At 69.1% G+C, this 57,135-nt stretch carries 47 protein-coding genes and 3 tRNA genes (2 of these 50 only partly in view); 29 read left to right on the top strand and 21 right to left on the bottom strand.

What is annotated here, in order from left to right; translation table 11 throughout:
• The 4 genes in view from AC07NX_RS01280 to rhmD are tightly spaced (at most 38 nt apart) and all read right to left on the bottom strand, a layout consistent with a single transcriptional unit that may run on beyond the window.
• Positions 1-813, bottom strand: partial view of an amidohydrolase family protein gene (locus tag AC07NX_RS01280; protein WP_494638393.1) — the 5' portion only. Its footprint begins 105 nt before the window's first position; 813 of the gene's 918 nt are visible here — the first part of the coding sequence; the start codon lies at positions 811-813; the stop codon falls past the left edge of the window.
• Between the two features lie 14 nt (positions 814-827).
• The gene (locus tag AC07NX_RS01275) at positions 828-1,583 is read right to left on the bottom strand and encodes an SDR family NAD(P)-dependent oxidoreductase (protein WP_494638391.1); all 756 of its coding nucleotides are present in this window, start codon (positions 1,581-1,583) and stop codon (positions 828-830) included.
• Positions 1,580-2,443: a 2,4-didehydro-3-deoxy-L-rhamnonate hydrolase gene (locus AC07NX_RS01270; protein ID WP_494638389.1), complete on the bottom strand. Its 864-nt coding sequence runs from the start codon at positions 2,441-2,443 to the stop codon at positions 1,580-1,582. The genes AC07NX_RS01275 and AC07NX_RS01270 overlap by 4 nt, the downstream gene beginning before the upstream one ends.
• A gap of 38 nt (positions 2,444-2,481) precedes the next feature.
• Positions 2,482-3,660, bottom strand: coding sequence for an L-rhamnonate dehydratase (gene rhmD, locus AC07NX_RS01265; RefSeq protein ID WP_019847834.1), 1,179 nt, complete (start codon positions 3,658-3,660; stop codon positions 2,482-2,484).
• A 263-nt stretch (positions 3,661-3,923) separates the two neighbouring features.
• On the opposite strand from rhmD, the gene AC07NX_RS01260 reads away from it, so the two are divergent.
• The 5 genes from AC07NX_RS01260 to AC07NX_RS01240 all read left to right on the top strand — a co-directional run bounded on the left by AC07NX_RS01260 (position 3,924) and on the right by AC07NX_RS01240 (position 10,799).
• Entirely contained in the window at positions 3,924-4,724 is an 801-nt protein-coding gene (locus AC07NX_RS01260) for an IclR family transcriptional regulator (protein ID WP_494638387.1), read from the top strand.
• A 32-nt stretch (positions 4,725-4,756) separates the two neighbouring features.
• Complete coding sequence (gene lra1 / locus AC07NX_RS01255) at positions 4,757-5,518, top strand: L-rhamnose 1-dehydrogenase Lra1 (protein WP_494638385.1); 762 nt, start codon at positions 4,757-4,759, stop codon at positions 5,516-5,518.
• A gap of 4 nt (positions 5,519-5,522) precedes the next feature.
• Positions 5,523-6,665 (top strand): FMN-dependent L-lactate dehydrogenase LldD, encoded by a 1,143-nt coding sequence (gene lldD, locus AC07NX_RS01250; protein ID WP_494638384.1) that lies wholly within the window; start codon positions 5,523-5,525, stop codon positions 6,663-6,665.
• Positions 6,662-7,513: a rhamnogalacturonan acetylesterase gene (locus AC07NX_RS01245; protein ID WP_494638382.1), complete on the top strand. Its 852-nt coding sequence runs from the start codon at positions 6,662-6,664 to the stop codon at positions 7,511-7,513. Before lldD ends, AC07NX_RS01245 begins: the two co-directional genes overlap by 4 nt.
• A 235-nt stretch (positions 7,514-7,748) precedes the next feature.
• The gene (locus AC07NX_RS01240; RefSeq protein WP_494638381.1) at positions 7,749-10,799 is read left to right on the top strand and encodes a DUF4982 domain-containing protein; all 3,051 of its coding nucleotides are present in this window, start codon (positions 7,749-7,751) and stop codon (positions 10,797-10,799) included.
• A gap of 317 nt (positions 10,800-11,116) precedes the next feature.
• On the opposite strand, the gene AC07NX_RS01235 is transcribed toward AC07NX_RS01240, so the two are convergent.
• Together AC07NX_RS01235 and AC07NX_RS01230 are read right to left on the bottom strand one after the other, a co-directional pair.
• Positions 11,117-12,442 (bottom strand): oligogalacturonate lyase family protein, encoded by a 1,326-nt coding sequence (locus AC07NX_RS01235; RefSeq protein ID WP_494638380.1) that lies wholly within the window; start codon positions 12,440-12,442, stop codon positions 11,117-11,119.
• Positions 12,443-12,450: 8 nt separating this feature from the next.
• A complete protein-coding gene (locus AC07NX_RS01230; RefSeq protein ID WP_494638379.1) occupies positions 12,451-14,421 on the bottom strand; it encodes a rhamnogalacturonan lyase in 1,971 nt (656 codons plus the stop codon).
• Between the two features lie 295 nt (positions 14,422-14,716).
• Between AC07NX_RS01230 and AC07NX_RS01225 the strand changes: the two genes are divergently transcribed.
• Positions 14,717-17,830 carry a TonB-dependent receptor gene (locus tag AC07NX_RS01225; protein WP_494638378.1) on the top strand — a complete coding sequence of 1,038 codons (3,114 nt, stop codon included), beginning with the start codon at positions 14,717-14,719 and terminating at the stop codon, positions 17,828-17,830.
• Between the two features lie 119 nt (positions 17,831-17,949).
• Here the strand turns inward: AC07NX_RS01225 and AC07NX_RS01220 are convergent, their stop codons facing one another.
• Genes AC07NX_RS01220 through AC07NX_RS01205 form a run of 4 tightly spaced genes read right to left on the bottom strand, consistent with a single transcriptional unit; the run spans position 17,950 to position 22,358 of the window.
• Complete coding sequence (locus AC07NX_RS01220) at positions 17,950-18,654, bottom strand: DUF6250 domain-containing protein (protein WP_494638376.1); 705 nt, start codon at positions 18,652-18,654, stop codon at positions 17,950-17,952.
• Entirely contained in the window at positions 18,651-20,114 is a 1,464-nt protein-coding gene (locus tag AC07NX_RS01215) for a rhamnogalacturonidase (protein WP_494638375.1), read from the bottom strand. The genes AC07NX_RS01220 and AC07NX_RS01215 overlap by 4 nt, the downstream gene beginning before the upstream one ends.
• Entirely contained in the window at positions 20,111-21,100 is a 990-nt protein-coding gene (locus AC07NX_RS01210; protein WP_494638374.1) for an alpha/beta hydrolase, read from the bottom strand. Before AC07NX_RS01210 ends, AC07NX_RS01215 begins: the two co-directional genes overlap by 4 nt.
• Positions 21,090-22,358 (bottom strand): rhamnogalacturonan acetylesterase, encoded by a 1,269-nt coding sequence (locus tag AC07NX_RS01205; RefSeq protein WP_494638372.1) that lies wholly within the window; start codon positions 22,356-22,358, stop codon positions 21,090-21,092. Before AC07NX_RS01205 ends, AC07NX_RS01210 begins: the two co-directional genes overlap by 11 nt.
• Positions 22,359-22,776: 418 nt before the next feature.
• Here AC07NX_RS01205 and AC07NX_RS01200 point away from each other — a divergent pair, with 418 nt between their 5' ends.
• Complete coding sequence (locus tag AC07NX_RS01200; protein WP_494638371.1) at positions 22,777-25,668, top strand: TonB-dependent receptor; 2,892 nt, start codon at positions 22,777-22,779, stop codon at positions 25,666-25,668.
• A gap of 48 nt (positions 25,669-25,716) precedes the next feature.
• Here the strand turns inward: AC07NX_RS01200 and AC07NX_RS01195 are convergent, their stop codons facing one another.
• From AC07NX_RS01195 to AC07NX_RS01180, 4 genes are all read right to left on the bottom strand, one after another.
• On the bottom strand, positions 25,717-27,423 hold the full coding sequence (locus AC07NX_RS01195) for a GH39 family glycosyl hydrolase (RefSeq protein WP_494638370.1): 1,707 nt from the start codon (positions 27,421-27,423) through the stop codon (positions 25,717-25,719).
• A gap of 147 nt (positions 27,424-27,570) precedes the next feature.
• The gene (locus AC07NX_RS01190) at positions 27,571-28,665 is read right to left on the bottom strand and encodes a 3-deoxy-7-phosphoheptulonate synthase (RefSeq protein ID WP_494638369.1); all 1,095 of its coding nucleotides are present in this window, start codon (positions 28,663-28,665) and stop codon (positions 27,571-27,573) included.
• A 96-nt stretch (positions 28,666-28,761) separates the two neighbouring features.
• Entirely contained in the window at positions 28,762-28,845 is an 84-nt protein-coding gene (locus AC07NX_RS01185) for a hypothetical protein (RefSeq protein ID WP_145688053.1), read from the bottom strand.
• Positions 28,846-28,986: 141 nt separating this feature from the next.
• A tRNA-Thr gene (locus AC07NX_RS01180) sits at positions 28,987-29,061 on the bottom strand.
• A 54-nt stretch (positions 29,062-29,115) separates the two neighbouring features.
• Between AC07NX_RS01180 and AC07NX_RS01175 the strand changes: the two genes are divergently transcribed.
• The 6 genes from AC07NX_RS01175 (at position 29,116) to AC07NX_RS01150 (ending at position 34,991) form a co-directional block, all read left to right on the top strand.
• Entirely contained in the window at positions 29,116-29,319 is a 204-nt protein-coding gene (locus AC07NX_RS01175) for a hypothetical protein (protein WP_494638367.1), read from the top strand.
• Positions 29,320-29,427: 108 nt separating this feature from the next.
• Entirely contained in the window at positions 29,428-30,723 is a 1,296-nt protein-coding gene (murA, locus tag AC07NX_RS01170; RefSeq protein WP_494638366.1) for a UDP-N-acetylglucosamine 1-carboxyvinyltransferase, read from the top strand.
• On the top strand, positions 30,716-31,150 hold the full coding sequence (locus AC07NX_RS01165) for a DUF2948 family protein (protein WP_494638365.1): 435 nt from the start codon (positions 30,716-30,718) through the stop codon (positions 31,148-31,150). The genes murA and AC07NX_RS01165 overlap by 8 nt, the downstream gene beginning before the upstream one ends.
• Positions 31,151-31,256: 106 nt before the next feature.
• Entirely contained in the window at positions 31,257-31,709 is a 453-nt protein-coding gene (locus tag AC07NX_RS01160; RefSeq protein ID WP_494638363.1) for a MaoC family dehydratase, read from the top strand.
• Positions 31,710-31,857: 148 nt separating this feature from the next.
• Positions 31,858-32,976: a hypothetical protein gene (locus AC07NX_RS01155; protein ID WP_494638361.1), complete on the top strand. Its 1,119-nt coding sequence runs from the start codon at positions 31,858-31,860 to the stop codon at positions 32,974-32,976.
• A 113-nt stretch (positions 32,977-33,089) separates the two neighbouring features.
• Positions 33,090-34,991 (top strand): M1 family metallopeptidase, encoded by a 1,902-nt coding sequence (locus AC07NX_RS01150; protein WP_494638360.1) that lies wholly within the window; start codon positions 33,090-33,092, stop codon positions 34,989-34,991.
• Positions 34,992-35,111: 120 nt separating this feature from the next.
• On the opposite strand, the gene AC07NX_RS01145 is transcribed toward AC07NX_RS01150, so the two are convergent.
• Positions 35,112-35,708: a DUF805 domain-containing protein gene (locus tag AC07NX_RS01145; RefSeq protein WP_494638359.1), complete on the bottom strand. Its 597-nt coding sequence runs from the start codon at positions 35,706-35,708 to the stop codon at positions 35,112-35,114.
• A 124-nt stretch (positions 35,709-35,832) separates the two neighbouring features.
• Between AC07NX_RS01145 and AC07NX_RS01140 the strand changes: the two genes are divergently transcribed.
• The 14 genes from AC07NX_RS01140 (at position 35,833) to AC07NX_RS01075 (ending at position 46,888) form a co-directional block, all read left to right on the top strand.
• Entirely contained in the window at positions 35,833-37,308 is a 1,476-nt protein-coding gene (locus tag AC07NX_RS01140; protein ID WP_494638357.1) for an NCS1 family nucleobase:cation symporter-1, read from the top strand.
• A gap of 123 nt (positions 37,309-37,431) precedes the next feature.
• Positions 37,432-38,394: a glucokinase gene (locus AC07NX_RS01135; RefSeq protein ID WP_494638356.1), complete on the top strand. Its 963-nt coding sequence runs from the start codon at positions 37,432-37,434 to the stop codon at positions 38,392-38,394.
• Between the two features lie 712 nt (positions 38,395-39,106).
• Positions 39,107-40,393 (top strand): histidinol dehydrogenase, encoded by a 1,287-nt coding sequence (gene hisD, locus AC07NX_RS01130; RefSeq protein ID WP_494638355.1) that lies wholly within the window; start codon positions 39,107-39,109, stop codon positions 40,391-40,393.
• 18 nt (positions 40,394-40,411) lie between these two features.
• Positions 40,412-40,891 (top strand): UPF0262 family protein, encoded by a 480-nt coding sequence (locus AC07NX_RS01125; protein WP_494638353.1) that lies wholly within the window; start codon positions 40,412-40,414, stop codon positions 40,889-40,891.
• A 4-nt stretch (positions 40,892-40,895) separates the two neighbouring features.
• On the top strand, positions 40,896-41,351 hold the full coding sequence (locus AC07NX_RS01120; protein ID WP_494638351.1) for an arsenate reductase/protein-tyrosine-phosphatase family protein: 456 nt from the start codon (positions 40,896-40,898) through the stop codon (positions 41,349-41,351).
• Between the two features lie 96 nt (positions 41,352-41,447).
• The gene (gene infA, locus AC07NX_RS01115; RefSeq protein WP_004617696.1) at positions 41,448-41,666 is read left to right on the top strand and encodes a translation initiation factor IF-1; all 219 of its coding nucleotides are present in this window, start codon (positions 41,448-41,450) and stop codon (positions 41,664-41,666) included.
• Between the two features lie 8 nt (positions 41,667-41,674).
• On the top strand, positions 41,675-42,259 hold the full coding sequence (locus AC07NX_RS01110; RefSeq protein WP_494638349.1) for a Maf family protein: 585 nt from the start codon (positions 41,675-41,677) through the stop codon (positions 42,257-42,259).
• The gene (locus AC07NX_RS01105) at positions 42,256-43,296 is read left to right on the top strand and encodes a ribonuclease E/G (RefSeq protein ID WP_494638348.1); all 1,041 of its coding nucleotides are present in this window, start codon (positions 42,256-42,258) and stop codon (positions 43,294-43,296) included. The genes AC07NX_RS01110 and AC07NX_RS01105 overlap by 4 nt, the downstream gene beginning before the upstream one ends.
• A complete protein-coding gene (locus tag AC07NX_RS01100) occupies positions 43,293-43,463 on the top strand; it encodes a DNA gyrase inhibitor YacG (RefSeq protein WP_035071219.1) in 171 nt (56 codons plus the stop codon). The genes AC07NX_RS01105 and AC07NX_RS01100 overlap by 4 nt, the downstream gene beginning before the upstream one ends.
• 111 nt (positions 43,464-43,574) lie before the next feature.
• Positions 43,575-43,650, top strand: a tRNA-Phe gene (locus AC07NX_RS01095).
• Positions 43,651-44,586: 936 nt separating this feature from the next.
• Positions 44,587-45,495: a MotA/TolQ/ExbB proton channel family protein gene (locus tag AC07NX_RS01090; protein ID WP_494638346.1), complete on the top strand. Its 909-nt coding sequence runs from the start codon at positions 44,587-44,589 to the stop codon at positions 45,493-45,495.
• A gap of 5 nt (positions 45,496-45,500) precedes the next feature.
• Positions 45,501-45,935 carry a biopolymer transporter ExbD gene (locus AC07NX_RS01085; protein WP_494638345.1) on the top strand — a complete coding sequence of 145 codons (435 nt, stop codon included), beginning with the start codon at positions 45,501-45,503 and terminating at the stop codon, positions 45,933-45,935.
• A gap of 9 nt (positions 45,936-45,944) precedes the next feature.
• Complete coding sequence (locus AC07NX_RS01080; RefSeq protein ID WP_494638343.1) at positions 45,945-46,682, top strand: energy transducer TonB family protein; 738 nt, start codon at positions 45,945-45,947, stop codon at positions 46,680-46,682.
• Between the two features lie 129 nt (positions 46,683-46,811).
• Positions 46,812-46,888, top strand: a tRNA-His gene (locus tag AC07NX_RS01075).
• A 60-nt stretch (positions 46,889-46,948) separates the two neighbouring features.
• Here AC07NX_RS01075 and AC07NX_RS01070 read toward each other — a convergent pair.
• Together AC07NX_RS01070 and AC07NX_RS01065 are read right to left on the bottom strand one after the other, a co-directional pair.
• Positions 46,949-47,092, bottom strand: a complete 144-nt coding sequence (locus AC07NX_RS01070) for a hypothetical protein (RefSeq protein WP_494638341.1) — start codon at positions 47,090-47,092, stop codon at positions 46,949-46,951.
• 180 nt (positions 47,093-47,272) lie between these two features.
• Complete coding sequence (locus tag AC07NX_RS01065; RefSeq protein WP_494638340.1) at positions 47,273-47,695, bottom strand: helix-turn-helix domain-containing protein; 423 nt, start codon at positions 47,693-47,695, stop codon at positions 47,273-47,275.
• Between the two features lie 181 nt (positions 47,696-47,876).
• Here AC07NX_RS01065 and AC07NX_RS01060 point away from each other — a divergent pair, with 181 nt between their 5' ends.
• Positions 47,877-48,866: an NAD(P)/FAD-dependent oxidoreductase gene (locus tag AC07NX_RS01060; RefSeq protein ID WP_494638338.1), complete on the top strand. Its 990-nt coding sequence runs from the start codon at positions 47,877-47,879 to the stop codon at positions 48,864-48,866.
• Between the two features lie 27 nt (positions 48,867-48,893).
• Positions 48,894-50,057 carry an acyl-CoA dehydrogenase family protein gene (locus AC07NX_RS01055; RefSeq protein ID WP_494638336.1) on the top strand — a complete coding sequence of 388 codons (1,164 nt, stop codon included), beginning with the start codon at positions 48,894-48,896 and terminating at the stop codon, positions 50,055-50,057.
• Positions 50,058-50,901: 844 nt separating this feature from the next.
• On the opposite strand, the gene AC07NX_RS01050 is transcribed toward AC07NX_RS01055, so the two are convergent.
• From AC07NX_RS01050 to AC07NX_RS01035, 4 genes are all read right to left on the bottom strand, one after another.
• Positions 50,902-51,321: a GNAT family N-acetyltransferase gene (locus tag AC07NX_RS01050; protein ID WP_494638334.1), complete on the bottom strand. Its 420-nt coding sequence runs from the start codon at positions 51,319-51,321 to the stop codon at positions 50,902-50,904.
• A gap of 98 nt (positions 51,322-51,419) precedes the next feature.
• The gene (locus tag AC07NX_RS01045) at positions 51,420-56,525 is read right to left on the bottom strand and encodes a N,N-dimethylformamidase beta subunit family domain-containing protein (RefSeq protein WP_494638332.1); all 5,106 of its coding nucleotides are present in this window, start codon (positions 56,523-56,525) and stop codon (positions 51,420-51,422) included.
• Positions 56,526-56,738: 213 nt separating this feature from the next.
• Positions 56,739-56,936 (bottom strand): stress-induced protein, encoded by a 198-nt coding sequence (locus tag AC07NX_RS01040; protein ID WP_081942556.1) that lies wholly within the window; start codon positions 56,934-56,936, stop codon positions 56,739-56,741.
• Between the two features lie 138 nt (positions 56,937-57,074).
• A protein-coding gene (locus AC07NX_RS01035; RefSeq protein ID WP_494638330.1) for a phytanoyl-CoA dioxygenase family protein crosses the window boundary here: on the bottom strand, positions 57,075-57,135 show its 3' end. The gene runs 869 nt beyond the window's last position; the window shows 61 of its 930 coding nt (coding positions 870-930); its start codon lies off the right edge, out of view — the gene reads right to left on this strand; it ends in the stop codon at positions 57,075-57,077.

The following is a 57,135-nucleotide window of genomic DNA, read 5'->3' as shown; positions in this document are numbered from 1 at the left end:
GTAGAAGCCGCCGAACGACCCGTGCACCTTCTCGACCGGGAAGTTGCTGGCGAACATGCAGCGGGCCGGGCCGAAGGTCTCGATGACCCGCAGCACGAAGGGGCGCAGGCTGTCGACGGTCCAGGCTCGGTCGATCATGGCCAGGCCCGAGATCTTGCAACTGACGTTCGGCCGCTCGGCCACCAGGGCCAAGCCCTCGCGCCAGGCCGCCAGCCCGGCCTCGTCGCGGTCGGTGGGCATGCCGGCGTGGTTGACGATCACGGGAATGTCCGGATGGGCCGCGGCCAGCTCGGCGGCGGTCGCCATCTGCGACGGATAGAGCTGCAGGTCGAACGACAGGCCGTACCTGGCCAGCAGGGCGTAGCCGGCCCGCCACGCGTCGCTGAGCAGCAGGTCGGTGGGGCCGTAGGTCTTGGCCGGATCCTTGTGCCAGTTGACGATCTGGCGCACGCCGCGAACAGCGGTCCGCGCCGCCTGGGCCTCGAGCAGGGGTTCGACGCCGGGATCGTCGAGGTTGGCGCCCGCCACGATTCCGCCGATCACCCCGCGCGTCTCGGCCAGGCCCTGCAGCCAGTCGGTCTCCGACAGCTGGTCCTTGGGCGGCAGGCCGCACTCGACGTGGACGGTCTGGACGAGGTTCCAGCCGGCGGTGTCGGCCAGATAGTCGTCCAGCCCGTAGGAGCGGTAGGCGATCGGCGACATGTCGCCGGCCGGGTTGTTCGGCAGCGGCGTGTCCTGGAGCCAGCTGTAATAGTGCCGGTCCAGGTCCCACAGGTGCATGTGCGGGTCGATGATCGGGCCGAGATAGGTCATCGCTCCGCTGTTCCTTAAAACGTGGTGCGTCCGCCGGAGGTGTCGAAGGTTGCGCCGGTGGTGAAGCTGCATTCCTCGGAGGCCATGAAGCAGACCATGGCGGCGCTCTCGTGGACCTCGCCCAGGCGGCCCATGGGGATCTTGGAGCGCATGTAGTCGACCTGGCTCTGGGGCAGCTGCTCCAGGATCGGGCTTTCGAAGGTGGCGGGGGTCAGGCTGTTGGCGATCACGCCCTGGGTGGCCAGTTCCTTGGCCAGGGACTTGGTCAGGCCGATGACCCCGGCCTTGCTGGCCGAATAGGCGCTGGCGTTGGGATTGCCTTCCTTGCCGGCCACCGAGGCGACGTTGACGATGCGGCCATAGCCGCCGGCGATCATGAACGGGGCCACCTCGCGGCAGCAGTAGAACAGGCCGTTGAGGTTGATGTCGATCACCCGCCGCCAGCTGTCGAGCGGGTACTCATGGACCGGGGCGGTGGCGCCGGTGATGCCGGCCGAGGCCACCAGGATGTCGATGCGCCCGCCCAGGGCGGCGTTCGAGGCCTGGGCGGCGGCGGCCACGGCGGCCTGGTCGGAGACGTCCAGGGCCACGACGTGGGCGGCCCCGACCTCGGCGGCGGCGGCCTTCAGGCCCTCGGCGTCCAGGTCCCACAGGCAGACCTGGCCGCCCTCGGCGACGATCCGCGCGGCCACGGCCTTGCCCAGGCCCGAGGCCCCGCCGGTGATCACCGCCGCGCGGCCGGAGAAACGATTGGTGTAGGGAGTGCTCAAGCGACGCCTTCCTTGGTCCAGGCGATCACGGTCTGGCGCTGGGTTCCGAGCTTCTCGATGCCCAGTTCCATCACGTCGCCGGCCTTGAGGAAGATCTTCTCGGGCTTCTGGCCTTCGCCGACCCCGGGCGGGGTGCCGGTGGTCAGGATGTCGCCCGGCTCCAGGGTCACGAAGCGGCTCATATAGGCGATCAGCTCGGCCACGCCGAAGATCATGGTCTTGGTGTTGCCGGTCTGCATGCGCTTGCCGTTCAGGTCCAGCCACATGTCCAGGTCCTGGCAGTCGCCGACTTCATCCGACGTGACCAGCCACGGACCCACGGGGCCGAAGGTGTCGCAGCCCTTGCCCTTGTCCCACTGCGAGCCGAGCTCCTTCTGGAAGGCGCGCTCGGAGACGTCGTTGACCAGCACATAGCCGGCGACGTAGTCGAGAGCCTCGGCCTGCTCGACATAGCGGGCGCGCTTGCCGATCACCACGCCAAGCTCGACCTCCCAGTCGCCCTTCACGGCGTCCTTGGGCAGCATCACGTCGTCGTTCGGGCCGTTCAGGCACGAGGTCGCCTTGGTGAAGAAGATCGGCTCGGGCGGCGGCTCGAGGCCGGCTTCCTTGGCGTGGTCGGCGAAGTTCAGGCCGATGGCCAGGAACTTGCCGACATTGCCGATCGGCACGCCGTAGCGGGGCGAGCCCTCGACCACCGGCAGGACGGCCGGGTCGATGGCCGCCAGCCGAGCCAGGCCCTCGGGCGACAGCTGCGCGCCGGTGATGTCGGCCACGTGGCCGGACAGGTCGCGGATCTTGCCCTCGGCGTCGAGGAGGCCGGGCTTTTCGGCGCCGCGCGGGCCGTAACGCAGGAGTTTCATGGCTCTAGTCTTTCGAGAAGATCAAGCTGGCGAGAAGATCAGCGAGCGTAAGGGCGGTGCAGGCCGACCTCGCGATTGAGTTCGACGCCGAAGCCGGGGGCGTCGGAGAGCTTCAGCTTGCCGTTCACCGGCACGGGCTCGCCGATCAGCTGCGGGTGGAACATCGGGACCACCTCGTCGGCCTTGGGGGCCATCATCAGGAACTCGGCGAACGGGCTGTTATGGCGCGTGATGACGAAGTGGTAGCTGTAGACGCTGGAACCGTGCGGAATGCACAGCACGCCGCGGCTGTCGGCGAGGTTGGAGATCTTGACCAGCTCGGTCATGCCGCCGCACCAGCCGACGTCAGGCTGGATGATGTCGCAGCACTCCATCTCCAGCAGCATGCGGAAGCCCCAGCGGGTGGCCTCGTGCTCGCCGGTGGTGACCAGCATGCCCTTGGGGGCGTTCTTCTTCAGGTCGCGATAGCCCCAGTAGTCGTCGGGGCTCAGCGCCTCCTCGATCCACTTCAGACCATATTCGTGGGCCTTGTGCGCCAGCTTGGTGGCGTAGTTCAGGTCCAGCGCCATCCAGCAGTCGAACATCAGCCAGAAGTCCTCGCCCACGCGATCGCGCATCGTGGCCAGTTCTTCCAGGTTCTTGCGCAGGCCTTCCTCGCCCTCGGCCGGGCCGTGGTGCAGGGGCATCTTGCCGCCGATGAAGCCCATCTTCTGGGCCAGGTCGGGCCGCGCGCCCGTGGCGTAGAAGGTCAGCTCGTCGCGGACCTTGCCGCCCAGCAGGTGATAGACCGGCTCGCCGCGCAGCTTGCCCAGCAGGTCCCACAGCGCCAGGTCGACGCCGGACAGGGCGTTCACCACCAGGCCCTTGCGGCCGTAATACTGGGTGGAGAAGTACATCTGGTCCCAGATCTTCTCGACCTCGGTGGGATCGCGGCCTTCCAGGAAGCGGGCCAGGTGCTTTTCGACGATATAGGCGGCGGGCTCGCCGCCCGTGGTCACCGCGAAGCCGACCGTGCCGTCGGCGGCCTCGATCTCGACGACCAGCGTGCCCAGAACGTTGATGCCGAAGCTCTGGCGGCTCTGGCGGTATTCCGGATAGCGCGACATCGGCGTGGCGATGTGGTCGTCGATCCAGTGGCCTTCGCCCTGGTCGTGATAGTCGGCGCCGCCGCCGCGCACGACATAGGCCCGAACCTGCCGGATAAGGGGAAACGGCATGGGAAAAACCAGCTCCAGCCCAAACACTTCCTGAAAGGAAGCGATCAACTTAAAGGAAGAGAAGGGCGTATCGTTAGGCAAAGGCCTTCGACATGCTTGGCGAGACTTTCAAAGGTCGCGCCTACCTCCCCGGGACGTCCTATGACACGGTGGCGCGCCCTGACTTTCGGAGACCGGATCGTCGCCTTCGCCGCTTGCGCTAGGTACCATATTATGAGAGAGAGTGCTACAAAATGAAACGTGACGCGTCAAGGGGAGCCGCAGTGGCAGCCAAGGAAGACAGCCCCGGCGGCAAGGCGCCCAGCGGCAGCCAGACGCTGTTCCGCGGTTTGGACCTGCTCGACGTGGTCGCCGATTCCGGCACCATCGGCCTGCCCGCCCTGGCCCAGCGCCTGGGCCTGACCCGCAGCACCACGCACCGCCTGGCCACCGCCCTGGTCGAGCGCCGGCTGCTGGCCCAGACCCCGCGCGAAGGCTACAGCCTGGGGTCCAAGCTGCTGGAGCTGGGCTATCTGGCCGGCCAGCAGATGGACCTGCCGCGCCTGGCCCGCCCGCATCTCGAGAAGCTGTGGGAAGAGCTGGAGGACACCGTCCACCTGGGCGTGCTGGAAGACGACCGCGCCCACTACCTGGACAAGCTGACCGGCCGCCGCCGGATCAATATCAGCTCGCGCGTCGGCGACCGCCAGCCGATCCGCTCGACCGGCCTGGGCAAGGCCCTGGTGCTGGACGACACCGAGGAGCGCTGGCGCGAGCTCTATCGCAAGGAAGGTCCGCGCTCGGAGCACGGTCCCGACGAAGAGCAGTGGATCGCCTGGATGCGCGACTACGCCAAGCGCGGCGTGGCCTTCGACCTGGAGGAGAACGAGGACCGCATCCGCTGCGTGGCCGCCCCGATCCGCGGGCCCAGCGGCCAGATCGTCGCGGCGATCAGCGTCTCGGGCGCGGCCCAGTACATGGACGACGCGCGCATGGCCGACCTGACCGACGACGTGCGCAACTGCGCCAACGCCATCAGCGTCGAGCTGGGATGGAACGAGAAGCGGACAGTCGCCAAGCGATAGGCGGCCTGTTCAAGCGTGAGAGTGGAGGAACGATGCTTCTGAAGGACAAGGTGGTGCTGGTGACCGGCGCTTCGGGCGGGATCGGCAAGGCCGCCGCCATCGGCTGCGCCCGGCACGGCGCGGACGTGGCGATCAACTACCACTCCGACGAAGCGGGCGCGGCCGACGCCGTGCGCGAGATCGAGGCCCTGGGCCGCCGCGCCATCGCCGTGAAGGGCGACGTGGCCGAGGTGGCCACCGCCAAGGCCTTCGTCGAGGCCGCCGTCGCGGCGTTCGGCAAGGTCGACGTCTTCGTCAACAACGCCGGCATCTGCCCGTTCCACGCCTTCCTCGACATGCCGCCCGAGGTCATGGAACGGACGATGAAGGTCAACCTGCATGGCGCCTACTACATGGTGCAGGCGGCGGCCAACCAGATGGTCAAGCAGGGGCATGGCGGGGCGATCATCGCCGTCAGCTCGATCAGCGCCCTGGTCGGCGGCGGCATGCAGACCCACTACACCCCGACCAAGGCCGGCGTGCACAGCCTGATGCAATCGACCGCCATCGCGCTCGGCAAGCATGGCATCCGCTGCAACTCGGTGCTGCCGGGCACCATCGAGACGGCGATCAACAAGGAAGATCTGGCCGACGTGAAGAAGCGCGAATACATGGCCGGCCGCATCCCGCTGGGCCGCCTGGGCGAGCCCGACGACCTGGCCGGACCGATCGTCTTCCTGGCCTCGGACCTAGCCAAGTACGTCACCGGCGCGGCGCTGCTGGTCGATGGCGGCGCGTTCGTGAACCTGCAGTAGTTCCGTGATCGTCTCCTCCACCACCGACTTTCGCGAGGCGGCGCGGCGCAAGCTGCCGCGCTTCCTGTTCGACTATATCGACGGCGGCGCCTATGCCGAGCGGACCCTGGCGCGCAACGTCTCGGACCTGGCGGACCTCAGCCTCCGCCAGCGGGTGCTGAAGGACGTCTCCCAGGTCGACACCTCGACCACCCTGTTCGGCCACTACCAGGCCCTGCCGGTCGCCCTGGCCCCGGTGGGGCTGACGGGCATGTACGCCCGGCGCGGCGAGTGCCAGGCCGCCAAGGCCGCCGCCGCCAAGGGCGTGCCGTTCTGCCTGTCGACGGTCTCGGTCTGCGACCTGGCCGAGGTGTCCAAGGCCAGCCCGGCGCCGATCTGGTTCCAGCTCTATGTGCTGCGCGACCGGGCCTTCATGCGCGACCTGCTGGCCCGGGCCGCCGACGCCGGGGCCACGGCCCTGGTGTTCACGGTCGACATGCCCGTGCCCGGCGCCCGCTATCGCGACGCCCATTCGGGGATGAGCGGCCCCAACGCCGCGGCGCGGCGCCTGATGCAGGCGGTGTTCAAGCCCGGCTGGGCCTGGGACGTCGGCGTCATGGGCCGGCCCCACACCCTGGGCAACGTCGCTCCGGTGCTGGGCGCGAATTCCGGCCTGGAGGACTTCATGGGCTGGCTGGGGGCCAATTTCGATCCCTCGATCCAGTGGAAGGACCTCGACTGGATCCGCGACCAGTGGAAGGGCCCGCTGATTATCAAGGGCGTGCTGGATCCCGAGGACGCCAAGGCCGCCGCCGACATCGGCGCCGACGGCATCGTGGTCTCCAACCATGGCGGCCGGCAGCTGGACGGGGTGCTGTCTTCCGCCCGCGCCTTGCCCGACATCGCCGAGGCGGTGGGCGACCGCCTGACCGTATTGGCCGACAGCGGTGTGCGCTCGGGCCTGGACGTGGTGCGGATGCTGGCCCTGGGCGCCAAGGGCGTGCTGCTGGGCCGGGCCTTCATCTACGCCCTGGCCGCGCGCGGTGGGCCGGGCGTGACCCAGCTGCTCGACCTGATCGAGAAGGAGATGCGGGTGGCCATGGCCCTGACCGGGGTCAACACCCTGGACCAGATCGACCGGTCGATCCTGGCGAAGGTGGAGCGGTGAGCCTGCTCGGCCTGATTGCGGCCCTGGCGCTGGGTCAGGCCGCGTCTTCGGCGACCGCCCCTGGCGCGCCGAGGCCCGACCTGACCGACGTGCCGCCGCCCGCGCCCATGGCCGCGCCGGTGGCCCGCATCCTGATCGCCAGCGATTCCACCGCCGCCAACTACGGGGCTTCGGCCTATCCGCAGATGGGCTGGGGCATGGTGCTGAAATGCTCTCTGGATCCCCGCGTCGAGGTGGTGAACCTGGCGCGCGGCGGCCGGTCGACCAAGACCTTCATCGAGGAAGGCCTGTGGACGGGGTTGCTGGAGAAGCTCAAGCCCGGCGACACCGTGCTGATCCAGTTCGGCCACAACGACGCCGACCGGGTGAAGATCGTCCGCTTCACCGATCCCAAGGGCGCCTATACCGACAACCTGACGCGCTTCGTCGCCGACGTCCGGGCCAGGGGCGCCCAGCCGGTGCTGATGACCCCGATCGCCAAGCACGTGTTCGTCGGCGACCAGGTGCAGGAGACCCACGGCCCTTACGCCCAGGCGGTCCGGGACGTGGCCAGGGCCACCGGCGCGCCGCTGATCGACCTGGACGCCGACATGATGGGCGCCCAGCAGGCGCGGGGCGAGGCGGGATCGCGGGGCTTCTACCTGATCTATACGCCACAGGACGGCGTCGCCCGCTATCCGAACGGCAACAGCGACACGACCCACATCAACGAGGGCGGGGCGCGGCTGGCGGCGTCGCTGGTCGCCGCCCGCCTGGCGTTCCTGAAGCTGCCGGTCTCGGCCTATGTGCATCCGGCCTCGACCGGCGCCCAGCCGCTCCTTGGCGGTCCGCGCTGTCCGGGACGGTAAGCGTTAGAAGGGAAGAAAAGCGGAGCGCCGATCAGGCGCTCCGCTGGCCCGGATGGGGGAAGGACGGGCGAGTGCGCGTGTGAGGAGGAATGGACAGGAGTCCAGAACCTACGTCCGATATTCCACAATATGGAACATCATCCGATATGATGAGAATGCCTTGACAGGCGCCGGGATGTCAAGCCACAGGTGGCGAAAGGCCTGAAGTGGTCTGGCCAATTTTGGAGGCAGCACGATGCGACGCATCCTTTCGGGCTCGATCCTGGGCTGGTTGTGCGCTCTATGCCTGTCTCTGGGACTGACGAGCCCGGCCGCAGCCGCCTCCCGGATCGACCGTCCCTTCAACGACGGCTGGCGCATGGCGACCGGCGAGATCGCCGGGGCCGAGCAGCCCGGGTTCGATGACGCCGCCTGGAAGCCCGTCACCCTGCCGCGCGCCTGGAACGAGGACGAGGCCTTCAAGGTCGACATTCACGACCTGAAGGGCGGGATCACCTGGTATCGCAAGCGTCTGGTCCTGCCGTCCGACGCCGGGCCGGCGGTCGGCGGCAAGGCCTTCATGGAATTCGAGGGCGTGCGCCAGGCGGGCGACGTCTATGTGAACGGCGTCCGGGTCGGCGGCCACGAGAACGGCGTCACGGCCTTCGGCGTCGACGCCACCAAGGCGCTGAAGCCCGCGCCGTTCGTCAATGTGGTGGCCGTGCGGGTCGACAGCGACTGGAAATACAAGGAGCGCGCCACCGGCAGCGGCTTCCAGTGGAACAACAACAATTTCAACGTCAATTACGGCGGGATCCACCGGGCGGTGCGGTTGGTCCTGACCGACGGCCTGCACCAGACCCTGCCGCTCTATTCCAGCCTGGGCACGACCGGCGTCTATGTCTGGGCCGACGGCTTCGACATCAAGGGCGGGGCGGCCACGGTCCACGCCGAGTCCCAGGTGCGCAACGAGTCCGACCGGCCGCGAACCTTCCGCTATCGCGTGACCCTGCGCGACGTCGACGGCAAGCCGGCCGGGGCGTTCGACGGCCCCACGGTTACCCTGGCCGCTGGCGAGACCCGCACCGTCTCGGCCCAGACGCGGCTGAAGGGCCTGAAGTTCTGGAGCTGGGGCTACGGCTATCTCTACGCCGTGACCACCGAGCTGGTGGAGAACGGCGCCAGCGTCGACGCGGTCGTCACCCGCACGGGGTTCCGCAAGACGGCGTTCAGGAACGGCATGATCTTCCTCAACGACCGGGTCCTGCAGGTGCACGGCTACGCCCAGCGCACCAGCAACGAGTGGCCGGCCCTGGGGACCGACATCCCGCCGTGGATCAGCGACTTCTCCAACGCCCTGATGGTCGAGAGCGGCGGCAATCTGGTGCGCTGGATGCACATCGCCCCGGCCGCCCAGGACGTGGAGTCGGCCGATCGCGTGGGCCTGCCCCAGGCCATGCCGGCCGGCGACGCCGAGAGCGACGTCACGGGCCGTCGCTGGGAGCAGCGGGTCGAGGTGATGCGCGACGCCATCGTCCGCTTCCGCAACAACCCCTCGATCCTGTTCTACGAGGGTGGCAACGAGAACATCAGCGACGCCCACATGGCCGAACTCAAGGCCGTCCGCGACCAGTTCGACCCGCACGGCGGCCGCGCCATCGGCTCGCGCGAGATGCTGAACAGCAAGGTGGCCGAGTACGGCGGCGAGATGCTGTACATCAACAAGAGCGGGACCAAGCCGGTCTGGGCCATGGAATATTCCCGCGACGAGGCGGCGCGAAAGTTCCAGGACGACTTCACCCCGCCGTTCCACAAGGACAGCCCCGACTACAACCGCAATCAGGACAGCCATGCGGCCGAGGACGTGCGCCGCTGGTACGACTACTGGCGCGAGCGGCCCGGCGGCGGCGACCGGGTCAGCTCGGGCGGGGTCAACATCATCTTCTCCGACAGCAACACCCACTTCCGCGGCGACAACAACTACCGCCGCAGCGGCGAGGTCGACGCCATGCGCTTGCCCAAGGAAGGCTTCTACGCCCACCAGGTGATGTGGGACGGCTGGGTCGACGTCGAGCGTCCGCGCAGCCACATCATCGGCCACTGGAACTACGCCCTGGGCGTGACCAAGGACGTGCTGGTGGTTTCCAGCGCCGACAGCGTCGAGCTGCTGCTGAACGACCGGTCGCTGGGGCGGGGTGTGAAGTCGGATGGCTTCCTGTTCACCTTCAAGGCCGTGGCCTGGGCGCCGGGAATCCTGCGCGCGGTCGGCCGCGACGCCGCCGGCAAGGTCGTGTCCTCGGACCAGCGCGTCACCACCGGCCCGGCCGTCGCCCTGCGCCTGACGCCGCGCGCCGGGCCGTTCGGCTGGCGGGCCGACGCCGCCGACCTGGCCCTGGTCGATGTCGAGGCGGTGGACGCCCAGGGCCGCCGCGTGCCGACCGCCCTCGACCTCGTGACATTCGACGTCGAAGGCCCGGCCGAATGGCGCGGCGGCATCGCCCAGGGCGACTCCAAGGGCGGCGTCAAACCGACCGAGGCCCCGGCCTCGCCCACGGGCCAGGTCGTCACCGGGGCGCACACGGTCGACGGGGTGACGTCCTATGCCGGCGCGTCGCGCGGCGACGACAACTACATCCTGTCGCGGACGCTGCCGGTCGAGGCGGGGATCAACCGCGTGGCCCTGCGCTCCACCCTGGCGGCGGGCAAGGTCACGGTGACGGCCCGGGCCGAGGGCCTGAAGTCCGCGAGCCTGACCCTGGACGTCGCGCCGCCATCGACCGAGGACGCCTTGCTGCCCGTCAGCCTGGCGCGGGGCCCGACGCCGATCACGCCGTCCTTCAAGGTCCGCCGCGTGGCCCTGAGGCCCGTCGCCACCCTGGCCGGCTCGAACCCCGCCACGGTCGGCCTGGCCCGGGACGACGACGAGACCACCCACTGGGCCAGCGACGGCCAGCTGGCCAACGCCTGGATCGAGTACCAGCTCGACAGGCCCCAGGTGGTCGACGAGGTGGTGCTGAAGCTGATCGGCTGGCGGCTGCGCGCCTATCCGCTGCGCATCACCATGGACGGCGTCACGGTCTACGAAGGCGCGCCGGCCAAGAGCCTGGGCTATGTCACCCTGCCGCTGAAGCCGGTGAAGGGGACCAGGCTGCGCATCGCCCTGACCGGGCCGACCGTCGACCGCGACGCCTTCGGCAAGATCGTCGAAATCACCGGCGCCAAGGCCGGCCTCGACACCGGCGCCGAGAAGGTGGCCGCCGGCGGCGGGCTGGGGATCATCGAGGCGGAGATTTATCGGAGGCCGTGATCCCAAATTCCTCCCCCTGTGGGGGAGGCGATCGCGCAGCGATCGGTGGGGGGAGTTTTAGGGTCGTCGACCTGGGCCGCGGCGCCTACCGATCACTCCCCCCACCGTCGGCTTCGCCGACACCTCCCCCACAGGGCAGGGGTATCGCATATGGAAAAACGGCCATCTCGGTGCGCAGTGGAGCCGACTCGAAAGTCAGTATTCGCGCGCGATCCGAAGCTTTCCTTGGGTCGATCCAGGTGGCGCCAAAGCCGGTCCGAACCCTGATTTGGGCCGGAATTTCCATATGCGATACCCCTGCCCCACAGGGGGAGGACCTATCGCGTCGCCTTCGCCACCTCCACCGCATAGACGTGGTTGGCCCCGTGCATGTTGGAGCGGAACACGATCCACCTGGCGTCGGGCGTGAAGTTGACGTTCGGCTCCAGCCGGTAGTCGTGGTCCTTCATGTTCACCAGCCGCTCGGTGTCCATCACGCCGGCCTGGATCAAGGCCTCGGACCCGGGAGCGTGGATGCCGGCGACATCGGGGATGGCGCGGGGGCGCATCAGGTACAGCCACTTGCCGTCCGGCGCGTGGGCGACCATCTCGCTGTCGCCGCCGTCGCCGGCGAACAGCTTGCCGTCCGGCGAGGTGTTGAAGTGCACCGACCAGGCGTTGCGGTCCAGGTGCAGCCAGGTGCGCTTGCCGGTGGCGATCTCATAGCCGGCCACCCAGAAGTCCTCGCCGCGCGGGGTCTGCAGGTCGTACCAGACGGTCTTGCCGTCGGCGCTGAACCACTCGTGGCCGGCGATCTCCATGTTCATGGTCCGGGTATGGATCTTGACCGGCGGGCCGGCTCTGTCGGTGCGCGTCAGCCACAGGCGGTCGACCTTGTGCCAGGGGCCTTCGTGGCAGAACATCAGCAGGTGCGGGTCGGTGGGCGAGAACTGAAGGTGGTTCAGCCAGTCGGTCGCCTGGTGAACGACCTTGCGCTCGCCGGTGGCCGTGTCGATCGTGAAGATCTCCATCGGGATGCGACTGTCGAGGCGGGCGTTCAACTGCACCTCGCGGCCCTCGGCGTAGGACAGCTCGCGGCCGTCCGGACCCTTCACGTCGTCGGGGTTGCGGGGCAGGGCGTCCATCAGATTGGGCGGGATCGGTACGTCGGTGCGGTTGGCCACGCCGGCCAGCAGGGTCTCGTCGGCGTTGATCGTCTGGATGCCGACGCCCTTGGCCAACCTGGCGACCTGGCGCACCTGGGCGGTCTTCGGATCGACCGCCTCGACCAGGCCCGAGCCGTCCTCGGCCATGCGTTGATAATAGACCTGGCCGGTCTTGCGGCCGACGAACAGCAGCCGGACCTTGCCCTGGACCAGCGGGCGCAGGGCGTGGGTCTTCAGGTCGACGCCCGAGATCCCGTCGGGGGTGCTGATGGCCAGGGTCGTCCCGTCGGGCGTGTAGCCGTTGAAGTTGAAATAGAGGCTGCCGCTGCCGGGCTTGTCGGACAGGCGGATCACGCGGTGGCCGGTGTCCTTGTCGATCCATTCGCGCGGCGGCTCGGGGGCGCCGGGCTTGGGCTGGGTCACCACGTCCTGGGCGCGGGCCGACGGCGTCAGGACCATCAAGACCAGGGCCAGGGCGGAGAAGAGGGGAGCTTTCATCGAAGGCCTCACTGGGTCCGGATGTCGGGACGGGGCGGGGCCTTCATGCCCTCGCCGAGATAGAAGCTGGTATGCGGCGGCTGGTTGTAGGCGGTATTCTGCCAGGCGACCGACATCCGATACTGCGGATCGTGCATCAGGGTGACCAGGCGCCGCTGGGTGGCGTAGGGCGTGGCGTAGATGCGCAGGGCGCGGTTGTCCGTGGTCCGCCAGATCACTTCCTCGCGCCAGTCGCCCAGGATGTCGGCCGACAGGGCCGGGGTCGACTTGGTGCCGTTGTTCGAGGTCACGCCCGCCGCGGTCAGCAGCGGGATCGCCTGTCCGGCCTTCCAGTCCCATTTGCTGACCTGGTTCCCGTCGAGCAACTCGCGCAGGTCGTCGCCGTCCCACCAGAGGGCGAAGTTGGTCTGGCGCGGATGCTTGACGCCGTCGATCGGCTTGCCCTGGGCGGTGTAGAGGCGGTCGCTGTTGGTTCCCCAGGCTTCGGCCCCGGGGAAGCGCGGATCGATGTCGGCGGCCAGGCCCCGGCCGGTGTCGCGGTCGGTGGGCGTGCTCCACAGCACCTGGCCGGTGCGGGCGTCCAGCATGGCCGCGCCGACGCCGCCGTTCTTGCCTGGGCTCTCGTGCACCCCGAACTTCTCGAGTCCGGGGTGGGCGGGATCCAGGTCGGACACGTGCATGGCGTCGCCATGGAACAGCTGGGCGCTCCACAGGCCCTTGCCGTCGTCGTCCACGGCCATCGAGCCGTAGAGGATCTCGTCGCGGCCGTCGCCATCCACGTCGGCGACGCTGAGCTGGTGGTTGCCCTGGCCGCCGAACCTTTCGCCGCCCGGCGCGGCGCTGTCGAACAGCCAGCGCCGGGTCAGCCTGCCGTCCCGGAAGTCCCAGGCCGCCAGGGTGGTGCGGCCATAGTAGCCGCGGGCGAAGACCAGGCTGGGACGCCGGCCGTCCAGATAGGCCGTGCCGGCCAGGAACCGGTCGGAGCGGTTGCCGTAGCCGTCGCCCCAGACCTGCGTCATCTGCTCGATGGTCGGCGCGTCGGTGCGCGGGTCGCGCGGGGGCGAGTAGGGGGCGCTGGCCAGGGCCTTGCCGGTCAGGCCGTCGAACACGGTCAGGTACTCGGGGCCCTTGAGGATGCGGCCCTGCACCCGGGCCACCTTCGTGCCGTCGGGCAGGACCGTGGCGCCGGTCTTGTCGGCCTGGGGCCGCTCGCCGCCGTTCTCGCGCCAGTCGGCGGCGGGATCGCCCAGCACCTGGCCCGTCCCGTCCACCGTGCCGTCGCTGGTCCGCATCGCGACCTCGGCCCTGCCGTCGCCGTCATAGTCGAAGACCTGGAACTGGGTGTAGTGCGCGCCGGCCCGGATGTTGCGGCCCAGGTCGATCCGCCACAGGCGCTGGCCCTCCAGCGTATAGGCGTCGAGGAAGACGTCGCCGGTATAGCCGCCGAAGGCGTTGTCCTTGGCGTTTGTCGGGTCCCACTTGAGGACGATCTCGTAGCGGCCGTCGCCGTCCAGGTCGCCGACGCTGGCGTCGTTGGCGGTGTACGAATAGGCCTCGCCGGCGGGCGTCACGCCGTCGGCGGGCGGCTGGATCGGGATGCTCAGATAGCCGTCGGCCCAGACCTTGGCGGGCTTGCCGGCGGGGGACTCCTTGCCGCTGGCCACGGCGCGCACGGTGTAGGTGGCGGACGCGTCGCCCGCCTTGTCGACGAAGTCGGTGGGCCCCGCCAGGGGCGCGGCGTTCAGCTTCACGCCGTCGCGATAGAGGTTGAAGGCCGTCCTGGCCGGCTCGTCGCCCAGCAGCCGCCAGCTGACCAGGACGCCGCCGTCGACGGCCGGCACGGCGACCAGGCCGCGGTCCAGGGCCTCCATCCGGCGCGGCGCCGCGAGAGCCGACCCGCCGGCCGACGACAGCGCCGTCGCGCACAGCAGGGCCGCCGCCGCGACCCGCGCGCCCCGGTTCCCACCACGCTTGCTCATGCGTCGAATCCCTTTGGTTTCCCCGTTTTGCGGTTCGCGACGACCGTTCTTCGCGGCCTCTGGATCGGCGCCAGGGCCGCCTCGCGAGCGTTGCGGCAAACTTACACCACGGAACGAAGTGGCTGTCTTCCCACAAATTGCGTTGACATCTCAATATATGGAATTATTCCTTTTGTACGAGAAATGCGCCGCCGCGCGCCACGAGCCGTCCGACCAAGGGCGGCCGCCGGGGCCGGTAAGGCGTTCGGGGACCTCCGTCGGGAGGTCCCAAGCATGGTTAGAGGGAGGGAACTCAATGCTTGCATCCACTCGCGGCCGTCGCGCGGCTGTCGCCACCACATCCTTGCTGGCCCTGGCCGCCAGCCTGGCCTTCGCCACCGGCGCGTACGCCCAGAGCGCGGGCGCCGAGGAGAAGGTCAGCACCGTCGACGAGGTGGTCGTGGTCGGCACCCGGGCCAGCCTGCAGTCGGCCATGAACCGCAAGAAGCGCAACGGGACGATCTCCGACTCGATCGTCGCCGAGGATATCAGCCAGTTCCCCGACAAGAACGTCGGCGAGGCCCTGGGCCGCATCACCGGCGTGCAGTTGGCCCGCGATTTCGGCGAAGGCAACGCGGTCTCGATCCGCGGCGTCGAGCCCGACCTGAACCGCGTCGAGATCAACGGCATGAGCACGCTGTCGACGGCCGGCAACCTGCAGGTCTATGGCGGCGGCGGCCGGTCCAACGACTTCCGCGAACTGGCTTCGGAACTGGTCCAGTCGATCGACGTGTTCAAGGGCTTCACCGCCGACATGACCGAAGGCGGCGTCGGGGGCACGGTCTCGGTCAAGACCCGCAAGCCGCTGGACTTCAAGAAGCCGACCCTGTCGCTGACCGCCTCGGCCCAGAACCTCGACACGGCCGACACCTGGAAGCCGCGCGGCAACCTGTTCGCCGCCACCACCCTGTTCGACGGCCGGCTGGGCCTGATGGCCAACGTCACCTACGACAACGTCGACACCCGCGGCGACTATGTCCGCAACTCGTCCTGGGGCCGCTTCGCCGACTTCGACGCCTCGGCCGACAAGACGGTCCCGTACTACAGCAGCGCCTACAATTCCCAGATCAACGACCTGGCGCGCAACGTCACGACCGCCGCCGGCTGCTCGGGCCTGACCACGCCCGACGCGACCCAGATCTCGACCACCAACCTGCGCAACGCCTGCCTGTCGCAATGGTACGACTACGCGCCGCGCACGGCCCGCTACGGCGTCTGGACCCGCAACGACGAACGCCTCTCGGCCGAGTTCACGGCCCAGTACCGGTTCACCGACAAGCTCGACGCCTGGGTCAGCTACAACCGCAACGACCGCTCGCAGACGCTCAACGACATCAACTATGGCACAGACTTCACCACGGCGACCCGCCTGCGAAATACCGCCAACGCCACCAGCTGCTCGTCGACGAACACCACCGCCAGCGCCGTCAAGGTCGACGCCAACCACAACGTCATCGGCTACACGCTGGGCAACTGCGTGAACACCACGGGGGCCGGCGGCAACAACGGCTTCGGCATCAGCGCCCGCGACTTCGCCTACGACACCACCAGCAACTACTACAACTTCGGCGCCAACTATCGCGGCGACCGCCTGCAGATCGAGTTCCAGGGCTCCAAGGCCGACACCAGCACCGTGTCGCAGACCAACAATGTCAGCGTCAGCTTCGACACGCCCGGCATGACCGTCACCCTGGACCCGGCCACCGGCACCCCCTCGTTCGCCTTCGCCAGCGGCTACAGCCCCAGCGACGCCTCGGCGATCCGCCAATGGCAGATCCAGTATCGCCCGTCGAACAATGGATCGAAGGAAGAGCAGTACAAGCTGGACTTCGACTACGAGACCAACCTGCCGTTCATCAAGAAGATCGAGTTCGGCGGCCGCGCCACGGACTTCGCGATGAAAGGCTACGGCTATGGCGGCTTCATCATCAATGGCGGCTCCAACCCGTCTTCGGTCACCGACGACACGGTGATCTATTCCAACGCGGTCAATTCGACGGCGGTGATCTCCAACACCCAGACGGCGGACCAGACCGATCCGACCTACGGCGCGACCTACGGCACGGGCTACTGGACCACGACGGAAACCTGGTCGCGCGGCTTCTCCAACGCCCTGTTCGGCTCGGCGATGAGCCCGCTGCCCAGCGACTTCTACTGGGGCGGCGGCTCGATCCCGTCGACCTGGAACTTTCCGGACTTCAACAAGGTCTCCCAGTACCTCGACACCTCGCACTTCAACCTGAACAACCTGGAAAACACCGTCGGCAGCGACGGCAAGCCCCACAGCCAGTTTCCGTACATCATCTCGGAGAAGACCGACGCCCTGTACCTGAAGTTCGACTACAGCTTCCCGCTGGGCAGCTACGACGTCGACGGCAACTTCGGCTGGCGGCGGGTCCACACCCGGACGACCGGCGAAGGCGTGTCGAGCCGCAGCGCGATCTTTGGGACGACCACCTATCTGCTCAGCAACTCGCTGGGCAAGATGACCAAGGACTACACGGTCTGGCTGCCCAGCTTCAACGTCGGCCTGTGGTTCATTCCCAACAAGCTGTCCGCCCGCGCCGGCTTCGCCAACCTGATGGCCCGTCCGCGCATGGACTTCCTGATGCCGACGGTGGCCTGCACCACTGACGCCTCGCCCGACGCCAACGGCGAGTTCGACGAGCCGAGCTGCACCGCCGGCAATCCGGAGTTGAAGCCCTACCGCGCCAACCAGTACGATCTCAGCTTCGAATACTATCCCAACCAGGACACCCAGGTGTCGGTCGGCCTGTTCAAGAAGGACATCGAGTCGTTCTACGTCTCGTCGCGCACCCTGATCGGCAAGCGCGACGTCTATGGCGACGGCGTGGAGTACAACTACAACACCTACATCAACGGCCAGGGCGCCAAGATCTCGGGGGTCGAAGTGACCGCCAAGACCGCCTTCACCTTCCTGCCGGGCTTCCTCTCGGGCTTCGGGGTCGACGTCAACTACACCTACCAGAAGGCCAAGAACGTCCGGCTCTTCTCGCAGCTGGACGGTTCGCCGCTGCCGTTCCCGGGCCTGTCTTCGGACAGCGCCAACCTGACCCTGTGGTATGATAAGGGCCCGCTGAACGCCCGCCTGGCCTACAACTACCGCTCCAGGTACCTGGTCTCGGCCGCCGACAACTCGCTCCAGCCGGTCTATCGCGACTCGACCGGCTACCTTGATGGCAAGATCACCGTGAAGCCCGGCTTCAGCTGGGCCCCCGGCCTGTCGTTCTTCGTCGAGGGCAAGAACCTGACCAAGGAGGACGAACGGTCGACCGCGGGCGACATCCGCCTGACCGAACTGGGCTATTTCGGCCGCCGCTTCTTCGTCGGCATGACGGCGAAGTTCTGACCTTGAAGGCGAGGCCCGCGTCCCGGTGTCGAGCCCGGGGCGCGGGCGGCCGCTTCAAGACCACGATCTAGGATGACTTCGAGGCCGCGCCGGCATGGCGCGGCCTTTTTCTTGCGCCCCTACCGCCCCAGGGCGAACACCCGGAACCGCCGCACCCGCAGGTGGCTGAACGTGGTGCGCAGGCCGAACCAGCCGCGCGTATAGGGCGCGGCGTCGTTCAGTTCGAACAGCTGTCGGTCGTCGTTCCAGTACTGGATCCGCCCGCCGTCGGCGACCAGCCGCACGGTTTGCCAGCGGTTGGCAACCAGCATCTCGTCGGCCGCCGCGTGGTCGTGCTCGGGCAGCAGAGGCCGGTCGCCCGGGCGGCCGACATAGCGGCGAAAGCGCGTCGAGGTGTTCCCGTTGCCGCCCTGGCCCACATAGTAGGTCTTCAGGGTGTCGTACTCGGCGAAGGCGCCGGTGCGAGGCCTGGTCAGCGGGCTGCCGCCATCGGCGTCGCGGGCCATCCAGAAGGCGTTCAGGTCGCTGACCCGGTCGTTGGCCCCCCCGACCGAGACCGCCTGGGCTTGGTACTGGATCATGACGGGGCCGACCAGTTCGGGCCGGAACCACAGGGTCAGGCCGGCGGGGGTGTCGATGTCCAGCACGCCGTCCCGGACGATTACCTTGGCCGGCTTCTCGGCCTCCAGCGTCCATTGGTCCAGGCCGCGGCGGAAGTCGTCGGCGTGCAGGCGGCGCCCGGGCCGGGGCGGGCGGGAGGTGGCGGCGAGGGCGGGACCGGCGGCCAGGCCGGCGAGGCCGGCGAGGACGGCGCGACGGGTCATCGGGCTTCCTCCACCGCCTTCAGCCCGTCCAGCGCCACGCGCCGCGTCGATTGCAGCAGGATCGGCGGCCGGGGGTCGGGCCTGAGGGTCTCGATGCGGACATTGTCGAGGACCAACCCGTCCACGTGCCGGGCCCAGAGGCCGTGGGCGGGGGTGGGGCCGAACATGCTGGGTTCGGGATAGGCCTTCGCCATGTCGTCCGGACGCCGCTCGGCCCAGGCCGCCTCGCCGCCGCCGGCATAGACCAGGCGGATGTCGGTCAGCGCGACGTCCTCGATCGGATCGCCCTCCAGGCCGGCGATCGTCGCGGCGTAGTCGGGCAGGACGTCCCAGGCCGTCAGGTTGCGCACGCGGATCCGCCGCATCGCGCCGCGCCGCGTACCTTCCGGCCCGCGCGCCCGGTCGCCCAGGCGCAGGAACAGCGGGGCGGTGGTCACCTCGCGCATCACGATGTCGTGGATCGTCACGTCCTCGATGGTCCCGCCGTCGACCGTTTCGAGCGCCAGGCCCCGCGAACGGGTGAACACGCAGTCGCTGATGGTGATGTGGCGGAAGTCGCCGTTCGACTCGGTGCCCAGCTTGATCCGGCCGGTGACGCGGTCCTGGTCCGGCGCCAGCTGCTGGGTGCGGCCCTCCGTCCCGTCCAGCATCGTGCCCAGGTCAAAGCCGCTGACATGGCAACGGGTGATCTCGACCCGCTCGGTGGGCCGGATCTCGCCCAGGGCCAGCGAGCTCTTCAGCACGATGGCGTCGTCGTTGGGCGTGTTGACCCGGCAGTCGGCGATGGTCACGTCGCGGCAGCCGTCGATGTCGATCCCGTCGCGGTTGGTGTCGATCCGCAGCCGCGCGATCGTCAGGTGGTCGCAGCCGGTGGCCAGCACGGCGAAATGGCCGCCGCGCCGGATTGTCAAGCCTTCCAGCCGGATCCGGCGGGCGTTCTTCAGGGCGATGGCCTTGTTGCCCTGGCCGGCCATGGCTTTGAGGTCCGGAACGAGGATCGCCATCTCTTCGGCGGACAGGCCCGCCATGCTGACCGGGAACTCGCCGGCCTGGCGGGTCCAGCGCGAGCCGGGGCCTTCGCGGGTCAGGCCGGCGCCGTCGATCAGGCCCGGGCCGACGATGGCCACATTCTCGACGCCGTCGCCCCAGATCAGGCTGTTGCGCCAGTGGCTGTGGCCGAAGTCCTGGTAGAGGTCGAACAAATTGGGCTCGGCCGGGTCGTAGGCGCCGGCGTGGCGGGCCGGGTCGGCCGCCTCCAGCACGCAGCCCTCGTCCAGCCGCAGGGTGACGCCGCTCAGGAGGCGGATCGAGAACGACAGCCAACGTCCGGCCGGCAACACGACCTCGCCGCCGCCGGCCGCGTGGGCCGCCCGGATGGCGGCGTTGATCGCCTCGGTGTCCAGGGTCGCGCCGTCGCCTTTCGCGCCGAACGCCCGGACGTCGAGCGGCGCGCCGGTCATGCGTAGAGGCCGTGCCGTTTCAGGAAGGCGTCCAGCAGGGCGGGCCAGGGCATGGCGACGCCGGCCGGGCCGGTGAGGCCGAAGCCGTGGCCGCCGGACTCGAACACGTGCAGTTCGCTGGCGATCTTCCGGGCGCGCAGGGCCTGGAACATCATCAGGCTGTTCTCCATGGCCACCACCTTGTCGTCGGCCGCGGCGGCGATGAAGGTCGGCGGGGCGTCGGCGGGGATGTCGTGCTCGGCCGACACCGCCAGGCGCTGGGCTTCGGTAGGGTCGGTCCCCAGCAACGACTTCAGCGAGCTGCCATGGGCGTGGGGGGCGGTCATGGTGATGACCGGATAGAACAGGCCCGCCGCCGCCGGCCGGGTCGGCAGCCGGTCGGCCGCGTCGATCGGGGCGTAGGTCTGGACGCCGAAGCGCGTCGCCAGCCGCGCGGCCACGTGGCCGCCGGCCGAGAAGCCGGTCACGGCGATCCGCTCGGGGTCCAGGCCCCACTTGGCGGCGTTGGCGCGGATCAGGCGGATGGCGCGCTGGGCGTCCTGCAGGGCGACGTCCGGACCCGCCGCCCAGCCGTCGGCCGGCAGGCGGTAGTCCATGACGAAGGCGGTGACGCCCTGGTCGGCGATCCAGGCGTCGATCGGCCCGCCGGCCTTGCTGACCGCGACGCGGATATAGCCGCCGCCGGGGATCATCAGGATCGCCGCGCCGTTCGGCCTGGCGGGCCGCCGCATCATCAGCCAGGGCCTGGTGACGTTCAGGAAGGCGGTGTCGTTGGGATCGCCGCCCGGCTTGCGCTGGATCACCTGCTCGGTGACCGTGACCTTCTCGCCGCCGGGCGGCTTGCCGGGCCACAGGTCCATGACCTCGATGGCCGGGGCTGGGGCCGAAGCTGGGGCCCCCTGGGCGCGGGCCAGGTTGGGCGCGGCCAGGGCGAGGGCGCCCAGGCCCAGGAGCGCGCGGCGATCGGTTCCCGCTTCAGTTCCCACGAGGAGCCTCCGTGCTGTGGGCGGCGCTGGGCGCCAGGACGAAGCTGTCGGGCGAGGGGGGATGCGCCGGATCGAACGGCGGCAGGCCCTCGGCCAGGTGAGCGGCGAGGTCGGGGACCAGGGCCCGGATCCCGCTCACGACGCATTGCGCCAGCACATAGGCGCCGTAGTTGTTGTGGTGGGTGGCGTCCTTGCCGCCGTCGGCGAAGGCCTTCCAGGCGTTGTCGGGGCCCAGGGCCTCGTAGAGCGCGGCGCTCATGTCCAGCAGGTCGATGACCGGGACGCCGGTCTCGCGGCCCACGGCGCGCACGGCCTCGGGATAGTCGCCGTGGGTGTTGATGATCCTGCCGGCCGCGTCGAACTTGCGACGGTGCATCGAGGTCACCAGCACCGGCCTGGCCCCGCGCCGCCGGGCTTCGCCGATATAGGCCTTCAGATAGTCGCGATAGGTGGTGGCGGCCTCGACATAGGTCTGGGGCCACTGGATCTTCTGGTCGTTGTGGCCGAACTGGATCAGCAGCCAGTCGCCGGGCTTCATCCGGCTGAGCAGCTTGTCCAGGCGGTGCTCGAACAGGAACGACTTCAGGGTCTCGCCGGACTCCGCGTGGTTGGCGACCGAGACCTCGGGCTTGAAGAACCGGGGCAGCATCTGGCCCCAGCTGGCGCCGGGTTCGGAGCGCTGGTCGGTCACGGTGGAGTCGCCGGCTAGGTAGACGACGGGCACGGTCACGGGCTCGACCAGCAGGCGGCGCAGGGCCGGGGCCGGTCCGCAGAACTCCAGGGTCAGCTTGTCGTCCCAGTCGTAGGCGCCTTCCTCCCCGCGGTTGAGCAGCACCCGCACCCCGCCGGGAGCGTTGGTCGGCGGGGCCTTCAGGGCGGCGGTGCGGACATTGACGACGAACGCGGCGGTCGCGGTCCCGCCGGCCTTGGCGACGACCGGCTCGGCCATCAGGCGGCGGGACTCGGCCTTGACCGTGGTGTCGGACGCCGCCTTGCCGCCCAGTTCCACGGTCACGCGGTAGTCGCCCTCGGGCACGGCCAGCGAGAACAGGAACGGACCTCCCGCGGGCGACGGCTCGAAGCCGTGGCCGACGGCGGGGTGGTAGGCGGCGTCGCGGGCGACGCGGACGTATCCGGGGGCGGACTTGTCGTCGCCGAAGTCGAAGGCCCAGCCCTGCATCGGTTTCTCCGCCTCCGCCGCCCAGCTCGCGGCCGGCGCGAGGGCGAGGGCGGCCAGGACCGCGCGTCTATGCCACATCAAGGCCTGGCCTCCCTCCGCGATCTGTGTCGCACCGCGTTGATCCTACGAATATCGGCCGTCCCGTCTCGAGGCAACGGATTTCATATTGCGAGATCAAGTCCCGTAAAATGGAATTGACTGTCCGGCGACCGGCAGGGTCGGGATGGCGGGACTCAGGCCCGGGGCGCTGGGCCCGCGCCTGGCTTGGTCGTCGTCGATCGCCGGCGGAGCCGCGAGGGCGGACCGTGACTTTGGTAGCCGTCGTTCGCTGAACGAATATTTCAAAACGGTTGCAATTCAACCTATCGGATTTATCTTATCGATAAAATGAGAGCGCGTCCCAATAAATGGGATTTGCTCCGGATCGGGACCGGACGAACCGGCCTGTGGGGAAACGCGAGGCCGGCATGGGCCGGGCCTCCACGAGGAGGAATTGATGTCCGACCGTCGCATTCAGCGCTGGAGCACGGGTTGCTCGGCGCTCGCCCTGGCCTTGGCCGGCGTCCTGGCCGCCGGCGCCGCCAACGCCCAGACCACGCCCGTACCGGACAACACCGTCGAGGAAGTGGTGGTCACCGGCTTCCGCGAAAGCCTCAAGAGCGCCCTGAACGTCAAGCGCCAGTCCTCGGGCGTGGTCGACGCCATCAAGGCCGAGGACATCGCCGACTTCCCCGACGCCAACCTGGCCGAATCGATCCAGCGGGTGCCGGGCGTGTCGATCACCCGCGTGGCCGGCGAAGGGCGCACGATCACCGTCCGCGGCCTGCCGCCGACCTTCACCCGGGTGCGCATCAACGGCATGGAGGCCCAGTCGACCAGCGGGGCCACCACCAGCGACCGCGGCGCCAACCTGGGCCGGGGCTTCGACTTCAACACCTTCGCCTCGGAGCTGTTCAGCGGCATCACGGTGCGCAAGACGGCCCAGGCCGAGGTCATCGAGGGCTCGCTGGGCGCGACCGTCGACCTGGAGACCGCCAAGCCGCTGGACCACAGGGGCCTGACCTTCGTGCTGGGCGCCTCGGCCGGCTACAACGACCTGGCCAAGAACGTCGATCCCAAGTTCACCGCCGTGGTCGGCAACAGCTGGGACACCCGCTGGGGCGAGTTCGGGGCCCAGGCCTCGCTGGCCTACAGCAAGCGCAAGTTCCTCGAGGACCAGTGGGGCTCGGGCGGCTGGAACCCGGCCACCGTCGACGGCGGCTTCTGCACGCCGGTCGGGGTCACGCCACAGAACCCGGCCACCAACGCCACGAACGGCGCCGACGCGGCCAACTGCGCCACCGGCGTGGTCCGGCCGCCGGCCGGCGACCCGGTCTACGCCCAGGCCAACCGCTCGACCGTGTTCTTCCCGCGCCTGCCGCGCTACGGCCGCTTCCACCACGACCAGGAGCGCACCGGCGCCACCCTGGCCCTGCAGTGGAAGCCCACCTCGCGGACCTCGCTCAGCTTCGACGCCCTCTATTCGGACTACGACGTCAAGCGCGAGGAGAACTGGCTGGAAGGCTTCTCGTTCGCCCGCGCCATCAGCCAGAACGGCAAGCCGCAGACGGCCGTGCGCGAGCTGATCCTGCGCGATGCGGGGACCAGCCACACTGCCGGCGTCAATTTCGGCCAGACGGTCTACGACGTCGACTACGCGCGCTTCGACGGCGTCGACATCCGCTCCGACACCCAGCACGACGAGTTCGAAAACGTCTTCCAGCAATACACCCTGGCCGGCACGCACGAACTGACCGACCGCCTGAAGGTGACGGGGCTGATCGGCTACTCCAAGTCCGACTACGACCAGCCGATGACCACCACGATCATGTTCCAGCGTCCTAACGCCGGCATGACCATCGACTTCCGCAACAACCGCGACCAGCCGATCATCAAGCACGATTTCGACGTGACCAACGCGGCGCTCTACAGCTTCGGCGCGCCCAACGCCGAGGTGCGGCTGCAGCAGATCTACACGACCAACATCTACAAGACCGCCGAGGTGAACCTGGCCTGGGCCTATGACGACGACCTGACGATCAAGGTCGGCGGCCACTATGACGAGTTCTCGTTCGACACCTCGGCCAAGCAGCGGTCGAACAACTTCCTGGTCCCGACCCTGAGCACGGCCGAACTCCAGGCGGTGACCAAGGTGGTGTCCGGCTTCGGCGGCCACGGCATCGACGACGGCGTGTTCCCCAGCAGCTGGGCGACCATCGACTACGACAAGTTCGTCGCCAGCCAGAACCTCTACAGCGAGACCGGCATGTACGCCCTGGTCCCGAACTACGGCGGCATCCGGCGCGTCGACGAGAAGGTGGCCTCGGCCTATCTGCAGGCCGACCTGAAGACCATGATCGGCGGCCTGCCGGTGCGCGGCGACATCGGCTTCCGCTTCGCCCAGACCGAGCTGCAGTCGCGCGGCTACCAGATCGGCCTGACGCCGCAGCAGGTGACGGCCGAGAACAAGTATCACGACGTCCTGCCGTCGTTTAACGTCGCGGTCGACGTGCGCGAGAACCTGGTCCTGCGCTTCTCCGGGGCCAAGGTCGTCTCGCGCCCGGATCTGGGCTTCCTGACCCCGGGCGGCAGCCTGAACCTGACCGGCACGCCGTCGATCACCTCGGGCAATCCGGACCTGGATCCCATCCGCGCGACGACGGCCGACTTCGGCGCGGAGTGGTACTTCGCTCCGGGCGCGCTGCTGGGCGTCGGTGTCTTCTACAAGGACATCGCCACCTATGTTCAGAACCAGTCCCAGCAGATGACCTTCCGCCAGACGGGCCTGCCGATGTCGCTGCTGGGCACGTCGGGCGTGGATCCGGACAACACCCCGATCACCGTCACCCGGCCGGTCAACACGCCGGGCGGCCCGCTCAAGGGCTTCGAGATCAACTACCAGCAGAACTTCACGTTCCTGCCCGGCCCGCTGCGCCATACCGGCGCTCTGGTCAACTACACCTATGTCGACTCCCAGATTGACTACTTCCTGGCGGCCGGCGGGGTGACGACCAACGACCTGGTGGGCCTGTCCAAGCACGCCTACAACGCCACGCTCTTCTACGAGGACGAGAAGTTCAGCGCCCGGATCTCGGCCGCCTATCGCGACAAGTCGATCGTCGCCCTGCCGGCCAACAACCCGCTGCAGGACCTGGAAGGCTACGACAAGAACCTGACCTTCGACCTGGCGGCGTCCTACCAGATCAACGAGAACTTCAAGCTCTCGCTGGAGGGGCTGAACATCTTCGACCGGTTCAATCGCCAGTTCATCGATTCCGACCGCGACAGCACCTTCGTCTACACCCACACCGGACGGCAGTGGAATCTGGGGCTGCAGTACAAGTTCTAGATCGAGGGAGAGGCCGGCCGCGACGACGACGCGGCCGGCGGTCTCTGGCTATCGAGGCTTGGTCTTCTCCAGCACCAGCAGGGAGACGCCCTGCCGCGGCAGCTGGAAGGTCAGGGTCAGGCCGTCCTTGCCGCGCACCGGCGGCGGGGCGTCGATCGCGGCCAGGCCGCTGGCCCGCTCCAGGGCGTCGTACTGGGCCTTGCTGGGGGCCATGGGCGAGCCCATCCGCCGCCAGGCGCCGTAGACGTTGCCGTGCGTCTCGTCGACCCGGTAGTGGACCAGCCTGGCGCCGGCGAAGGCGCGGGGCAGGTTCTTGAGGACCAGGCTGACGTCGGCGGCCGGGCCGGGCACGTCGTCGTCGTGATAGTTCCAGACCATGACCGCCAGGCGATCGGGACCCAGGCTGGCCAGGGTCCCGACGTCGGGGCGTCCGCGCACCCCCTGGGCGACGATCTCGTCCAGCGGGATCTGCCCCGAACTGACCGCCCGCAGCCGCTCGGGCCCCATCAGGCTGAACATCCGGAACACGTTGAGCACCGCCAGGTCCAGGCCGTTGCTGGACAGCTGGCGGAAGCCGGCGAAATAGGGCTGGTCCTCGAACTCGAACGCCCAGGTCAGGGCCCCGTCCAGGGTCACGCCATGCCGCGCCGCCAGGTCGTGCTCGCGGGCGAAGCTGGCGGCGGTGTAGCTGGAATAGACCGTGCCGTTGCGATAGCCGAAGCTGGGGCCCTGGCAGGCGGCGCAGCCTTCCGGATCGGACTCGCCGATCACGATGGGCTTGGCCTTCAGGGCCGGCCGCGCGGCGATCATCGAAAAGCCCTTGTCGATGCCGGCCAGCTGGTTGGCGATGCCCATGCGGATATGGCCGTCGATGAAGGTCGGCGAGCCCTTGGCGTGGAAGGCCAGGAAGTCGGTCGGCGTGCCCTTCTGGCCGGTCGCGTAATTGGTCCCGTCGGTCAGGTGGGTGAGGAAGTCCTCCATGAACTGGCCGCCGCTGCCGGCCACGTCCGGCCCCCCGACCTTGGCGGTGGGCAGGGCCCGCCGCACCCCGGCGATCGCATAGTCGTGCAGCTTGTGGAACTCCTGCGGCGTGCCCTTCCAGTAGGCGGGGCCGTTGGGTTCGTTCCAGACCTCGAAATACCAGGTCTCGACCTCGGCCTGGCCGTAGCGTTCGACGCAGTGGCGCACCCACTGGTAGGCCAGCTCCGACCACTTGTCGTAGTCCTTGGGCGGATAGCCCCAGCCGCCGCTGATCAGGTTGTAGTCGAAGCCCGGCCGCCAGGCGTGCTGGTAGGGCTCGGGATGGGTCGAGAGGGCCTGGGGCATGAAGCCGATCTGGACATAGGGCCGGACCCCTTTTGCCAGGTAGGTGTCGAACAGCCTGTCGAGGATGGTCCAGTCGTAGATCGGGCGTCCGTTGGCGTCCTCGGTGTAGACATTGGTGCTGCCCCACTTCAGGGCCGGCGTCCCGTCGCCGGTGTTCAGCAGGTTGTGGGTGCGGAAATAGACGGCCTTGGGCTTGAGCGCGCCCAGGTGGCCCAGCAGCTTGCGGCCGTCCTTCATGGTCGCGTAGTTCGGCTCGTCGGCGCCGAAGAACCGCCAGATCGGCCGCAGCTCGCCCACCGGCTGGGCGGCGTCGACGGTGATCGAGACCGGGATGTCGGCGGGCGGCGCCTGGGCGAGGGCCGACGAACCCGCGAGCCAGCCCGCGAGCCAGAAAGCGGCGAACAAGCCCGCGCCGACACCGTTCCGCATGACGTCATCCCCCATGGCCAGCGCCTGCCGCGCGCCTTTGCGTCATGGGTAACATGGATCGCGGAACGGGCGAGTCTAATTGTAGGACAATAGTCCCGAGGGGGCGAGCGGCGGGATGCTCCGGAGCGTCCCGCCGTTCCGCGGCGCCTAGGACTTCGCCGCTTGCCGCCCGGCCCGCACCGCCGCGGCCAGGTCGTCGAGCATCCGCACCGAGGTGTCCCAGTCGATGCAGGCGTCGGTGACCGACTGGCCATAGGTCAGGGGCTGGCCCGGCACGATGTCCTGGCGGCCGGCGACTAGGTTGCTCTCGATCATCACCCCCAGGATCGGCGCGCGCCCGGTCGCCACCTGGGCGCAGAGGTCGGCGACGACGGCGGGCTGGTTCTCGTGGTTCTTGCCGCTGTTGGCGTGGCTGGCGTCGACCATGATCCGCGGCGGCAGGCCGGCCTTGACCAGGGCCTGCGCCACCGCCGCGACGCTGGCGGCGTCGTAGTTGGGCGTCTTGCCCCCGCGCAGCACGACATGGCTGTCGGCGTTGCCGGTGGTGGTGGCGATGGCGGCGCGGCCCTCCTTGGTCACGGCCAGGAAATGGTGCGGCTGGGCGGCGGCCAGCACCGCGTCGATGGCCACCTTGACGTCGCCATTGGTGCCGTTCTTGAAGCCGACGGGGCAGGACAGGCCCGAGGCCATCTCGCGGTGGATCTGGCTTTCGGTGGTGCGGGCCCCGATCGCGCCCCAGGCCACCAGGTCGGCGATATATTGCGGGGTGGTGACGTCCAGGAACTCGCAGGCCGCCGGCAGGCCCTGGGCGCTGACGTCCAGCAGCACTCGCCGCGCCAGCCGCAGGCCCTCGTTGATCCGGAAGCCGCCGTCCAGGTCCGGGTCGTTGATCAGGCCCTTCCAGCCGACCGTGGTGCGCGGCTTCTCGAAATAGACCCGCATGACCACTTCCAGCTCGCCGGCGTGACGCTCGCGCTCGACGGCCAGGCGGCGGGCGTAATCGAGGGCGGCCTTGGGGTCGTGGATCGAGCACGGCCCGATCACCACCACCAGGCGGTCGTCGCGGCCGTGCAGGATCTGGTGGACGGCGTGGCGGGCGTCGCCGACCACCTCGGCGATCGACGAGGTCGCCGGCGCCTCGCCGATCACCTGGGCGGGCGGGCTGAGGGTCTGGAGGCGCGAGATGCGCAGGTCGTCGGTGGGGACGGGGATCGAGGCGAGATGGGCAGTCGAGGCGGGCATGGTGTCACTCCGGGAAATCTGGGCGTCCGGAGCGGCCATGAAAAAAGCCGCCCGGGGAACCCCTGGCGGCTGGTGAAGACGTTCGCGGCTCTGAAGTCAGGCCGAACGATCCCCTCCCGGCGCCAGAGGCGTCGGATAGCTAAAATACCAAAACAGCTGTTGGCTGGCGGCGAGGATCATGACGCCATCCTAGGGGCAAGTTCGCCGCCTGTCACGCCCCTACCGCGCGAGAGGAAAAGAGCCTCGACGCGACGCGCTATCGATATCCAGAAAATGTCGGGAAGTGGTCGGGGCCCAAAGCCAAGTCGCTTTGGGCCCCGATGGTGCCGCCGGGCAGGATTGAACTGCCGACCTCAGCCTTACCAAGGATGCGCTCTACCACTGAGCTACGGCGGCGAAGAGGAGGGGGCGTATAGCGAACCAAACGCCGTTGGCAAAGACAAAATCGTCTTGACCGATCGTCGCAGCGCTTTCACCTGTGGAAAGATGAGCCGGAACCCCAAGTCCCACAACGAAAAAGCCGAGCGCGAAGCGCGGCTGGCCCAGGCGCTGCGCACCAATCTCCGCCGCAGGAAAGCCGCGCCGGCCGCCGCGGCCAAGCCGGAATCATCGGGTTCGGACGGCGAAACCCGTTCCGATAAGCAGGAGTCTTGAGGAATCGGCGCCCCCCCTTGCGCGGGCCCTTGCAACCGCTAGAACCGCCCCTTCACATGTGACCGCGCGGCGACATCCCCCGACGGCCCGCGCGACGAGGGACTTTCATTGGATCGCATCGCCATCACCGGCGGCGCGCAGCTGAACGGGATCATCCCGGTGAGCGGCGCCAAGAACTCGGCCATCAAGCTGATGGCGGCCAGCCTGCTGACCGACCAGCCGCTGCGCCTGACCAACATGCCGCGCCTGGCCGACACCCGGTTCCTGGGCAAGCTGCTGACGCGCCTGGGCGCGCAGGTCGACGAGCGCGAGGGGCCGGACGGTTCGGAGACGGTGCTGCACGCGCCGGAGATCACCAGCGGCTTTGCGCCCTATGACCTGGTCCGCCAGATGCGCGCCTCGTTCAACGTCCTGGGCCCGCTGATCGCCCGCACCGGCCAGGCCAAGGTCAGCCTGCCCGGCGGCTGCACCATCGGCGCGCGGCCCGTCGACCTGCACCTGCAGGCCCTGGAGGCCCTGGGCGCCAAGATCGACCTGCACGAGGGCTATGTCTACGCCCAGGCCCCGCGCGGCCTGAAGGGCGCGGAAATCACCTTCCCGTTCGTCTCGGTGGGCGCCACCGAGCACGCCATGCTGGCCGCCGTGCTGGCCGACGGCGTCACGGTGATCAAGAACGCCGCCTGCGAGCCCGAACTGCTGGACCTGCAGATCTGCCTGAACGCCATGGGGGCCAAGGTGGAAGGGGCGGGAACCCCGACCATCACCATCACCGGGGTCGCCAAGCTGCACGGCGCGACCCATTCGGTGATCCCCGACCGGATCGAGATGGGCACCTACGCCGTGGCCGCGGCCATGGCCGGCGGCGAGGTCCAGCTGACCCGCGCCCGTCCCGAGCTGATCGACAGCCTGCTGGTCAAGCTGGAGGAGGCCGGCTGCGGCGTCATCCGCACCGAGGACGGCGTGGTGATCCGGCGCAACGGCCACCGGCTGGAGGCCGTCAATGTCGAGACCCAGCCCTATCCGGGTTTCGCCACCGACCTGCAGGCCCAGTTCATGGCCCTGATGACCACGGCCAAGGGCGAGAGCCACATCCGCGAGACCATCTTCGAGAACCGCTTCATGCACGCCCCCGAGCTGATGCGCCTGGGCGCCGACATCTCGGTGTCGGGCGGTGAGGCCCGCGTGCGCGGCGTCGAACGGCTGGAAGGCGCCGAGGTGATGGCCACCGACCTGCGCGCCTCGGTCAGCCTGGTGATCGCCGGCCTGGTGGCGCGCGGCGAGACCACCGTTAGCCGCATCTACCACCTGGACCGCGGCTTCGAGCGGCTGGAAGAAAAGCTGGGCGCCTGCGGGGCCCAGGTGCGCCGGATCAAGGGCGACAGCGAGGGCGACCTGGATGGCTGACGCCGCGCCCCTGAAACTCCTGGCCCAGGACGCCGACGACCTGGCGGTGATCTCGGCCGCCCTGCAGGACGCGGTGGCCAAGATCGGCGACATCCGCTGGGACGCCTCCGCGCGGACCCTGACCCTGGCCTGCAACCGCTTCCGCTGGGAAGCGGGCGGCAAGAAGCGGGGGCAGCGCGTCCGCTCGGCCCTGCAACTGGGCGACGTCACCGGCGTCCAGGCCCGCAAGCTGCGTCGCGACGCCAAGGGCGCGGTGGTCGAGCTGCTGTCGGTGGCCTTCGAGCCGGCCGAGGCGCCGGGCGGCGCGGTGCTGCTGACCTTCGCCGGCGGCGGCGACCTGAAGGTCGCCGTCGACTGCCTGGACGTGATCCTGGCCGACGTCTCGGAAGCCTGGTCGACGCCGCGCCGGCCGGGGCACGCGGAATAGGCGGGCTCGTCGTCGTCTCGCGCCGGGCGGCCGACGCCCGCTCCGCCGGCCGACGCCCGATGCATTTTCACTAGCCACGGCGCGGCATCGCGGCTAACGGCCGGGAATGATCGAACCTCATCCCTCCGGCGGCTATATCCTCGAAGAGCTGGCCGTCGGCATGGTCGCCGAAAAGCACGTCCCCATCACCGAGGAACGCATCCAGCGGTTCGCCGAGGCTTCGGACGACTTCAACCCGGTGCACATGGACGAGGCCTTCGCCTCCAGGACCGCCTATCGCGGCCGGATCGCGCATGGCCTGCTGTCGGCCTCGTTCGGCTCGGCGGTGGTCGGCACGATCCTGCCGGGCGCTGGCGCGATTTACCTGACCCAGAGCCTGGCCTTCCACCGGCCGGTGCGGATCGGCGACGTCGTGACCGCCCGCGTCACGGTCGCGGCCGTCGACGAGGCCAGCGCGCGGGTCACCCTGCGCTGCGAAGGCCTGGTCGGCGACGACCTGGTCATGGACGGCGAGGCCGTCGTCCGCGTCCCGCGCCGTCGCCGGCCCGCCAAGGCCTGACGGGCTTCGGTCACGCGCGGCGCGTTCTGGCCGCCAGCCTCGCCCGCGATCATGGTTAATGCGCCCTTAACCCTGATCGCGCCTTGTGTTCCGGTGTTTCAGGCCTGTCGCGATTCGTAATCTCGCGGCGGATCCAGTCGAGGGCGTCATGGTCGGCAGTGTTACGAACGGCTACGCGGCGAATCCCTATCTGACCACCAGCGCGGCCCCGACGGCCGCCGCGACGGCCGCGACCTCGGGCGACGTTTCCGCCGCCGCCAAGACCAACGGCTCCAGCGTCAACGTCACCCTGTCGGCCCAGGCTCAGGCCGCGCTGGCCGCCCAGACCGACAGCCGCACCACCGACCAGGTCGTGGCCGCCGCCCGCTCGGCGCTGGACAAGCTGCTGGCCGGCGCCAAGGCGACCAGCGCGCTCAAGGACGGCAAGGCGACGATCGACGTCTCGGGCCTGGACCGCCGCAGCCTCTACGCCATCGCCAGCAACAAGGGCGGCAAGTTCCCGATCGAGGAGCAGGTGGTCGCCTCGCTGCAGATGAAGGCCAATCGTGACGCGGCCCTGTCCGCCTCGGCCTCGGCCATGCGGGTGACCGGCGACTATGCCGGGCTCTACAAGGCGGCCCTGGCCGACCTCGAGGCCGCGGGCCCCGAGGAGAAGGCCATGGGCCAGTGGGCCAAGGACAAGGCCGCCCTGACCGAGGGCCTCAAGCAGGCGACCGCCAAGCCCGGCGTCGCGCCCACCGGTATCGACGGCGACCCCGTGGCGGCCTATCTCAAGGACGTCGGCGGCGTGGTCGCCAACCCCCGCACCCGCGACATCGGCAAGGTCGCCTCCGACGTCCGCTCGGTGCTCGACCGGCAGTACGCGGCGGCGACCGGCGAGGGCATGGCCACCTCGCGCGACGAGGGCAAGATCGACTTTTCCAAGTTCGACGACCGCTCCCTGGCCGCGGTGGCCCTGAACAAGGGCGACCAGTTCTCCGAGCACGAGGTCGCCCAGGCCGCCGCCGAGGTGAAGGCCCGCAACCGCGACAGTGTCTCCAGCGCCTACAAGAGCACGCAGGGCTCCGACGCCTCGGCCTTCGGCAAGAGTCTGATCACCCAGTACGCGGCCATGAGCGACGAGGAGCGCCAGGCGGCCGGCTGGACCCCGGCGCTCTACGACAAGATGGTCCAGATGCAGAACCTCTCGGACAAGCTGGCCTCGTTGTTCAACAGCGACGGCGGCGTCAACACCGGCGGGACCAGCCTGCTGGACTATCTGAGCTGAGGCTGAGCCGCCTTGCGTCTCGGCGTGAGGGGACGGGCGATTGCGGCTGCGCCCCAAAAGGCTCTGGGCTAAGACGGATCCAACGCCTTCGCGAACACGGAACCCCGCTTTCCATGCCCTCGTTCAAGTCCACCGCCCGCGCCGTTCTGCTGGCGCTCCTGCTCTGCGGAGCCGCGACGCCCGTCCTGGCCCAGGCCCAGCCGCCGCTCCCCGCGATCCTGGCCACGCCCGAGGCCCGCGACATCCACTCCTACGCCCAGCCCCTGGCGGCGCGGGTCACCCACGTCGACCTCGACCTGACCGCCGATTTCAAGGCCCAGCAGATGAAGGGGACCGCCGCCCTCGACATCGCCGCCGCGCCGGACGCCAAGACGGTGGTGCTGGACAGCAAGGGCCTGGTGATCCACGGCGTCACCGACGACAAGGGCGCGGCCCTGCCGTGGACCCTGGGCAAGGCCGACCCGATCCTGGGCGCGCCGCTGACCGTCACGCTGAACGGCGCCCGCCGCATCGTCGTCCGCTATGACAGCGCCCCCGGCGGCGCGGCCCTGCAATGGCTGACCCCGGCCCAGACGGCGGGCAAGGCCAAGCCCTACCTGTTCAGCCAGGGCGAGGCGATCCTCAACCGCACCTGGATCCCCACCCAGGACAGCCCGGGGATCCGCCAGACCTGGACCGCCCGCATCGTCGCCCCCGAGGGCCTCAAGGCGGTGATGAGCGCCGAGATGCTGACCCCGGACGGCGAACCCGTCGCCGGCGGCCGCGCCTACCGGTTCCGGATGGACAAGCCGGTCGCCTCCTACCTGATCGCCATCGCCATCGGCGACATCGCCTTCCAGCCCCTGGGCAAGCGCACCGGCGTCTATACCGAGCCGTCGGTGATGAAGAAGACCGCCAACGAGCTGGTCGACGTCGAGAAGATGGTCGAGGCCGCCGAGAGCCTCTACGGGCCCTACGCCTGGGGCCGCTACGACCTGCTGGTCCTGCCGCCGTCGTTCCCATTCGGCGGCATGGAGAACCCGCGCCTGACCTTCGCCACCCCGACCATCATCGCCGGCGACCGCTCGCTGGTCAGCCTGGTGGCCCACGAGCTGGCCCACTCGTGGTCGGGCAATCTGGTCAACAACGCCACCTGGTCGGACTTCTGGCTGAACGAGGGCTTCACGGTCTATTTCGAGAACCGGATCATGGAGACGCTCTACGGCAAGCCGCGCGCCGACATGCTGGCCGACCTGGGCTGGAGCGACCTGCAGGCGGCGATCAAGGACGCCGGCGGCCCCACGGGCGCCGACACCCGGCTGCACCTGGACCTGTCCGGCCGCGACCCCGACGACGGTATGACCGACATTGCCTACGAGAAGGGCGCGACCTTCCTGCGCACCATCGAGAAGGCCGTCGGCCGCGCGCGCTGGGACGCCTACCTGAAGGCCTATTTTGCCCGCCACGCCTTCCAGTCGCAGACCACGGCCGGCTTCGTCGCCGACCTGCGGGCCAACCTGATCAAGGGCGATCCCCAGCTGGAGGCGCAGATCGGGATCGACAGGTGGGTCTACGGCGTCGGCCTGCCGGACAACGCCGTGCACGTGAAGTCGGCGGCCTTCCCGGCGGTCGACGCCCTGGCCGCCGCCTACGCCAAGGGCGGCCCGGCCCCCGCCGCCAGGTGGAAGGCCTGGAGCACGCCCGAGCGCACCCGCTTCATCGCCAGCCTGCCGCGCGCGCTGTCCAGGGAACGCCTGGCCGCCCTGGACAAGGCGTTCGGCCTGTCGGCCCAGGGCAACAGCGAGATCCGCTTCGCCTGGCTGGAGCTGGCCGTGGCCAACCGCTACGACCCGGCCGCGCCGTCGCTGGAGGCCTTCCTGACCGACCAGGGCCGCCGCAAGTTCGTCGCCCCGCTGTTCAAGGACCTGATGGCCCAGGGTGACTGGGGCCAGCCGATCGCCAGGCGCCTCTACGCCAGGACCCGGCCGCTCTATCACGCGGTCACGCGGCAGACGGTGGACGGGATCGTGAAGTAGGGGCGGACGCCGGCGTTCGGCGGGCCCGTCTGGGCGGGATGAAGCCGCCATTCCAGAAGGTTGTTATCCCTGACAGCCTCTGCGAGGCTTCCGGGATGACAACGTGATGGGCGGAGCCGTTCAGGATGCGGGCCCGAAGCGATTCTCCTTCGGCTCGCTCGCGCCGGCCAGCAGGAAGATCAGCAGGCCCAGCGAGGCGAGATAGAGCATGTTGTTGGCGAACAGCAGGCCGAACAGCGTCATGGCGTCCGGCGACATCTCGCCCGTCAGCGCGCGTTTGAAGACGTTCGGAAAAGCGGTCAGGCCGACGATCAGGAAGAGCAGGGGTGGCAGGCCCCACCAGCCCCGACGGCCCCGGTCGTGCAGCCGCCGCGTCACGGCCGCCGCCAGCAGCAGAACGGCCAGCGCGCATCCGGCCTGCATCACCGTGAAGAAGGGCGTCATGTCGGGAAACAGCTCGGGATGGTTCCCGTGGATCTCGATCGAATAGGCGCCCGGCCCTTGAGTGACCGTCGCCTGGTCCGGATGCTCGGCGGCGAAGCGCTGCATGGCGCCGAACGTCGTGCTCATCGTCGCCGACATCGCCACGCCCGCCGCCACGAGCAGCAGAGCCGCCACCACGCCCGCATAGGGCCAGAAGCGCCGCGCCGGGTCGCGGCCGGAAAAGCGCGCCAGGCCGGTGAAGCCGTTGCTGACGGCGTCGACAAAAGCGTTCATGAAGCCCCCTTGATCAGACCTAGAATAAGACGATTCAGACGCTGAAACCCAGGGGCGGACTTTCCCCGTGACGCCCACCGCGCCCTGACCCATGCTCCGCCCACGACGCGATCGCGGGGGCGACATGGATCACGACCAAGCCGGAAACACGCTCTGGAACCCGGACCTGGCGCCGACCACGCCGGCCCAGCGCATCTGGCGCTGGTGGCACTTCGCGGCCCTGTGGCTGGGCATGGTCATCGCCGTGCCGGGCTACATGCTGGCCGGCGGGCTGATCGACCAGGGCCTGTCGGCCGGCCAGGCGGTGTGGGCCGTGCTGCTGGGCAACCTGATCGTCCTGGTCCCGATGCTGCTGATCGGCCACGCCGGGGCGCGCTGGGGCGTGCCCTATGCGGTGCTGGCCCGGGCCGCGTTCGGCTGGCGCGGGGCCCGGCTCCCGGCCCTGGCCCGGGCGATCGTCGCCTGCGGCTGGTACGGCATCCAGACCTGGATCGGCGGCGGGGCGCTGCTGACCCTGCTGGGCGTGATGGTCGGCCGGAGCCTGGTCGGGCCGATGGTCCCGGGGCTGGGGATCGGCCTCGGCCAGCTGCTGGCCTTCGCCGCCTTCTGGGCGATGCAACTGCTGTTCGTCACCAAGGGCCTGGAGACCGTGCGCAAGCTCGAGACCTGGACCGCCCCGGTCAAGGTCCTGGTCTGCGGCCTGCTGGTCTGGTGGGCGCTCTCCAAGGCCGGCGGCCTGGGGCCGATCCTGCACGCGCCCAGCGCCTATGACCCCGGCGGCGCCAAGGCCGGCCGGTTCTGGCGCGACTTCGGGCCGATCGTCACCGCCATGAGCGGCTACTGGGGCACCCTGGCCCTGAACATTCCCGACTTCACCCGCTTCGCCCGCAGCCAGAAGGACCAGATCGTCGGCCAGGTCGCCGGCCTGCCGGGCCCGATGGCCCTGATGGCGACCCTGAGCGTGATCACCACCTCGGCGACGGTGCTGATCTTCGGCAAGGCGATCTGGGACCCGGTGGCCCTGGCCGGAAACATCGGCGGCGTCGGCGTGCTGGTCGGCCTGCTGATCATCAGCCTCGACACCGTCTCCTGCAACATCGCCGCCAACCTGGTCGGGCCGGCCTATGACTTCTCGACCCTGTGGCCCAGCCGGATCAGCTATCGGACCGGCGGCTACATCACCGCCGCCCTGGGCGCGCTGATCATGCCGTGGAAGCTGCTGGAGAGCACCCAGGGCTACATCTTCGTCTGGCTGACCGGCTACGGCGCCCTGCTGGGGCCGGTGGCCGGGATCCTGATCGCCGACTACTGGCTGCTGCGCCGCACCCGGCTGGACGTCGGGGCGCTGTACGACCGCGCGGGACGCTATACCTACCTCAAGGGCTGGAACCTGGCGGCCGTGGCGGCCTTCGCCGTCGGCGTCGCCCCCAGCCTGCCGGGCTTCCTGAAGGCGGCCGGCCTGCCGGCGGCGGCGGGGATCGGCGCGCCATGGACGGGGCTCTACGACTACGCCTGGTTCGTGGGCGCGGGGATCGCGGCGGCGGTCTATGCGGCGGCGATGAAGGCCGGCGGCGGCGCGCGGGCGTCGGCGATCGGGTAGGGCGGGCCGTCTCGAGGGGCGCACGCCGGTCCGGCTTCCTCGATCGCCGGTTGCGACGCTTTCGCGCATTGGCCGCTGGTGCGACTTCGGCGACTGTCGCCGCACGTCGAGGAGAGTGACCGTATGACCTTGCCGCGTGACCCGGGGCCGCATGTTCTGCTGGCGGACGTGGACGGCGTCAGCGCCAGGGTCGTGCTGGTCGAGCGCGGGGCCCTGCCGACGGCGATCGAGACGGTGGACTGCACCAGCCAGGACCAGCTGATCGACATCCTGGAGGCCAAGCGCGCCGCGTTCGACGGCGTGGTCCTCGGCGCCGCCATCGCCGCGCCAGGTCCCTGCCTCGACGGCGTTATCCAGCTGACCCATTCGCCCATGCGCCTGGAGGCCGAGGTGATCTCCAGCCGGCTGGGCCTGCATCGCCTGCATCTGGTCAACAACTTCACGGCCCGGGCCCTGGCCGTGCCGCTGCTGGCGCCCGAGGCCATGGAACAGATCGGCGCCGGCGTCCCGCATCGCGACGCGCCCGCCGCCGCCATCGGGCCTTCCGCGGCCGGCCTTGGCATGTCGATCCTCAATCCGGACGGCTTCGTCGGCTGGATGGCCGCCGCCGCCGAGGGCGGGCACGCCGACCTGGCCGCCGCCAACGATCGCGAAGCCGACGTCATTCGCGTGCTGCGCGGCCTGCACGGTCACGTCTCGGCCGAGCATGTCCTGTCGGGCGAAGGCGTGCTCGACGTTGCCCTGGCCGTGTCGACCCTGTCCGGGAAGCCGGAGCGTCCGGCCGACCTGGGCGCCCTGCTGGCCGCGGCCCGGGGCGGCGACGCCCAGGCTCGCGAGGTCTTCGCCCTGGTTTCGGGATGGCTAGGCGCGGTGTCGGGCAACCTGGTCCTGACCGCCGGCGCCCGCAGCGGAGTCTATGTCATCAGCGCCACGGTGCAGTCCTGGGGCGAAATGCTCGACCGCGTGCTGGTCCGCGAACGGTTCGAGGCGAAGGGGCGGATGGCCGCCTATCTCCGCGACGTGCCGTTCTACCTGGTCAACGAGCCGAACTGCGGCCTGCTGGGCCTGACCGCCTTGTTCAACTAGGCCGCCGCGAGGGCCTCGACGGGCCTGTCCCCGTCACATCCGCCGGCAAGCCGCTGATATCGCGGCGCAAAAACTTTATGCCCCTCACCCCTTCGGACCGCCCGTATCCTGGTGTCACCTCGTCGCGGGAAAGGGCGCATGGCCAGCGACCGATGCGGCGGCGGGGGGCGATCGAGCGGGTAGCTCCTTCGGCCGAGGCTCGCATGTGTAGGGGTCTCGTCAAACCTTGCGTCTCTGGTGCCGGTCGGGCCTGTTATACAGATACGACGTGACGTGAGGGCTGGCGGAGCAGCAGGCGAGCTTTGACAGGCTCGCGGTCCGGGACCGGGTGTCGTTGACCTGGCCCGCCCGTCGGAGGCTTCAAGGCGGCGAGGCCCGAACAGGGCTCAGCGCCGCAGGCTTCCGGATAACGATGGCGCGGAGCGATCGGGCTTCGTCGAAACGGTTATTCTTCAAACACTCCGGACGATGTCCGGCGCTCCGCGACCCTTTTCCATAGCCTCACAGCCAAGGCGTGAGAATGAGAAGCTGTGCCTGCGAAAGGCCCCCTCAGTCGGCTTCGCCGACAGCTCCCCCAGAGGGGGAGCAGCTATGCCGCGCGGCGGCGGCCGTTCAGATCCTCCCCCTCTGGGGGAGGTGGCCCGAAGGGCCGGAGGGGGCTCGCCGGCGCATCAGAACTTGCATCCCATCCAAAAACCCGCATCTAGGCCCAATGCGCCGCTTCAACGCCTCCGACCCGTCCTTCGCCGCCGCCTTCAAGGCCTTCCTCGACGAGCGCCGGGGCGCGCCGGAGAATGTCGACGCCGCCGCGCGCAACGTGCTGGACGCCGTGCAGGCCGACGGGCTGCGGGCCGTGCTCAGCTTCACCAGCCGCTTCGACGGCGTGGAGCTGACCGAGGACACGATCCGCGTCACCGCCGAGGAGATCGAGGCCGGCGCCGCCGAATGCTCGGCGCAAGTCCGCGAGGCCATCGCCTTCGCCGCCGCCCGCATCCGCGCCTTCCACACCCGCCAGCGCCCGACCGACCAGAGCTGGACCGACGAGGCCGGCGTGCGGCTGGGCTGGCGCTGGACGCCGCTGGAGGCGGTGGGCGTCTATGTGCCCGGCGGCCGCGCGGCCTATCCCTCGACCGTGCTGATGAACGCCGTGCCCGCCCAGGTGGCCGGCGTCGACCGCATCGCCATGGTCACCCCTCCGGGCAAGCTGGAGCCGGCGGTGCTGGCCGCCGCCAGGGAGGCCGGGGTCACCGAGATCTGGAGGGTCGGTGGGGCCCAGGCCGTGGCGGCGCTCGCGTTCGGCGCGGGCCCGATCCAGCCGGTCGACAAGATCGTCGGCCCCGGCAACGCCTATGTCACCGCCGCCAAGCGCCGCCTCTACGGGGTGGTCGGCATCGACGCCCTGGCCGGCCCGTCCGAGATCGTCGTGGTCGCCGACGCCAACAACGATCCGGCCTGGATCGCCGCCGACCTGCTGAGCCAGGCCGAGCACGACCCGGCCGCCCAGTCGATCCTGATCACCGACGACGAGGATTTCGCCCAAGCGGTGTCGGACGCCGTCGACGCCCTGCTGAAGACCCTGGCCACCGGGGCCGACGCCGCCGAATCGTGGCGCGACCATGGGGCGATCATCCTCTGCCATCTGGACGACAGCCCGCGCCTGGTGGATTTGCTGGCCCCCGAGCACGTCGAGTTCGCCATCGACGACCCCGAGCGCCTGGCCGACCGGGTGCGCCACGCCGGGGCGATCTTCCTGGGCCGCCTGACGCCCGAAGCCATCGGCGACTACGTGGCCGGCTCCAACCACGTGCTGCCCACCAGCCGCGCGGCGCGCTTCCAGTCGGGCCTGTCGATCTACGACTTCCTCAAGCGCACCTCGATCGTGAAATGCGACGCGGCCGCGTTCGGGATCCTGGGGCCGCACACGGTGGCCCTGGCCCAGGCCGAGGGCCTGCCGGCCCATGCCCTGTCGGCGTCGATTCGATTGCCTTCCAAGCCCTAAGAGGCAAGTCTGCCCACGATGTCCGACGCCAAGGCCACCCAGTTCCTGAAATCGGTCCTCATCGACGAGGACAGCCTGGCGGCCGCCTCGCGCGACCAGGAGCAGGAACGGCAGGTGGCGATCTTCGACCTGCTGGACGGCAACTATTTCGAGCCGGTCGAGTCGCCGGGCGGGCCCTATGACCTGAAGCTGTCCCTGGTCGAGAACCGCCTGGCCTTCGACATCGTCGCCCCGAGCGGGCAGGAGCGCCGCCACCTGCTGTCCCTGTCGCCCTTCCGGGGGGTGATCAAGGACTACTTCATGATCTGCGACAGCTACTATTCGGCGATCCGCAATTCCTCGCCCCAGCAGATCGAGGCCTTGGACATGGGCCGGCGCGGCCTGCACAACGAGGGCTCGAACCTGCTGCGCGAGCGGCTGGAGGGCAAGGTCAAGACCGACCTCGACACGGCCCGTCGGCTGTTCACCCTCATCTGCGCGCTGCACTGGCGGGGCTAGCAGGGTGGGGAACCTGCCAGACGCCGTCCTGTTCGCCTGCAACTACAACCGCGTGCGCTCGCCGATGGCCGAGGCGCTGTTCAAGCATTTCTACGGCAACCGGGCCTTCGTCGATTCGTGCGGACTGAAGCCCGACCCCACCGACGAGGGTGTCGACCCGTTCGTCGCCGTGGTCCTGGACGAGATGGGCCTGGACGTCAGCGGCCACCAGCCCAAGAGCTTCGCCCAGTTGGAGGACGACAGCTTCGACGTCGTCATCTCCCTGACCCCCGAGGCCCAGCATCGGGCCGTCGAGCTGGCCCGCGACCGCGCCACCGACATCGAATACTGGCCGACCCACGACCCGACCCTTGCGGACGGCTCGCGAGAGGCCATGTTGGCGGCCTACCGCGAGGTGCGTGACGCCTTGGCCACGGCGATACGACAACGTTTCGGCGCGCCATCGACGTTCGGGGGGTGAATGCGCTATACACCCCGCCTCGCAGCCGCGATCCGCTCCTCGACTCAATCGTCGAGGAGTCTTACCGGCATGGCGTCACCCGTTTTGAGAGGCCTGATGGCTAAGGAAGAACTGCTCGAGTTTCCCGGTACGGTCAGCGAATTGCTGCCCAACGCGACCTTCCGCGTGAAGCTGGAGAACGATCACGAGATCATCGCCCACACCGCCGGCAAGATGCGCAAGAACCGCATTCGCGTGCTGGCCGGCGACAAGGTGCTCGTGGAAATGACGCCCTACGACCTGACCAAGGGCCGCATCACCTACCGCTTCAAGTAGGGCTGGCGATGGTCGTCCAGCGGACGCCGCTGGTCCTGGCCAGCGCGAGCCCCCGGCGCCTGGACCTGCTGGCGCAGGTCGGCGTCGCCCCGGATCGGGTCGATCCCGCCGACATCGATGAAACGCCGCTGCGCGACGAGACTCCGCGACGCCACGCCCTGCGCCTGGCGATAGAGAAGGCGAGGGCGGTCGCGCCGCGTTCGCCCGGCGCCATCGTCCTGGCCGCCGACACCGTGGTCGCCGTCGGTCGCCGCATCCTGCCCAAGGCCGAGACGCCGGAGCAGGCGGCCCATTGCCTCGGGCTACTGTCGGGGCGCAACCACAAGGTCCTGACCGGCGTCGCCGCCATCGCCCCCGACGGTCGCGAGGCCTCGCGGCTGGTCGAGACCCGCGTGCAGTTCAAGCATCTGTCCGACGCCGAGCAGGCCGACTACCTGGCCGGCGGCGAATGGAACGGCAAGGCGGGCGGCTACGGCGTCCAGGGCGTGGCCGGCGGCTTCATCATCGACCTGCACGGCTCCTATACCAGCGTGGTCGGCCTGCCGCTGTACGAGACGCTGAACCTGCTGACCGGCCTGGGCTATCGAAAATGAGCGAACGGCGGGCCTACCTCTACAAGGGAATCGGCGAGACTGTCGGGGTCGTCACCCTGGACGGCCGCCCCGAGCGCCTGGTCGCCCAATGGGACGGGGACGACCCGCTGGACGCCGAAGGCGTCCGAGGCGTCGCGCGGGTCAGGAAGATAGAACGCGCCTTCAACTCGGCTTTCGTCGCCCTGCCGGGCGGGGCCGACCTGCTGCTGGCCCTCAAGCCCGACATGCCCAAGCTGGTCGAGGGCCAGGTGGTCGAGGTCGAGATTCGCAGCCCCTCGCGCCGCGACAAGTCGGCCGTGGCCCGCTATGTCGGCCCCGCGGAGGGCGAGCCGCGCGTGCTGGCCCACGCCCCGACCATCGACGAGCTGCTGCGCCTCTGGGTCAGGTCCGGTTCGCCGACTCAGGGCTTGGCGGCCCTCGAGGCCGTCGAGGCCGCCGAGGCCGAAGCCCTGGCCACGGTCTTCGCCCTGCCGGGCGGCGGCGACGTCAGCATCGAGGCGACCCGGGCCCTGGTGGCCGTCGACGTCGATCTCGGGGCTCGCGAGGGCGATTCCAAGAAGGCGGCGCGCGCCGCCAACATGGCCGCCTTCGCGACGGCCGCCCGCATCCTGCGCCTGAAGGGTCTGGCCGGCCTGGTGGTCTTCGACCTGGTCGGCCGGGGCCATGACGGTCCCGCCCTGACCACCGCGGCCCGCAACGCCTTCGCCGTCGACAATCCCGGCGTGGGCATCGGTCCGATCAGCAAGTTCGGGGCGCTGGAGATGATCGTGCCCCGCCGGACCCAGCCGATTCTCGACCGGTTGCTGGACGAATCGGGAAGGCTGTCGGCCCGCGCCGGCGCCCTTCGCCTGGTCCGGGCCTTCGAGCGCGAGGGGCGGGCGGATCCCGGCGGCAAGCTGGTCGGGCGCTGCGGTCCCGCGGTCGCCGAGGCCTTCGCCGGGCTCGACAGCGCCCTGGCCGACAGGATCGGCCGCCGCTTCACCCTGGCCGTCGTCGCCGACTGGCCCAACGACCGCCTGGAGGTCTCGTCGTCATGAGCGCCTGTCCGATCTGCAAGAAGCCGACGACCCCCGAGTTCCGGCCCTTCTGCTCCAAGCGCTGCGCCGACATCGACCTGAACCGCTGGCTGTCGGACCGCTACGTGGTGCCAGGAGCCGACGAGGACGAGGAAAATCCGCCGTCCACAGACTTCGGCCGGGAATAGTTCGCGATCGCTTCAAGAGGGACTGGACTTCGTTTTTAGCCTCCCCTATAGACGCGGCTCCCCGCCGTCGGGCGGGCGCCAGGGCGGTTTCGACCGTCTTTTAGGCCCAGGGCCTGGGTAGCTCAGTTGGTAGAGCAGCGGATTGAAAATCCGCGTGTCGGTGGTTCGAATCCGCCCCCAGGCACCACCTCCCTTTCCGCCCCGCCAGTGTTGGATCTCTCGCGGGGCGGGCTCGAAGTCGTCGCGAACCTGAAGCATGACTACCCGCTGGCGCCGCGAACTTGATCACTGGCGTCCGCCTCAGGGCAGATGTGAAATTTTAGCGGCGCCTTTCTCAAGCCGGGCGAAATCGGTCGCCCCCGCTCAATTTTCGTGGACCGCGCCGAAGTTCCCGGAGCCGCTCGCGAGGGATCAGGACGGCCGAGATGAGGCGCTGGCGCGTCGGGATGATCCCAGCCGCTGTCGCGGCGTTCCAGGCCGTCCTGTCCGGAAACGGAGCGCCATCGCCATCGGGGAACGCGCGCTTTTCCGGTTTTTGGGCCCAGAACGACAGGGTTGGGGGTGAAAATCGTCTCCTGGCCAGGCGCCGCGGGCGCGGGCGGGCTGGTGGAGAAAGGTCAGATCTCCGGCGATTGTCTTCCCGGCTAGATTGAACTGTCGCGCGGTACGCGTTTAGATCCGGTGTGCGCGACCGATGTTTTGTAAACATGCTGCGCTGCAACATCGATATTCCCTTTGGCAGGGAAAAACCGCCCTCAAATCCTGATTTCCGATTTGTGCGGTGCGGCAACGGCGGTGGGTGCGTCGAGGGGGCGGCGAATTTATGCCCCGTCGCACCCCTTGACGGTGCGAAAAGGGGTTGCCAAAGGACCCCTGCCGCAATTCTAACATTGCGGTAAGATCGAAGCCTCCTCGGGGGCGGCGATCACACGCGCTTCGAAACGATCCTTCTTGATGGGCATGAGCCCGGCTTGGGGGGCGTAACGGGTCGAGCGCAGCGAAGCGGGTCTGCAAGGCTTTCGAGCGATCGAGCGTCAGGCAGGCTATTCAAGTTAGGGTGGAGACGCTCTCGCGCGACGACCCTCGGTCCAAACGTGCTAGACCAATCAGGAACTGGCGACAGATGCTCGACATTAAACGGAAGACCCCCCTCATCGCTCTCGTCGGCGCCATGGCGTTGATGGCGAGCGCCCCGGCCTTCGCTCAGGATGCTGCGGCTCCTGCGCCGGCCACCACCGAAGCGGCCGCCCCGGCCGGTGACGCCGCCGCCGCTCCGGCCGCCGCCGCTCCCGCCGAAGCCGCCCCGCCTGCCGAAGACGCCGCCGCCGCTGGCGAGAAGAAAGGTCACTCGCTGACCCCGGTCGGCATGTTCCTCGCCGCTGGCGCCGTCGTTAAGGTCGTCATGATCGGCCTGATCCTGGCCTCGGTCTTCTCGTGGGTCCTGCTGATCACCAAGATCTTCGAGTTCGGCGCCCTCAACAAGCAATCGGACAAGTTCCTGGAAGCCTTCCGCGGCGCTCGCTCGATCGCCGACATCGCCCGCATCGGTTCGTCGGAAGAGTTCGAAGGCAACCCGATGGCCGACATGGCCGCCGCGGCCGCCCAGGAAGTCGAACTGTCGCGCCAAGCCGGCCTGGCCGTCGCTGGCGAACATCGCGACTCCACGCTGTCGCGCGCGACCTACGCCATCAACGCGGTGCAAGCCTCGCTGGTGAAGCGTCTGTCGGGCGGCATGGTGTTCCTGGCCTCGGTCGGTTCGGCCGGCCCGTTCATCGGTCTGTTCGGCACCGTCTACGGCATCATGACCTCGTTCATCGGTATCGCGAACACCAACACCACCAACCTCGCCGTCGTGGCCCCCGGCATCGCCGAAGCCCTGCTGGCCACCGGTATTGGTCTGTTCGCCGCTATCCCGGCGGTTATCTTCTACAACTACTTCCAGACCCGCATCTCGGGTTACGGCACCCGCTCGGAAGGTTTCGTTGCTGAACTGATGAACGCCATCTCGCGCCAGCTCGACAAAGGGGCGTAAGACCGATGGCCGCCAAACTCTCAGGCGGTGGGGGCGACAGGTTTAACGTCGAACAGAACAGCGAGATCAACGTCACGCCCTTCGTGGACGTCATGCTGGTTCTCCTGATCATCTTCATGGTGGCGGCTCCGCTCGCCTCCGTGTCGGTCGAAGTAAACCTGCCGCCGGCGGTCGCCAAACCGACGCCGCCTCCGCCAAAGCCGGTCTACATTTCCATCAAGGCGGATGGTTCGGTCTTCATTGGCGACTTTGAGACCACCATTGACTCGATGGGGGCTGACCTCGCCAAGAACATCGGCAGACGCGATCCGACCAAGGAGCGCATCTACATCCGCGCCGACGAAAAGACGCGCTACGGGGCTTTCATGGAAGTGATGAACACTCTCCAGGATAACGGCTTCTACAGCGTGGCGCTCATCGGCAAGGATCAGAACAGCTAGGGGTGATGCATGGCTGAACAACAAGCGCCTGAGCATCGCCACTACGACCCGCTCACTTCGGAAGGCCCGCGACGCAAAAAGGGTCTCGGAGCCTTCGGTATCGCGACGATCGTCGTTGTCGGCGTTCACGGCCTTCTCTTCGCTTACCTGGCGAAGCAAAAGTTCGAAGCGGTGATGAAGGAGTATCACGACGACGCCGTGGACGTGGAGCTGCCTCCGCCGCCCCCGCCGCCGCCGCCGCCTCCTCCGCCCCCGCCGCCGCCGCCGACCAACGCTCCGCCCCCGCCTCCCGCGGTGGTGCAGCCGAGGCCGCCGATCGCGCCGCCGCCGGACGTGACTCCGCCGCCGCCGCTGCCGATCCCGCCCGTCAAGGAACGGGTCGAGCAAACGGCTCCGCCGGTGATCTCGAACGTGCCGCCGGTTCCTTCGAACCCGCCGGCTCGGGCTTCGGTGATCACCAAGCCGGACTGGGCCCGCAAGCCCACCGGCGAGGACATGGCTCGTTACTACCCCGACCGCGCCCAGCGGATGGAAGTGGGCGGCCGCGCGACCCTGTCGTGCACCGTCACCGCCAAGGGGTCGCTGGAAGGCTGCTCGGTCGTGTCGGAAAATCCGGCGGACTACGGCTTCGGCGATGCGGCCATGAAGCTGTCGAGACTGTTCCGCATGAAGCCGAAGACGCTTGACGGCGCTCCGGTCGACGGTGGTCAGATCACGATCCCGATCGTCTTCACGGTCCCTCGCTAGGACTCGGACGGTCGACCCGGAAACGGAACGCCCCGGAGCTTCAAGGCTCCGGGGCGTTTTCGTGTGGAAGGGCCGTTTCGGCGCTTGATCCGGCCCGCGCGTCCGACTAAAGACACTGCCTCGCGATACGCCGCCTTAGCTCAGTTGGTTAGAGCGCTAGATTGTGGATCTAGAGGTCCTCGGTTCGAGCCCGAGAGGTGGTACCATCGCAGAGCGTTGAAAAGCCCCGGGTTCCACCCTGGGGCTTTTTCGTCACCGGGCGGGGCCTAGGCCTGGCGGCCATGCAGGGCGGCCCAGACGCGCCAGCCGATCAGGGCGATCGCGACCCAGCCCGCCAGCAGGCCGGCCATCGGATGGGCTTGCCACCAATACCGAATGCGGACGACGGCCGCCCCCGAGGATATTCTCACCCCTACGCTCCCGACGATCGCGACCTTGCGCGTTTGCTCCCTGACCTGAAGGCTGCGCTTGAACGCGCGTTCGCGGAATGCGGCACAGCGCCGCTAGGGCGGCCTGTCGCGGCGACGACGGACGCCGGCCGGCTGGCCAAGCGCGTGGGCGAAACCGCCCACACTTTCGCCCGACGCGCCCTAGGACGTGGCCGTCGCCGGCTCGTCGTCGACCATCGCCTTGACCAGGTCGACGACCCGGCGACGCAGCCGCCGGTCGCTCAGCCGCGGAAACAGCCCGGCCAGCTCCAGCCCCTCCGGCGTGGCCACGAACTGGGTCATCCGCTGGGCGAATCCGTCGTCGACGTCGCCTCGCGAGGTCTCGTCCAGGCCCTCGAAGAAATAGGACACCGGCGACTGCAGCAGGCGCGCGGCCTCGTACAGCTTGGAGGCGCTGATGCGGTTGGCGCCGCGCTCGTATTTCTGGATCTGCTGGAAGGTGATGCCCAGGGCTTCGGCCAGCTGGGTCTGGCTGAGGCCCAGCACCTTTCGACGGATCCGAAGGCGTGCGCCCACATAGAGATCGACGGGGTGGGCCAGGTCGGAAGGGGGTTTGTCGGTCATCCGCGTCACGTTCCTCCGAGCGACCGCGCGCCCGCCCTCTGTCCAAGAGCGTGTGGTCCAGCTTGGTTAACGCAGAATAGACCCATGCGGCGGCCTTAGTCACGCCTCTGACACATCCGTAGCGCCCGCAAAATGGCCCGCCGGACTTGACGTTTGGCGCGAGCAGGGGTGTTTGCCGCCCATGGAGACCAAGCTGCGCGCGCGGGTGGCGGTGGCCGGCGCCGGCGCGATCGGATCGGCGGTGGCGCTGACCTTGGCGCGCGCCGGATTCGACGTCACGCTTTTCGACCCCAATCCCCCTGGCGACAACGCCTCCGGCGTGGCGGCCGGCATGCTGGCGCCGGTGGCCGAGGCGGTGTTCGACCCTGTCTCGACCCCCCATCTGGCCTTGCTGAGGCGCGCCCGCGACCGCTGGCCGGCCTTCGCCGAGGGGCTGGACCTGACGATCCTGCGGGACGGCCTGAGGATGGAGGGCGAGACGGCCTGGCTGGCCGGCGTCGCGGCCCGCCTCGAAGCCCTGGGCGTCGCTTTCCAGCGTCTGGACGGCGCCCTGGTCGACGACGAGGACTGGCGGATCGAGGCCCGGCCGGCCCTGGCCGCCCTGCGGGCCGCGTTCGAGGCCCTGGGCGGGCGTTTCGCGCCCCGCGCCTTCGCCGCCGCCGACCTGCCGGCCTTCTCCGCCGTCGTCCTGGCCACCGGCGCGGGCGACGGGGACGGCTTGGCGCCGGAGCTGGCGGCGCTCACGCCCATCAAGGGCCAGATCCTGCGCGCCGACCGCGGGCCGGCGGCCGGGCCGGTGATCCGGGGCGAGGGGGTCTATGTCTGTCCCGGCGAGAACCCGGCGATCGGGGCCACCATGGAGGTGGGCCGGGCCGACCTGGTCGTCGATCCGTCGGCGACGCGGGCCCTGCGCGCGGCGGCGATCCGCCTGCGCCCGGAGCTGGCCGAGGCGCGGATGACCACCGAGGTCGGCGTCCGCGCCGCCACGCCCGACGGCCTGCCGCTGGTCGGCTGGAGCGCGACGCCCGGCGTGATCCTGGCCGTGGGCGCCCGGCGCAACGGCTGGCTGCTGGCCCCGCTTGTGGCCGATCTGGTCGCGGCGTATCTGAAGGGTGATAACCCAGGCCCGGACGCCGCGTCGCTCGACGCGCGGCGGTTCTCGAGGACCTGAACCATAAAGACGACAGGGCCGGGGCGGATGCGCGGATTTGGGTTGACCGAGGACCAGGAAGCCATCCGCGATGGCGTCGCCAAGCTGTGCGCCGATTTCGACGACGAGTACTGGCGCCGCACCGACGAGACCGGGATCTTCCCCGAGGCGTTCGTGGCCGCCATCGCCGAGGGCGGCTGGCTGGGCGTGGCCATGCCCGAGAGCGTCGGCGGGGCGGGCCTGGGCCTGACCGAGGCGGCGATCATGATGCAGACCGTGGCCCAGTCGGGCGCGGGATTCTCGGGCGCCAGCGCCATCCACCTGAACATCTTCGGCCCGATGCCGATCGTGAAGTTCGGCACGGACGCCCAACGCGCCAGGCACCTGCCGCGGCTGATCTCGGGCCAGGACAAGATGTGCTTCGCGGTCACCGAGCCCAATTCGGGCCTGGACACCTCGAGCCTGGAGACCCGGGCCGAGAAGGTCGAGGGCGGCTACCGCCTGAACGGTCGCAAGATCTGGACGACCGGCGCCCAGCGGGCCAACAAGATCCTGATCATCGCCAGGACCACGCCCAAGGACCAGTGCGCCAAGCCGACCCAGGGCCTGTCGCTGTTCTATACCGACCGCGAGAAGATCGAGGCCAAGCCGATCCCCAAGATGGGGCGCAAGGCCGTCGAGTGTAACATGCTGTTCATCGAGGACCTGTTCGTGCCGGCCGACGACCTGGTCGGCGAGGAGGGCAAGGGCTTCGCCTACCTGCTGCACGGCCTCAATCCCGAGCGGGTGCTGTTCGCGGTCGAGGCCATCGGCCTGGGGCGGGCCGCTCTGGCCAAGGCGACCACCTACGCCAAGGAGCGCGTGGTGTTCGGCCGGCCGATCGGCCAGAACCAGGGCGTGGCCCATCCCTTGGCCAAGTCCTGGGCCGAACTGGAGGCCGCCAACCTGCTGGCCTTCAAGGCCGCGGCCCTCTATGACGCCGGCCAGGACTGCGGGGCCGAGGCCAACGCCGCCAAGTATCTGGGCGCGGAAGCCGGCTTCACGGCCTGCGAGGCCTCGGTCCTGGCCCATGGCGGCATGGGCTATGCCAAGGAATACGACGTCGAGCGCTATTTCCGCGAGGCGATGATCGCGCGGATCGCGCCGGTCAGCCGCGAGATGATCCTGAACTTCATCGCCGAACGGGTGCTGGGCCTGCCGAAGAGCTATTGAGGGCGGCCCTTTCGGGCCTTCTGCGTCATCCACCGCCGAGCCCCCTATGGCCCTTCGGGCCACCTCCCCCAGAGGGTGAGGAGCAAGCGCGATCCGGCCCTTCCCCTGGGGGGAAGGCGATCGCACAGCGATCGGTAGGGGGCGTTTTGAGATCGTTGGTCCGGGTTGCGGCCATCCGCCGATTACTCCCCCCTCCGTCGGCTGCGCCGACACCTGCCCCACAGGGGGAGGACCTTGGTGGCGCGGCTTCGCGCTCTCACGCGGATCGCCGCTGAGCTGATGGAAAGGGTCGCGGAGCGCCGGACACCGTCCGGAGTGTTTGAGTAGTAACCGTTTCGACGAAGCCCAGATCGCTCCGCGCGGTCGTTATCCGGAAGCCTGCGGCGCTGAGCCCTGTTCGGGCCTCGCCGCCTTGAAGCCTCCGACGGGCGGGCCAGGTCAACGACACCCGGTCCCGGACCGCGAGCTTGTCAAAGCTCGCCTGCTGCTCCGTCGGCCCTCACGTCACGTCGTATCTGTATAACAGGCCCGACCGGCACCAGAGACGCGAGGTTTGACGAGACCCCTACACATGCGAGCCTCGGCCGAAGGAGCTACCCGCTCGATCGCCCCCCGCCGCCGCATCGGTCGCTGGCCATGCGCCCTTTCCCGCGACGAGGTGAGACCAGGATAAGGGGAGTTTCAGCGCCGAGGACTTGTGACGCTGATGTTTTCGCAAGGCATTGGACGTGATGGGTTTTCTCGCGGCACCGACGGGGATCCACGCGGCCCAATCCCCTACAGCCGTCATTCCCCTCCGTCCACCGCATGGGCGGGAATGACGGGATCAAAAGGGGAGGGCCCCCTACAGCTTCACCCGGAAATGGAACGCGTCCACCGCCAGGCCCTCGCGGAAATAGAAGCGATGCGCGCCCTCGCGGACCACATTGGAGATCAGCTCCAGGTGGCCGCAGCCCTCGCGCCGGGCCTCGGCCTTCAGCCAGTCCAGCAGCGCCTTGCCGTGGCCCTTCGACCGGACCCGCGCGTCGGCCACCAGGTCGTCGACGCTGAGGAACCGGCCGCAGTACAGCATGTCCGCCATCCGATACCCGGCCACGGCCCGCGCCACGCCATCCTGCGCAGCATAGGCCAGCCGGAACCCGTCGCTGGCCATCAGCTGGCGGATCCGGACGACATAGGTCTCGCGTTCGAGCTGAGGGCGCAGCTGAGCCATCACCTCGAAGGTGGCCAGGATCTCGGCGTCGGTGCGGGCGGGGATGATCATGGGGGGAGGTTTAGGCGATCCCCCGGCCCCCTCTCAACCGTCATCCCGGGCCTTGCGCCTACCCGCACCGACACAAGGCCTCTGTGGCTATCTAAGGTTCACAGGATGAAATCCCCGGCGGAAAGAGAGAACAGGCCATCAAGCCGCACGACCATCTCGGCCGAGCCGCCCGTGCCGTTGTCGAATTGCACGTCGGTCACGCCCCCCGAGACGACGTAGCGGATCGAGGCGACGCCGCCGCCGCTGAAACCGCCTGTGCCGTTGAAGACGAACTGGCCCGGCGACAGGGCCGAGACGTCGATGAGGTCGCCGCCCGCCACGCCGGCGCCGTCGAACCCCGCGAGCACGTCTCGCGCCAAGGCGCTCGACTCGCCGAAGGCGCGATAGACGAAGGTGTCGGCTCCGCCGCCGCCGGTCAGTCGATCCGCGCCGGCGCCGCCGTACAGGACGTCGTCGCCGGCCCCGCCGTTGAGCTGGTCGGCGCCGCCGTCGCCGTTGATGACGTCGCGGCCGCTCGAGCCGGTCAGGATATCGTTGCCGCCCAGTCCGGAAATCGAGGCGACGCCGACGACCGAGGCGAAGATGGAGAAATCCAGGGTGTTGGCGTTGGAACTGCCCCGCACCGCCTGGCCGCTGCCGTCGAACACCTCGATCGTGCTGATGTTCGCGGTCCTTTCCAGGACCGCCGCGCCGCCGGCGGGATCGACCCGCAGCGTGTCCGTTCCATCGCCGCCGATCAGCGTGTCGAACTGCCCCTCGGCGGCGCGGATCAGCAGGATGTCGTTCCCCCGACCGCCGTCCACCCGGTCCGTGCCGCTGCCGCCATCGAGCGTGTCGTCGCCGGCGTCGCCGAACAGTTGATCGGCTCCGCCCAGTCCCCGGATTGTGTCGTCGCCACGCCCGCCGTTCAGGGTATTGGCGCCGTTCGTGCCGGTGAGGACGACGCCCGCGGTGGTTTGGCCGTTGATGGTTATGGTGACCACCGCGATGTCGCTGATCAGGCCGTCCGAGACGGTGTAGGCAAAGCTGTCGGTCGCCGTCTGGCCGCTGGCCAGCGTGTCGAAGGCTCCGTTCGGGTCATAGGTGAAAGCCCCCGACGCGTTCAGGGTCAACCGGGCGCCGGAGGCGAGCGGCGTCGCGGTCCCCAGCCCGCTCGCGCCGCCATTCAGCGCGACCACGCTCAGCGCGTTCCCGTCCGGATCGCGATCCAGGCCGGCGAGGTTGGTGATGACGTTGCCGGTCAGCACGACGGCCTCCCCGGTCGCGAAGACGTCGTCGCCCGCCACCGGCGCATCGTTGCGGCCGTCCATCCGCAAGGTCGCGGTGTTGGGCGTGGTGTTGACGCCGTCCGACACCCGGTAGCTCGCCGTGATGGTTTCAAAGGCCCCCTGCGCCAGGTCGTTGAACTGCGACGGCGACAGCGTCAGCACGCCGGAAGGCTGGAGGCTGTAGGCCACGACGCGCGAAGCGTTGGACGAGGTCACCGTCAGGTTCTGAACCGACAGCGGCTGGCCCTCGGGATCGGTCGCGGCGGCCAGCAGGTTGATGTCGAGCGGGGGCGTCGCGTCCTCGTTGCTCGTTCCCGCATTGATCGGGCTGACGGTCGGCGGCGCGTTCGACGCGGGGGGCGTCACATTGACCGTCACTGTCCCCGTCGCGCTGCCGCCGAAGCCGTCGATCACGAAGTACTCGAAGCTCGCCGCCCCGACGAAGCCCGTGCTCGGCGTGAAGGTGACGGTTCCCGTCGCGGCGTTGAGCCCCGCCGTTCCGTTGACCGCGTTCCCGACGGCGCTGACGGTGAGCGCGTCGCTATCGGCGTCGGTGTCTCCGGCCAGCAGTGTCGCCGCCGCCAGCTGGAGGGGCGTATCGCGCGCGGTGGTCGCAGCCTCGGCGTCGGCGACCGGCGCGTCGTTGAGATCCACCGAGAGCACGACCTGGCTCGCCTGCGCGCCGGCCGTGGCGGCATCGGCGTCGACCTGCCGCCCCTTGCCGGCGACGTTGAGGAAAACGCCCTCGCTGGTCACGGTGAAGTCGCTCGCCGTCAGCGGCGTAACCGCTCCCGCCTGATTGGTGAAGCCGCGCTGACTGATGATCGACACGCCGCGGACCATCGGCAGCAGCCCGTCGGCGTCGCTGAGCCGCACGCCGTTGAAGGGCTTGTCCTGGGCGCTGGCGAACGCGACATAGGCTTGGCTGAACACCGCCGGGTCGAGGGGAAACTGGATTTGGAGGGTCAGCGCGCCGAGATCGACCGCCGCGAGCCCGTACTGTCCGTTGCCGATGGCGGACGGATCGGCGTTCGGCAGGTTGGCGAATTCGACGGCGCCCTGCGTGGTGTTGACGGTAGCGGTCTGCCTCGCGCTGGCGGTTGGGTATAGCGTGTCCGGCGTCGGGCCGAAGATGTACTCCGCCGTGATGGAGCGGCCGGCGAAGGTCGCCGGTCCGGCCGGACCCTCGGTCAGGTCGGTGACGGCCACGGTGATCGCCTGCTGAACCGCCGGCGCGATCCCGTCGGAGACGCTGACCGTCAGGGCATACTGGTTATCGCCCCCCGTATCCCGCGGCGCCTCGAAATCCGGCGCGGCCAGGAAGCGCAGTTCGCCGGTGCTCGCATTGATCGTGAACAGCGCCCGATCGTCGCCGGCCACGATGGCGTAGGTCAACGCATTCCCGTCCGGGTCGGTCGCGCTGGGCGCGCCGACGAGCGTGCTGTTCTCAGCCATCGAGAAGGCGGCGCCCGAGGTGAACACCGGCGGCCTATTGGCGCCGTTTGGCGGGTCGAACACCACGTCGACCCAGTAGTTTCCGGCGTTGTAGCTGTGGTTGGGGAACTGCAGGCCGGCCCCGTAGGCATAGACGCCATTGCCGCCGACCTGGCTGCTCGCCGGGGCGCTCAGCACGCCGAACGGCTCGTTGTAGGTGGTCGAGAAATAGTTGTCGGCCGCCAGGTAGTTGTTGTCGGTCTTGTAGGAGGCGACGTAGAGGGCGCCGGCCTGGATCGTGACCGGCGTCGTCAGCGTCGCGACCTGCCAGCCGGATTGGCCCGGCGCGGAATTGAAGGTCACCGTCGCGAGCAGGGTTCCGTTGGCCGCCCAGAGATGCCCCTGGCGCTGGTCGGTGTCGCTGGAATCGCCGGCCGCGCGGAAATAGCGAAGCGAGGTGATCGCGCCGCCCTGCGTCGCCTGAAACTTGACGCCGAGCTCGACCGCCTGCCCGTCACTGTAAAGCTGGCCCGTGGGTGTGACCGTGGATCCGAACAGACTGAAGGTCTCCGGCGTCTGTGGCGCGGTGACCGTGACGACATCGGTGGCCAGCTGGTTGGCGGGGCGGATGTTCAGGCTGTCATCGACGGCCCGCGCCTTGATGGTGTAGACGCCCTGCGTGGTCGGCGTCCAGCTGTAGGTCCAGTTCGCCGTGCCTTGCGCCACCCTCCAGTTCAGCCCGCCGTCGATCGACACCTCGATGAGGGCGACGCGGCCGTCGTCGTTCGACGGGTCATTGTCGATATCGGCGGCCGAGCCGCTGATCGTCACCGGCGACAAGGCGCTGACGCTGTCGGGCAAATCGTTCAGCGTGGTGGTCGCGGCGATCCGATCATTGGAGCCGAGCGCCCGCACCAGCCCCTGCGATTGCAGGATAGCGTCCGAAACGCCGGGCTGGATGCCCATGTCGGCGAACATGTTGATGGTGAACTGCTGCAGCGTCGCCGATTGGATGTTGGCGCCGTAGGGGCTGGAATCGTGCTGGTTGCTGAGACCCCAGCTCCAGAACACCGTGCCGGCGCCGAACACCAGGGCGCCGCTTGGGGCGCGGTAGAGCGACAGGTTGTGGGTCGCCGTGCCGGGCTCCGTGCGATTGCCCTGGTCGGTCAGGATCTGGCTCCAGGGAATCGTCGTTTCCGAGAGCTTGATCAGGCCCGCGGGGCGGAACGCGTCGACTGGCGATGAGTCCCATTCGTAGCCGAGGATGCCGGGGGCGATGTCGAGCGCGCCGTTCGGTCCGACGCTGGTGTTGCGCCATACCCGCAGCCCCGCATAGGCGGCGGGTATGTCGAGCGCTCCGCCGAACTCGCCCGTGCCGTCGGGGCCGAACAACTGGCCGGTGAGCGCGTTTTCGGGCTCCGCGCCGACGGCGTTCGGATTGCCGACAAAGCGAAGGTCGCGCCAGGTGCCGGTCCACTCGTTCGACGGGTCGACGTTGGGGTAGTCCTGCGGCCCGGCCCCCAGCGAATAGTTGAACTTGGTCTCCTTGTAGCAGACCAGTGTTCGATACTCGACGCCATCGACGATGCTGCTTTCCCAGCGCGTCTTCCAGTAGACCTCGTTGCCGCTCCAGAAGAGCAGGTTCACGCCGGCGTCACGGGCGGCCTCCACGTTGGCGCGCTGGGGGCCGGACCAGTACTCGTCATGGCCGACGGAGATGAAGGCCTTGTGGCTGGTGAGGTAGTTCGCGCCCAGGCGGTCGGTGTCCACACCCGAAAGATAGGAGACGCTGTAGCCGTTCTTCTCGAGCCAATAGAGCGCCGCGTAGTCCGCGCCGAACAGATAGTCTTGCCCGCCGGCATAGGTGCCGCCGCCCCCGCGGGTGATGAAGGGGCGGTTGTAGCTGACCGCGAACGCCCGGTCCTGGCCGGACGGGTTTTGATCCGGCGCGATGTTGGCCGGCTGGTCGAAACCGCCGTAGAGGTTTGCACCGACCTGTCCATTGCGCCCGCCCCAGCCGTTATAGGCTTGCCAGGTGGTGTCGGAGGTCTGCAGCAGAATGTCGCTCGTGCCGCCGTCGTCGCGGACGATGAAGGGGACCTGGTTGGTGGCGCCGTTGTCCGTGCGCACCAGCTTGGCCAGATAGACCCCCGAGACGGCGTCGGCCGGCGTCGCCCAACTGGCGCTGACCGACCAGTTGCCGGCGTCGACGAGGCCTCGGGAGTCGGTGATCGGGTCCGGTTGCCGAACGCCGGTGAGGCCGTTCAAGGTGGTGACCAGGGTCGCGCCGTCGCCCCCGTAGTAGCCAAGCCGATAGATCTCGATGCGGTAGGGAGCGGTCGCGCCCTGAGCGACATTGAGGTTGATCTTGAACGAGACCGTGCTGCCGTTGTCGACGCTGAACTGGGTGGCGAAGCCTTCGATCTGGTTGCTGGCGGGCGCGTCCCAGACACTTCTGGGCGTCCCCGGCTTCTGGTTTTCAAGAACGATCGGGTTGACCACCGCCCGCCTCCTGCGCGTGCCGGGCCGGCTGGTGTCCAGGTGACATCACTTCAGTGCGACGGCGGCTCGGCCCGAAACGCTGACCTCATTCTGGTGGTGGTCGTCGTATCATTTCATGGGTTTCGAGTGGGATGGCTGGGTCGTCGCGACGGTTCCGCCTCCAAGTCGGGCTCGGCCTTTCAGGCCGCGCCCCTCCCTTGGCCGATGGGCGCCTCAATCGGGTTCCTTATGGCTCGACGAGGATGCTCCGCCGATACGGCCCGCGCGGGCGGCAAGTTCCCGGTTCTGAGAGAAGCTGCGTTTCCCAGGCGGCACGCTGGCGCCGCCGCGAGCAGCGATTTCCCGGCGGCGTTCCGGGCTGAAGGCGGCGAAGCCGCGCTTGGTTTTGGGCTTTTCACCATCGAGCGTCATGACCGCCTCCATCCGATGATGGAGTTGGCCCGCGCGCCTGGAAGTGATCCCCCTCTTATGTTGGTTTGAAGGCCATTCGGGGGAACAGGGGCTGACCTCCAGCGAACTCGGCGGCCGCCGTGAGCGCGATCAACGCGGCTAAAAGGGGCACCCCCTTCGCGCGCGCGTATGGGGCCGCTGGCGCAGCAGAAGGCGGTTG

The sequence above is a fragment of the Caulobacter sp. GW821-FHT09A05 genome, assembly GCF_059418465.1.
Note: the sequence above shows the minus strand (reverse complement) of the source record. Positions and strands in the feature narration are given on the sequence as shown.

Coding starts and splice junctions, on each gene's coding strand:
- AC07NX_RS01145 (WP_494638359.1), bottom strand. CDS start 35,708: ATGAACGCTTTTGTCGACGCCGTCAGCAACGGCTTCACCGGCCTGGCG.
- AC07NX_RS01240 (WP_494638381.1), top strand. CDS start 7,749: ATGCGACGCATCCTTTCGGGCTCGATCCTGGGCTGGTTGTGCGCTCTA.
- AC07NX_RS01140 (WP_494638357.1), top strand. CDS start 35,833: ATGGATCACGACCAAGCCGGAAACACGCTCTGGAACCCGGACCTGGCG.
- AC07NX_RS01110 (WP_494638349.1), top strand. CDS start 41,675: ATGGTCGTCCAGCGGACGCCGCTGGTCCTGGCCAGCGCGAGCCCCCGG.
- AC07NX_RS01235 (WP_494638380.1), bottom strand. CDS start 12,442: ATGAAAGCTCCCCTCTTCTCCGCCCTGGCCCTGGTCTTGATGGTCCTG.
- AC07NX_RS01065 (WP_494638340.1), bottom strand. CDS start 47,695: ATGACCGACAAACCCCCTTCCGACCTGGCCCACCCCGTCGATCTCTAT.
- AC07NX_RS01105 (WP_494638348.1), top strand. CDS start 42,256: ATGAGCGAACGGCGGGCCTACCTCTACAAGGGAATCGGCGAGACTGTC.
- AC07NX_RS01040 (WP_081942556.1), bottom strand. CDS start 56,936: ATGACGCTCGATGGTGAAAAGCCCAAAACCAAGCGCGGCTTCGCCGCC.
- AC07NX_RS01135 (WP_494638356.1), top strand. CDS start 37,432: ATGACCTTGCCGCGTGACCCGGGGCCGCATGTTCTGCTGGCGGACGTG.
- AC07NX_RS01100 (WP_035071219.1), top strand. CDS start 43,293: ATGAGCGCCTGTCCGATCTGCAAGAAGCCGACGACCCCCGAGTTCCGG.
- AC07NX_RS01050 (WP_494638334.1), bottom strand. CDS start 51,321: ATGATCATCCCCGCCCGCACCGACGCCGAGATCCTGGCCACCTTCGAG.
- AC07NX_RS01085 (WP_494638345.1), top strand. CDS start 45,501: ATGGCCGCCAAACTCTCAGGCGGTGGGGGCGACAGGTTTAACGTCGAA.
- rhmD (WP_019847834.1), bottom strand. CDS start 3,660: ATGCCGTTTCCCCTTATCCGGCAGGTTCGGGCCTATGTCGTGCGCGGC.
- AC07NX_RS01160 (WP_494638363.1), top strand. CDS start 31,257: ATGATCGAACCTCATCCCTCCGGCGGCTATATCCTCGAAGAGCTGGCC.
- AC07NX_RS01230 (WP_494638379.1), bottom strand. CDS start 14,421: ATGAGCAAGCGTGGTGGGAACCGGGGCGCGCGGGTCGCGGCGGCGGCC.
- AC07NX_RS01080 (WP_494638343.1), top strand. CDS start 45,945: ATGGCTGAACAACAAGCGCCTGAGCATCGCCACTACGACCCGCTCACT.
- AC07NX_RS01225 (WP_494638378.1), top strand. CDS start 14,717: ATGCTTGCATCCACTCGCGGCCGTCGCGCGGCTGTCGCCACCACATCC.
- AC07NX_RS01155 (WP_494638361.1), top strand. CDS start 31,858: ATGGTCGGCAGTGTTACGAACGGCTACGCGGCGAATCCCTATCTGACC.
- hisD (WP_494638355.1), top strand. CDS start 39,107: ATGCGCCGCTTCAACGCCTCCGACCCGTCCTTCGCCGCCGCCTTCAAG.
- AC07NX_RS01185 (WP_145688053.1), bottom strand. CDS start 28,845: ATGATCCTCGCCGCCAGCCAACAGCTGTTTTGGTATTTTAGCTATCCG.
- AC07NX_RS01220 (WP_494638376.1), bottom strand. CDS start 18,654: ATGACCCGTCGCGCCGTCCTCGCCGGCCTCGCCGGCCTGGCCGCCGGT.
- AC07NX_RS01205 (WP_494638372.1), bottom strand. CDS start 22,358: ATGTGGCATAGACGCGCGGTCCTGGCCGCCCTCGCCCTCGCGCCGGCC.
- AC07NX_RS01190 (WP_494638369.1), bottom strand. CDS start 28,665: ATGCCCGCCTCGACTGCCCATCTCGCCTCGATCCCCGTCCCCACCGAC.
- AC07NX_RS01150 (WP_494638360.1), top strand. CDS start 33,090: ATGCCCTCGTTCAAGTCCACCGCCCGCGCCGTTCTGCTGGCGCTCCTG.
- AC07NX_RS01060 (WP_494638338.1), top strand. CDS start 47,877: ATGGAGACCAAGCTGCGCGCGCGGGTGGCGGTGGCCGGCGCCGGCGCG.
- AC07NX_RS01195 (WP_494638370.1), bottom strand. CDS start 27,423: ATGCGGAACGGTGTCGGCGCGGGCTTGTTCGCCGCTTTCTGGCTCGCG.
- AC07NX_RS01165 (WP_494638365.1), top strand. CDS start 30,716: ATGGCTGACGCCGCGCCCCTGAAACTCCTGGCCCAGGACGCCGACGAC.
- AC07NX_RS01090 (WP_494638346.1), top strand. CDS start 44,587: ATGCTCGACATTAAACGGAAGACCCCCCTCATCGCTCTCGTCGGCGCC.
- AC07NX_RS01055 (WP_494638336.1), top strand. CDS start 48,894: ATGCGCGGATTTGGGTTGACCGAGGACCAGGAAGCCATCCGCGATGGC.
- AC07NX_RS01270 (WP_494638389.1), bottom strand. CDS start 2,443: ATGAAACTCCTGCGTTACGGCCCGCGCGGCGCCGAAAAGCCCGGCCTC.
- AC07NX_RS01125 (WP_494638353.1), top strand. CDS start 40,412: ATGTCCGACGCCAAGGCCACCCAGTTCCTGAAATCGGTCCTCATCGAC.
- lra1 (WP_494638385.1), top strand. CDS start 4,757: ATGCTTCTGAAGGACAAGGTGGTGCTGGTGACCGGCGCTTCGGGCGGG.
- AC07NX_RS01215 (WP_494638375.1), bottom strand. CDS start 20,114: ATGACCGGCGCGCCGCTCGACGTCCGGGCGTTCGGCGCGAAAGGCGAC.
- AC07NX_RS01200 (WP_494638371.1), top strand. CDS start 22,777: ATGTCCGACCGTCGCATTCAGCGCTGGAGCACGGGTTGCTCGGCGCTC.
- infA (WP_004617696.1), top strand. CDS start 41,448: ATGGCTAAGGAAGAACTGCTCGAGTTTCCCGGTACGGTCAGCGAATTG.